Genomic DNA, 44,881 nt, shown 5'->3' on the forward strand with positions numbered 1-44,881 from the left:
CCGTGAAGCCACGCTCGATCACCTGCTTCACCGCCTCTGCCCGGAACTCATCCGTGTACTGCTTGCTGTTGCCCATAAACACCTCGGTCATTGCCATCAATTATGGCAACCGGATGTCTACGAAAGGCTGGCCGGTCCAAAATCATCAGCATTGATGTCACCTCTGGACTTCGCGTCAAATCCTCCGGGGAGATCCAGTCTCCTGCTCTGGGGGGCGGTCACGAGGTGAGCCATGCTGCCCAGCATGATCGGGTTGGATTGTCCGCTTTCCAGGCTTCGCTTGTTGCGCCACAGTCCAACTCGGAGAGCAACGGCGTGATGCAGATCCGAGTCGGCGTATCTTCGGAGGAGGCGCGGGCTACGGGGGTGGAGACCCGGGCCGCGCGTGAGCTGGGGGAGCCTGCCCGGAAGAGCTACAGCGACACGAACGGCACGGTTAATGTCTGCTCCCCCACCAGCAATCGGGAGTGTTGAATGAACCGCGTTCTGATGCTTGCGTTGGCCTTGTCCAGTGCCTCATGTCGCGCCGGTGAGGAGCTCCCTGGGCCTTGCCAGGCGGCAAGCAGTCCGGTGGAGTCCATTGCGCCGATCGTTTCCGCCGCGACTGAGATGCAGGTGCGTGGCTCTGTCGTGGCGACCGTCGTCGTTGAAGAGGATGGGCGGGTGACAAATCCCGTCATCACGCGGTCACAGTTTGAAGCGCTGGACCGGGGGAGGGTCGACAATGCTGCTTATGAGCGCGCAGCCTTGGTTGCCGTGGCGAAGTGGCGTTTCCCTCCGGTCCCATCCCGGTGCACCAGGAAGGTCACATTCGATTTCCAACGTCTGGATTGAATGAGCCCGGTCAGGCCATGGAAGGCGTTGGCAATCCCCGCCATGGGGCAGCGCGAGTTGGGGAGAAGATCTGCCTCAATAAGCAAGATCGAAATAGTAGATCTTCTTTGCTCCGAACACGCCGCAACCTTCGCTGGTGAGTGCGTGGAAGCCGATCGGTGTCCGCGATGACGCCGCCGACAGGATGGCCGCGTACTTTTCCCGTCCGGATTTGTCGCTGGCCAGATCGATTGTCCAGCGCCCGTCGGAAGCACACTCGTTGTTGGTGGGCTGGCCTTCCAGCCACACGGAAACGAACGTGGATTCGACAACCAGTTTGGTGATTTTTCCGGTCTGGTGTGTATCGGCCCATGCGCTGCCGGACAGCAGCAGTGCACCGAGCGTGATAGCGAGCTGTTTCATGTCTTCCCTGCAGGCCCGGAGGATCAAGCCCTATATATAGCGCAGCAGGTGCCGGATCTGATGAGCACGAGCATCACCAGTTGCCGCAGATAGCCGCCGATCACCCCGGCCAGCACCCCGGGCGCGATCCGCATGGCCAGCCGGAACCATCGCCCGGTGCGTTCCCGCAGCCATGGCAGTACCACCGTTACCTGTGCGGCCAGCAGCAACACCACCACATCCATCCCCAGTGCATCGATCAGCGACAGCAGCGGCAGCAGGTCGGGATTGCAGGCCAGTACAAGCAACAACACGCTGCACAGCAGCGCGAAGGCGCGGCGCCCGGTGGGCAGGGTGGTCCAGCGCAGTAAACGATCAATCAGGGGCATGAAGCTTCTGCTCCTTGTCAGAGCGGTGCTCGCAGGCGGTCATTCCGCGCGGACGGGCTGCCGCAGCACGGTCTTCAACCGCGTCGCGTCGGTCCTGCGCGGGTCGCTCAGGTAGATCTCATGATGGGGGCCGGCAAAGGTGTAACCCAGTGCGGGCATCAGTTCGTCGTGCAGATGGGCCAGGGCCGGACCCTCGTCATCGTAGGCGCCTACGTGAAGCGTCTGCAGGCAGAGGCCCTCTTCAAGAATGTCGTGGCGAAGGCTTGCCGGAACGTCGCCCAGTTTCTTCGCCGCCTTGGCAATGGCAGCCTCCAACTGCGCTGGACGGATCCCATCCGGCGTGCGGATCATCGCCGTCCACCTCCACTCATCCTTGCGGCGTGCCACAAAGCTCGACGGATCCTCGGCGGTCCAAAGCGCTTCCAGCGGTGGCACCACGTAGTCCTGGCCCCCGGCCTTAAGGGCGAACTTCAGTGCATAGCTCACCGAGTACAGCCATTGCACTGCCTGCAGGTAGGCCGGGGCGGTGTTCGGGTCGCCGCGACCGTCGACCATCAGGTAGGGCAGGGGCGGTACATCGACCGGTACGAACTGGCCGGCGGGCGGGTGATAGAGTGCCCGGTCGCGCTTCTTGAAGTCGATCTTGTCCATCGGGGTCTTCCTCCTGTGCCGAGCATCCCATGCTAGGCACCCGTCAGCACGCCTGAACCGATTCAGGTGACTTTGCCGAACGAGGGCGAACGGCCCGCGAACGTCCAGGGCCGGAATGCCGCCCTGGGTCATGCGCCCCGTCATGCCCGCGCGGTGCGACAACGTGTCGCAGCCAGAATCGGGCCTTTCCTGCGCTCGATCAATGTCAATGCCTTTCTTAAATGGTGGGTGACGGCCTAAAATTGAAAGGCTGACTCGACCCACCTCCCTACCTGTCTTCCGGACCGGTGGGACCGGCTTTGGCCGGAACAGGCAGGACGGGGAACGGCATTCCCTCGCAATTGGATCGACCGATGATTCCGTTGAAAACCCTTGGGCGCTGGTTGCGCCCGGGCCTGCTGCTGTCGTTGCTGGTGATGCTCACCGGCTGCGATGCCGTGGCCATCCTCAGTCCGAAGGGCCAGATCGGCCAGGATGAGAAGACCCTGCTGATCACGGCCACCGTGCTCATGCTGCTGGTCGTCATCCCGGTCATCATCATGACCCTGACCTTCGCGTGGAAGTATCGCGCCTCCAACACCAAGGCCCGTTACGAGCCGAAGTGGTCCCACTCGACGGCGATCGAGGTGGTGGTGTGGTCCATTCCCTGCATGATCGTGCTGGTGCTGGCGGTCCTGACCTGGCGTTCGTCGCACGCGCTGGACCCGTATCGTCCGCTGGAATCGGACGTCAAGCCGGTCACCATCGAGGCGATCTCGCTGGACTGGAAGTGGCTGTTCATCTATCCGGAAGAGAAGGTGGCGGTCGTCAACGAAATCAAGTTCCCGGTCAACACGCCGCTGAACTTCAAGATCACGTCCGATTCGGTGATGAATGCCTTCTTCATCCCGCACCTGGGCAGCATGATCTACTCGATGGCTGCGATGGAGACCAAGCTCCACCTGATCGCCAACGAGACCGGTGAATTCCCGGGCATGTCCTCGCACTACAGTGGCGCAGGCTTTGCCAAGATGCACTTCACCGCCTACTCGGTCACCGATGCCGAATACCGCCAGTGGCTGGACCAGGTCCGTGCCGGTGAGCAGACCCTGGACAAGGCCTCGTTCAAGGCCCTGGGTGAAGCACGCAACGCCGAGTGGTATCCGGTCACCTACTTCGGCAAGACCGAAGAAGGCCTGTTCGACTGGGTCATCGCCAAGCACATGGGCGACAACAAGCATTACGGCATGAAGCACTCGCACGCCGGTGCCGCCGCTGCCGATGCCGCCAGCCATGAAGCGCACGAGGGGCATGCCCCCAGTGACGCGCATGATTCCAAGGAATCGGGTGAAAACCTGGATGCCACCGAACACGAACACGCTGGCCATGCTGGCCACGCGGGTTCGGGAGAATGAACATGTTGGGAAAACTCTCTCTTGAGTCGATCCCCCACGATCCGATCGTGCTGACCACCCTGGTCGGCGCGGTGCTGGGTGGCCTGGGCGTCATGGCCCTGATCACCAAGTTCAAGCTGTGGGGCTATCTGTGGAAGGAGTGGTTCACCTCGGTGGATCACAAGAAGATCGGCGTGATGTACCTCATCGTCGCCTTCGTCATGCTGCTGCGCGGCTTCTCCGACGCCATCATGATGCGTACCCAGCAGGCGCTCGCCGTCGGCGGGTCCGAGGGTTACCTGCCGCCGCATCACTACGACCAGATCTTCACCGCCCACGGCGTGATCATGATCTTCTTCGTGGCGATGCCGCTGATCACCGGCCTGATGAACCTGGCCGTGCCGCTGCAGATCGGTGCGCGCGACGTCGCGTTCCCGTTCGTCAACTCGCTCAGCTTCTGGCTGTTCGTGTCGGGCGCTGTGCTGATCATGCTGTCGCTGTGGATCGGTGAGTTCGCTGCCACCGGCTGGCTGGCGTTCCCGCCGTTGTCGGGCATCGAATACAGTCCAAGCGTCGGCATGGACTACTACATCTGGGGTCTACAGGTCGCAGGCCTGGGTACCACGCTGAGCGGTATCAACTTCTTCATCACCATCCTGAAGATGCGTACCCCCAGCATGAAGCTGATGCAGATGCCGGTGTTCACCTGGACCGCCCTGGTGACCAACGTGCTGATCGTCGCTGCCTTCCCGGTGCTGACCATCACCCTGGTGCTGCTGACCCTGGACCGTTACCTGGGTACGCACTTCTTCACCAATGACGGTGGCGGCAACGCCATGCTGTACATCAACCTGATCTGGATCTGGGGTCACCCGGAGGTGTACATCCTGGTCCTGCCGGCGTTCGGTGTGTTCTCCGAAGTCATCGCGACCTTCTCGCGCAAGGCGCTGTTCGGCTACAAGGGCATGGTCTACGCCACCGCCTGCATCGGCGTGCTGTCGTTCATCGTGTGGCTGCATCACTTCTTCACCATGGGCTCGGGTGCCAACGTCAATGCCTTCTTCGGCATCACGACGATGATCATCTCGATCCCGACCGGCGTGAAGATCTTCAACTGGCTGTTCACCATGTTCCGCGGCCGCGTGCACTTCACCACCCCGGTGCTGTGGACCATCGGCTTCATGGTCACCTTCGTCATCGGCGGCATGACCGGCGTGATGCTGGCGATCCCGGCCATCGACTTCGTGCTGCACAACAGCCTGTTCCTGATCGCCCACTTCCACAACGTCATCATCGGCGGCGTGGTGTTCGGCATGTTCGCCGGCATCACCTACTGGTGGCCGAAGATGTTCGGCTTCCGCCTCAACGAGTTCTGGGGCAAGTGCGCGTTCTGGTGCTGGTTCATCGGCTTCTACGTGACCTTCATGCCGATGTACGTGCTGGGCTTCATGGGCATGACCCGCCGCCTGCAGAGCACCGTCAACCCGGCCTACGAGCCGCTGCTGCTGATTGCCGCCGCAGGTGCCTTCATCGTGGGTGCCGGCATCCTGTGCCAGATCATCCAGGTGGCCGTGTCGATCCGCGACCGCAAGAAGACCGTCGACCTGACCGGCGACCCGTGGGATGCCCGTACGCTGGAGTGGGAAACCTCTTCGCCGCCGGCCTTCTACAACTTCGGCACCCTGCCGGAAGTCACCGAACTGGACGATTTCTGGGAGCGCAAGCAGCGTGGTGAAGCCTGGCCGAAGCCGGCCAAGTACACCGACATCCACATGCCGCGCAACACCGGCACGGGCGTTGTCATCGGTGCCTTCAGCCTGGTGTTCGGCTTCGCGATGATCTGGCACATCTGGTGGCTGGCCATCGTCGGCTTCGTCGGCATGATCGCCACGTTCATCTACCGCACCTTCGACCAGGACGTGGACTACTGGGTCCCGGCCGCCGAGGTGGAACGCATCGAGAACGAACACCGCAAGCACCTGGAAGCCCAGGGCCTGGTGAAGTCGGAGCTGAAGGCATGAGCACCAATACCTCGACCCTGAGCCACGGGCACGCCGCGCATGCGGCGGCCCATGGCCATGACGACCACGAGCACCACGACACCGGCGGCAACACCGTCTTCGGTTTCTGGGTGTACCTGATGAGCGACTGCCTCATCTTCGCCTCGCTGTTCGCCACCTACGTCGTGCTGGCAGGCGGCACCGATGGTGGCCCCACCGCGAAGGACCTGTTCGAACTGCCGTTCGTGGCATGGGAAACCGCGCTGTTGCTGACCTCGTCGCTGACCTTCGGCCTGGGCATGATCGCCATGCACCGCAAGCAGATGGGCCAGATGTACCTGTGGCTGGGCATCACCTGGCTGCTGGGCTTCGGCTTCATGTGCATGGAAGTGTGGGAGTTCCAGCACCTGATCCACCAGGGCTACGGTCCGGACCGCAGTGCCTTCCTGTCGGCGTTCTTCGCCCTGGTCGGTACCCACGGCCTGCACGTCAGCGCCGGCCTGCTGTGGCTGCTGGTGATGTTCGTGCAGCTGAAGAAGTACGGCCTGACCCCGACCAACAAGACCCGCATGGCGTGCCTGAGCCTGTTCTGGCACTTCCTGGACCTGATCTGGATCGGCGTGTTCTCCGTCGTCTACCTCAATGGAGCCCTGTAATGGCACATGACAACCATGCACACGACCACGGCACCGGCGGCGAAAGCCATGGCACCGTGAAGTCGTACCTGATCGGCTTCGTGCTGGCGGTGGTGCTGACCGTCATCCCGTTCTGGATGGTGATGTCGGGTGATTTCTCGCGCACCGTCAACGGTGTGGTCATCGCGATCACGGCAGTGCTGCAGATGCTGGTCCACCTGGTGTTCTTCCTGCACCTGGACCGATCTTCGGAAAGCCGCTGGAACGTCAACGCTGCGGCCTTCACCGTGGTGGTGATCGGCATCATCGTGGTCGGTACCCTGTGGGTCATGCACAACATGAACGTGCACATGATGCACTGACGTCCGCGCGACGTTGCCACGCAGAAAGGCCGCCCTCGGGCGGCCTTTTTGTTTGTCGCGCCCGCCGGGAATGGCACGCGCGGTGGTAGTGCCGGCCGCTGGCCGGCAATTACGGGAAGCCGGCCAGCGGCCGGCTCTACCAGGATCCACGCCATGCGTGGATGGGGTCAGAGCCCTTGCCTGCGGCCAGGGATCCGACCCCAAAGCCATCGGCCTCATCCCACCCGGCATGGCCGGCACAGGGGGGTAGTGCCGGCCGCTGGCCGGCAACTACGGGAAGCCGGCCAGCGGCCGGCGCTACCAGGAGATCCACGCTGTACGGGGATGGGGTCAGAGCCCTTGCCTGCGGCCAGGGATCCGACCCCAAAGCCATCGGCCTCATCCCACCCGGCATGGCCGGCACAGCGTGGTAGTGCCGGCCGCTGGCCGGCAATTGAGGGAAGCCGGCCAGCGGCCGGCTCTACCAGCCTCCACGCCATGCGTGGATGGGGTCTGAATCCTTGCCTGCAGCAAGGGATCCGACCCCAAAGCCATCGGCCTCATCCCGCCTGGCATGGCCGGCAACTACGGGAAGCCGGCCAGCGGCCGGCTCTACCAGGAGATCCACGCCATGCGTGGATGGGGTCTGAATCCTTGCCTGCAGCAAGGGATCCGACCCCAAAGCCATCGGCCTCATCCCGCCTGGCATGGCCGGCACAGGGTGGTAGTGCCGGCCGCTGGCCGGCAATTGCGGGAAGCCGGCCAGCGGCCGGCTCTACCAGGATCCACGCCATGCGTGGATGGGGTCTCACCCCACCCGGCGCAGGAATTCCTCGGCGTCCATTGGTCGGCCCAGGTGGTAACCCTGCAATTGATCACACCCCAGTTCGCTCAGGTACTCGCGCTGTGCCTGCGTCTCCACACCCTCTGCCACCACCTGCAGCTGCAGGGTGCGCCCCAGCGCGATGATCGACGAGACGATGGCGGCATCCTCTTCATTGCATTCCAGATCGTGCACGAACGCGCGGTCGATCTTCAGTTCGGTGGCGGGCATGCGCTTCAGGTAGAGCAGGCTGGAATAGCCCGTGCCGAAGTCGTCGATGGCAATGTGCACGCCCATCGCGGTCAGGTCGTTGAGAATCGCCAGGCTGGCGTCCACGTCCTTCATTGCCGTGGTCTCGGTGATCTCCAGGGTCAGGCACGCCGGCTCGATGCGGTGCCGTTGCAGCACCTCGCGCACACTGTCCAGCAGCGCCGGCGAGGCGAACTGCAACGGTGACAGGTTTACCGCCATCGACCATTCGGAATGTCCGGCATCGTGCCACGCGCGCAGCTGTGCACAGGCACGGTCCAGTACCCAGTCACCGATCGGCAGGATCAGACCGCTGCGTTCGGCGATGGGAATGAACACATCCGGCGCCAGCAGGCCCAGCTCGGGATGCTGCCAGCGCAGCAGCGCTTCGGCGCCGGTGGCCGGTGCGCCGGCGGCAGGGAACTTGGGCTGGTAGTGCAGCACCAGCTCGTCGCGGGCGATGGCCTTGCGCAGGTCCTGCAGCAGGCGCAGCTGGCGGTTGGCACTGAGCTGCATCGAGGGGGTGAAGAACGTATAGCCGTTCCGGCCGGTCTCCTTGGTGTGGTACATCGCCGCATCGGCGTGTGCCATCAGCTCGCGCTCGTTGCCGGCATCAGCCGGATACAGGGCGATGCCCAGGCTGGCGCTGACCTGCAGCTCGGCTGCATCCAGCAGGAACGGTTCGCCCGCCGCCGCGATGATCCGCTCGGCGACCACCACTGCATCGTCGGGAACATCGATGGCCAGCACGATCACGAACTCGTCGCCGCCGAGGCGGGCGAAGGTGTCCTGCGGCCGCAGCAGGCCGCCGATACGCTGCGCCACCGCCACCAACAGGCGATCTCCCAGCTGGTGTCCGTACGCATCATTGACCGCCTTGAAGCCATCCAGGTCGCAGAACATCACCGCCACCGCCTGGTTGCGCCGCCGCGCCTTCTCGATGGCCTGCTCGATGCGGTCCTGCAGCAGCATGCGGTTGGGCAGCTGGGTCAGCGGGTCGTGCAGGGCGGCCTGGATCAGCCTGTCGTTGGCGTGCGCCAGTGAATCGGCCAGCAGCCCGGTGCGCACGCGCATCTGCCGGTCGAACAGCGAGGCCACCAGGGCGATGCCCAAGGTCGCCACCGTGGTGACGATCACCAGCACCGCCAGCCAACGCGTGTCGATGCCGCCGCTGCCGACCGCGCCGCAGATGCTGCCCTCCGGGAAGCGCGCCGCGGCCATGCCGGTGTAGTGCATGCCGACGATGGCCAGGCCCATCACCAGTGAGGCGAGCAGGCGCAGGCGCGTGGTGTTGCGCTGCTCGGCACGCAGGCGGAAGGCAATCCACAGCGCCGCACCGGCGGCGCCGATGGCAACCGCGATGGAGGCAGCGAACCAGCCCGGGTGATAGTCGATGCCCGGCTGCATGCGCATCGCGGCCATGCCCAGGTAGTGCATGGTGGCAATGCCCAGGCCCATCAGCACGGCGCCGGCCAGCAGACGTCGCCAGGGCAGGCTGGACCGCGACACCAGCCACAGCGCATAGGCCGAGGCGCCGATCGACACGGCCAGCGAGTACAGGGTGATGCCGAGGTCGTAGCCGACCGGAATCGGCAGGTCGAAGGCCAACATGCCGATGAAATGCATCGACCAGATACCCAGGCCCATCGCCGCCGCGCCGCCGGCCAGCCACCAGCGGGCCACGCGGCCCTCGGCGGTGGCCAGGCGGCCGGCCATGTCCAGCGCCGTGTACGAAGCAAGAATGGCCACCAGCAGGGAGATGGCGACCAGGCTCTGACTGTAACTGCCAGTCATGTTGAATCCAGAGGGGGAGGGAGGGGGCGCCCGCAAGGCGCACGCCCGCGACAGCTATCGGCGCGGGCAGGCGGGACTTGAGCGGTCGCAGCACCTGCGACCCGGCTCGGCTATCCTGCCACGCCTGTTCCCGTTGCTGGAAATCATCCGATGGCCAAAGCCCGCACCGCCTACGTCTGCAATGAATGCGGCGCCGAATTCAGCAAGTGGCAGGGCCAGTGCACCGAGTGCAACGCCTGGAACTCGCTGTCGGAAATCGTGCTGGAGAGCGCGGCGGCGGCCAAGGCGCCGGCGTCGCGCCGGGCGGGTTGGGCGGGCAAGATCGATCCGCCGAAGATCACCGCGCTGAAGGACGTGGAGCAGACCGAGCACCGCCGGGTCAGCACCGGCATCGGCGAGTTCGACCGCGTGCTCGGCGGTGGCCTGGTCGAGGGCGCGGTGGTGCTGGTCGGCGGTGACCCGGGCATCGGCAAGTCGACCCTGCTGCTGCAGGCAGTGGCAAAGATGGCGGCCGAACTGCCGGTGCTGTACGTCACCGGCGAGGAGTCGCTGGCGCAGGTGGCCGGTCGTGCGCACCGGCTGGAACTGCCACTGGATGGGGTCAACGCGCTGGCCGAGACCGGCGTCGAGTCGATCCTGCAGCATGCCTCCAGGGCGGGCCCGCGGCTGATCGTGGCCGATTCGGTGCAGACCCTGTGGACCGAGAGCCTGACCGCCGCACCGGGTTCGGTCAGCCAGGTGCGCGAGAGCGCGGCGCGGCTGGTGCGTTTCGCCAAGGAGACCGGCACCGCCGTGTTCCTGGTCGGCCACGTGACCAAGGAGGGCGGCATCGCCGGCCCGCGCGTGCTCGAACACATGGTCGATGCGGTGCTGTACTTCGAAGGCGAGAGCGGCAGCCGCTTCCGTTTGCTGCGCGCGTTCAAGAACCGCTTCGGTGCGGTCAACGAACTCGGCGTGTTCGCGATGGGGGACAAGGGCCTGAAGGAAGTCTCCAATCCATCGGCCATCTTCCTGTCCGGCGGCAGCACCCATCAGCCGGGCAGCTGCGTGATGGTCACCCGCGAGGGCACGAGGCCCCTGCTGGTGGAGGTGCAGGCACTGGTCGATGCATCGCCGCTGTCGAACCCGCGCCGTGTTGCGGTCGGCCTGGAGCAGAACCGCCTGGCCATGTTGCTGGCCGTGCTGCACCGTCACGGCGGCGTGCTGGTCGGCGACCAGGACGTGTTCGTCAATGTGGTCGGGGGTATCCGCGTACAGGAGACCGCGGCCGACCTGCCGGTGCTGCTGGCGGTGCTGTCCTCGCTGCAGGACCGGCCGCTGGCGGAAAAGACGATTGCCTTTGGCGAGGTTGGCCTGTCCGGCGAGATCCGCCCGGTGCCCAACGGCGAGGACCGCCTGCGCGAGGCGGCCACCCATGGTTTCAAGCGCGCCATCGTGCCCAAGGCCAACGCGCCCAAGGGCGGTTCGGTGAAGGGCATGGAAGTGATCGCGGTGGAGCGCCTGTCCGAGGCCATCGACGCGGCGTGATGCGCGGGGCCCTGCCTCTACAAGCGTCGTATACGGCAACGGTCAGCCTGCCTGTGCTAGTTTTTCCCGCTCGACGAAGGCGCCCTCTGGCGTCTTTCCGTGCCCAGGAGTAAACGATTACATGCAGGACACCACGCTCACCGCCCCCAACGCTGAAATCCGTCGTGCCGGGGTCGATCTCAATGGACTGATGACGGTGCTGGGCAAGCACCTGTACTCCACTCCGGTGGTGGCGCTGCGTGAGCTGGTGCAGAACGCGCACGACTCGATCATCCGTCGTCGCATCGAACAGCCCGGCATCGAAGTGCCTTCGCGCATCTCGGTACAGGTCGATGCCGCTGCCGGCGTGCTGCGCATCACCGATACCGGTGCTGGCCTGACCCGCCAGGAAATCCACGACTACCTGGCTACCGTGGGCGTCGGCTACACCCGTGGCCTGCGCCAGGGCGGCGAGGACGATGAGGGCCTGATCGGCATGTTCGGCCTCGGATTCCTGTCGGCCTTCGTGCTGGCGCGCAGGGTCAGCGTGCGTACCACCTCGTACCAGACGCCGGAACTGGGTCATCTGTACGTGTCCAGCAATGCCGAGCAGTACACCGTCAGCGAAATGCCGGCGCGCGCGGTTGGCACCGAGGTGGAACTGGAGCTGCATCCGGATTTCCTGCCGCTGGCCAACGAGGCGCGCCTGCACGAGGTGCTGGGCCGCTATTGCGCGCTGCTGTCCGAGCCGATCTTCATCGGTGCTGCGGCCGAGGCGCTCAACCCCGAGCCGCCGCCGTGGCGCAGCCAGGGTGACGTCGTCGTGCATCCGGTGCAGGCGCGTCGTCAGGCGCTGCAGTTCGCTGCGCGCTTCGAGCATGATTTCGAGCCGATCGTCACCGTGCCACTGCACGCGGATGGCGACAGCGATGCCACCGGCCTGCTGTGGGTCCAGGACGGCGCTACCTACGGCACCAGTGACAACCGCAATCTTTCGGTGTTCGTGCGCGGCATGCTGCTGGACGACGATGCGCGCGACCTGCTGCCGCCGTGGGCCGGTTTCATCGGCGGGGTGATCGAATCCTCGCGGCTGACGCCCACCGCCAGCCGCGAAGACCTGCAGCGCGATGACCAGTACCGGGCCGTGCAGCACGCGCTGCTGGAGGCGCTGATTGATGGCCTGGCCGACGTCGCGCGGCAGCAGCCGGAAGCCTGGCGACGCGTTCTCACGCGCCATAATGAGGCCTTGCTGGGCGCGGCGCTGTGCGATGACCGCCTGTTCGACCTGCTGCTGGAGCACGTGCGCGTGCCGACTTCGCAGGGCGACCTGCCGGCCAGTGCGCTGCCGGCGCGCGGTGCCGTGCATGTGATTCTTGACAATGGCGGTGGCTTCGAGGAGATGCTGTTCCGCGCGATGGGGGTACCGGTCGCGCATGGCCACCGCTATGCAGTCGTGCCGTTCCTGCGTCGCTGGGCCCAGGCCAAGGGGCTGCGCCTGGTTGAACTTGGGACCGAGCAGGGTAACCGTGCACTGTTCCGAAGCGATGACAGCCTCGACGAGGCGCAGCTGGCATGGCTGCGCCAGCAGCTGGGCGATGGCGAGCAGTTGCTGCCGGCACGCTTCAGCCCCGAGTCGCTGCCGGTGGTGGTGGTGCCCGACCGCGAAGCCGAGCTGAAGCAGCGCCTGGAAGACGACGAGAACGACAAGCGCGTGTCGATGGCCGCGCTGCGCCTGGCCCGGCAGTTCACCGCACGCATCGAGTCGCGCGCGCCGTCGCGGCTGTACCTCAATCTCGATAACCCGGCAGTGCAGGCGCTGCTGCGCGCCCAGCGCGAGGGGCATCCACAGGCCGAAGCCGCAGCCCGTCTGCTGCGCTCACTGAAGATCATCGTCGCCGCGCAGGGCCGCCCGCTGGCACGCGCGAACGCTACGCCCGGCCCGGATCTCAACGGCGCCTTTACCGATATCGCCGGTGCCCTGCAGCAGATGCTGCGCTGAGCACCGTACCTTCTCATCCAGCCTTCGCTAGACAGGAGCACTTACCCCATGGACATCTGGAACTGGGTCGAAAAACTGCAGGGTGACCTGCGCCAGGCCGGTCAGGCGCAGAACGCGCACCTGCTGAACCGTCTCGCCGACGAGGTGAGTGAACTGCAGATCGACCGCGTCGATGCATTGCTGCCCGAAGCGCGTGCGCTGGGCAAGGCGCTGGACAACCCGTGGGTCGACGTCTATGTCGGCCACTGGGCGCTGCGCAACCGCGTCGGCAACCGCGTCGAAGGCGAGAGCGCGCTGGGCGAAGCGGTGGCGCTGTTCGAACGTGCGCACCGTGAGGACACGCTGGAATGCCCGCAGTCGATCTGCGTGACCCAGGATCTGGCTGCCTGCTATGGCAACATCGATGGCCCGGGCTGGGTGCCCGAGCGCATCGAGGTCTGCGATGAAACACTGGGTCGCATCGACCCGAGCTGGGCGTGTTTCCAGTGCCTGAGCTGCGAGAAGGCCGATGCGCTGCTCGATGATGGTCGTGGCCAGGCGGCGCTGGATTACCTGCAGGCGCAGGCCGATGCCGTGGAGGCCTGTGGCAAGGAAGTGTTCGACAGCTTCCCGGAGATGCAGATCAAGATCCTGCTGGGAATGGGCCGTGCCGATGAGGCACTGGTACTGATCGAAAAGCGGGAGGCCGAAGTTGCGGCGTCCGGAGAATACGAGCCGGCCAACTGCACGGTGCCGCGCCGCCTGTCCAAGGCCTGGGCGCTGGCCCAGCTGGGCCGCGACGAAGAGGCGCTGCAGCAGCTGGTGCCGTGGAGCGAGCTGACTCCGAACTACTGGCGCCTGTGGGCCAACACCGCCGCCGCGCTCTGCCAGCGGGATCCTGCGCGCAACACCTGGGATCTGGGCACGCGCTTCAACACGATCATCGAGCACTTTGCCCGGGTCGGATCGCATCGCCTGCTGATCGAAGTGGCAGCGCTGAGCCTGGAGCTGGCGCTGCAGCGTGGTGCGCGCTGGGTGGCACTGCGGCAGCTGGAACTGGCCCGCACGCATCTGGCGCAGCTGCGCCAGGATCGTGGTGCTGCGGCGCTGGTGGCCGGCCTGGCCGCGCGCATCGACGCGTTGCCGGATGTCGCACCGCTGCCGGTGCCGGCGGGCGAGCTGCTGGCATGGCTGGACGCGCAGGGCGAACAGAACCAGTCGCGCGATCCCGAGCGCGAAGCGCAGTGGTTGCTGCAGGCGCATGCCGAGTTGCCCGATGACGAGGCGCTGGCCGAGATGGCGGCCAGCGCACTCAATGCCTGCGGCGCACAGCCCGAGGCGCGCGCGCTGCTGTGGCGGTTCGTACGCGGCCATGCGCAGCATGATGGTCCCGCGGCCTACACGCTGATGCGCTGGCTGGCCGAGCAGGGCGACGACGATGGCCTGCGCCAGCTGGCCGATCTCTACCGTGGCAGCGTGCCGGTGTTCGCGCACTGGTGCGAGGTGCAGCGTGCACGCCGCGTGTCCGACTGGCCGGCGCTGGAGCAGGCGGCCCGATCCCTGCTGGAGCTGTCTCCGGGTTCGCACGGCGCGCGTGGCACGCTGGCGCGCATGTACATGGAAACCGGCCGCTTCAGCGAAGCACAGGCCTGCTACGCGCAGCTGGTTGAATTGCTGGAAGAGCCGAATGCCGCGCATTGGGACCACATGAGTGCCGCCAGCGCGGCGCGGGATTGGGACGCCGTGCGTCGCTCGGCGAAGGCGATCGGCATGGAGCTGTCCAGCCAGGAAGGCGTGGTCGAAGAGCCGTGGGGCTGGGTGATCATCCGCAGCGAAGAGAACGGTGAGCCGATGGAGTACTACGCCCGTCGCAGCGGACCGGTGACCGCGCGCATCGTCGAGAACGCGCCGTCCAACCGCGCCCAGCAGGTGGGCGACTGGGTGGTGTTCGATGCCGCGCTGGTGCATCCGGCACCCGAGGAGGAGGAAGCACGCGAGCATTTCATCCCGACCTATGCGCAGGTGCATGTGCTGGAACGCGGCGGCTTCGCCCGCAGCTGGATGATCGATGGCGCGCACCCGGGCGAAGAGGCCTGGAACGTCTTCGTTGAGGCGGCCGAAGCACAGGGTTGGAAGGTGTGGTCGCACAGCCGCCCGGACTACACCGTCACCGACCCCGATGTGGAAGACGGCACGCTGCCCGGCCTGCTGTTCACCGTGGCCCAGCCGCAGGACCATGCACCGCTGGCGCTGCACCGCTTCCTCCAGCAGCAGACCGCGACGTGGCCGCATCCGCATTGCTGGCTGCGCCTGGCTGAAGCCTGCGACCAGGATCGCCAGCCGCACCTGGACGTGATCGAGCGTTACGGGTTGTAAGCCGGGTATCGGGTAGTGCCGGCCGCTGGCCGGCAGCACCGGGATATCCTGTAGTGCCGGCCAGCGGCCGGCACTCCCTCTAGGAGAAATACATGCGAAAGACAGGGATGTTCGTGATCGCCGGGCTGCTGCTGGCCCCCACCGTGCAGGCTGCTCCCGCCTGCCGGGAGCCTGCGGCTGTGGCCCGCGCCTTCTACGAGGCGACGACCGGCAACGGTGATCTGCTGGATCCGCCGGCCGCGCTGGTCAGCGCGGCCTTCGGCAAGGCGCTGCGTGATGAGCGTGCCTGCCAGCAGCGCGAGGAGGGCATCTGCACGATCGATTCCGATCCGTGGCTGGATGCGCAGGATGGCGACATCGACAGCCCCGTGCGTTACAGCTGGAAAGAGGCCTCGGCGACCACTGGCCAGGTAGAAATGCGCTATTTGGTCTGGAAAAAGGCCTACGTGACCCGGTTGCCGATGGTGCGCCAGGGCCAGGGCTGCTGGCAGGTCGATGACATCCTCACCAACAGCGGCCGTTCGGTGCGGAAGATCCTGGCCCAGCCGGTGCCCTGATCGTCTGCGGCATCCACGCATGGCGTGGTCCAGTTGCCGGCCAGCGGCCGGCACTACCGGGTGATGTTGGGGTGGATGCCGACCGTTGGTCGGCACGCCGCTATCGCGAATGCCCGAACACCAGTTCGATCACGAACTGGCTGCCGAAGAAGGCCAGCAGCAGCAACAGCATTGCCGCCAGCGTCCAGTGCACCGCCTTCATGCCCCGCCAGCCGTAGCGGCGGCGGCCGATCAGCAGCACGCCGAACACGATCCAGGACAGCACGCTCAGCACGGTCTTGTGCACCAGCTTCTGTGCCAGCAGGTCGTCGACGAACAGCACGCCGGTGACCAGGGTCAGGGTCAGCAGCGCGAAGCCGACGGTGATTACCCGGAACAGCAGTGATTCCAGGTCGGCCAGCGGCGGCAGCGCCCGCAGCCAAGGCCGGAACTCGCGGCGACGCAGTGCGCGTTCCTGCAGCCACAGCATGATTGCCAGCAGCGCGGCGATGCTCAGCGTGGCGTAGGCCAGCAGCGCCAGCCAGGCGTGGCTCGCCAGGCGCCAGCCCAGTACTTTGCTCGGTTCGTGGCCGTAGCCGTGGTAGGCCAGCAGCAGCACGGCAGCCAGCGGGAACACCACCACGCCCAGCGCCGACATCCGCCCGCGTGCGCCGACCAGCGAGGTCAGCCAGGCCATGCCCAGGCCGACCAGCGACAGCGCGGCGAAAAAGTGCATGTCCGGCCCGCCGTTGGTGCGCATCGCCACCATCACGTGGTAGCTGCCATGCAGCAGCATCGCCGGCAGGGCCGGCCACAGCCAGGTGGGCGAGCCGGTGGTTTCATCGCGGCCGAGCGCGCGCACCAGCAGGGCACTGGCAGCCAGGTAGAGCAGGACGGCGATGAGAACGATTGTCATCGTTGCAGTTTCGCATACCCCTGCGGTGGTGGCGACGGCCCCGTGGCCGCAGTCCGGGGAGACAGCCGGACCCGTTATACTGTCTGCCTTATTGTCCCCCGCTTTCAGACAGGTTGCGCCGCATGTTCGAGTCCCTGACCCAGCGCCTTTCCGGCACCATCGAGCGCCTGCGTGGCCGTGGCCGCCTGACCGAGGAGAACATCCGCGAGGCAACCCGCGAAGTGCGCATCGCGCTGCTCGAAGCCGACGTTGCGCTGCCGGTGGTGCAGGCCCTGATCGAGCGCATCAAGGTACGAGCGGTCGGCCAGGAAGTGCTGAAGTCGCTGACCCCGGGCCAGGCCCTGATCAAGGTCGTGCGCGACGAGCTGACCGCGGTGATGGGCGCCGAAGCCAGCGACCTGAACCTCAATGTGCCCGCGCCGGCCATCATCCTGATGGCGGGCCTGCAGGGCGCCGGCAAGACCACCACGGTGGGCAAGCTGGCCAAGCACCTGAAGGAAAAGCGCAAGAAGAAGGTGATGGTGGTCTCGGCCGACGTCTACCGTCCGGCCGCGATCGAACAGCTGAAGACCCTGGCCGAGCAGGTCGGCGTGCTGTTCTTCCCGTCCAGTGCCGACCAGAAGCCGGAAGCCATCGTCCGTGCCGCCATCGACGACGCGCGCAAGTCGTTCGTCGACGTGCTGCTGGTCGATACCGCCGGCCGCCTGGCCATCGACGAAGCGATGATGGCCGAGATCAAGGCCCTGCACGCTGCGGTGAACCCGGCCGAAACCCTGTTCGTGGTCGACGCCATGACCGGCCAGGACGCGGCCAACACCGCCAAGGCCTTCGGCGACGCCCTGCCGCTGACCGGCGTGGTGCTGACCAAGACCGACGGTGACGCCCGTGGCGGTGCCGCACTGAGCGTGCGCTACATCACCGGCAAGCCGATCAAGTTCGTCGGTGTCAGCGAAAAGCCGGAAGGCCTGGACGTGTTCCACCCGGACCGTATCGCCAGCCGCATCCTCGACATGGGCGACGTGCTGTCGCTGGTCGAGCAGGTCGAGCAGCAGGTCGACAAGGACAAGGCGGCCAAGCTGGCCGAGAAGGTCGCCAAGGGCAAGAAGTTCGACCTGAACGACATGCGTGACCAGCTCGAGCAGATGCAGAACATGGGCGGCATCGGCGGCCTGATGGACAAGCTGCCGGGCCTGGGCAACATCCCCGACCATCTGAAGCAGCAGGTCAGCCAGGGCAAGGAAGTGCCGCGCATGATCGCCATCATCAGCTCGATGACCAAGAAGGAACGGCGCAACCCGAACCTGCTGAACGGCTCGCGCCGCGCGCGCATCGCCAAGGGCTCGGGCGTGACGCCGGCTGACGTCAACAAGCTGATGAAGCAGTACATGCAGATGGAAAAGATGATGAGCAAGATGGCCGGCGGCGGCATGAAGGGCATGCTGCGCAGCATGAAGGGCATGATGGGCGCCATGGGCGGCCGCGGCATGCCGTTCCGTTGATGCAGCGACGGGGCCGGCGCGCATTGCGACGCGGCCCCGGTCACAATGACTGGCGTATGCTGGATGGCGACTTCTCCAACAGGTATGTCGCGTGAATGCATCGCCGATTCTTGAACGCGCCGACACCTTCTGTCGGCGTTTTTCATTGCAGCTTCCGATCCTGCTGGCACCGATGGCCGGTGCCTGCCCGGTGCCGCTGTCGGCTGCGCTGGCCAATGCCGGCAGCATGGGCGCGATGGGCGCGGTGTTGTCCTCTTCGGCCGATATCGGTCGCTGGATGGACGATTTCCGCGCCGCTTCGACCGGCCCGGCGCAGGTGAACCTGTGGGTGCCGGATCCGGTGCCGACCCGTGACGTTGCCGCCGAGGCTGCCAGCCGCGCCTTCCTGGCGCAGTGGGGCCCGGACGTGCCGGCCAGCGCCGCCGATGCCACGCCCGCCGACTTCGAAGAACAGTTCGCCGCACTGCTGGCCGCACGCCCGGCGGTGGCCTCGACCATCATGGGTGTGTTGCTGCCGCGCCACGTGCAGCAGTTGAAGGATGCCGGCATTGCCTGGATCGCCTGCGCGACCACCTTGTCCGAAGCGCGTGCAGCACAGGACGCCGGTGCCGATGCGGTGGTGGCGCAGGGCATGGAAGCGGGCGGCCATCGCGGTGCGTTCGATCCGGCGATGGCCGAGCGCCAGCTGGTCGGCCTGTTCGCGCTGCTGCCGCGCCTGGCCGATCACCTGCAGATCCCGGTGATTGCCGCCGGCGGTATCGCCGATGGCCGCGGTATCGCCGCCGCGCTCACGTTGGGGGCCAGCGCGGTGCAGATCGGCACCGCGTTCCTGCGCACGCCCGAAGCAGCGATCGCCTCGGCATGGGCCGATGGGCTGGCCGCCAGCGAACCGGAAGACACCTGGCCGACCCGCGCCTTCAGCGGCCGCCTGGGCCGCGGCCTGGCGACCGCCTATGTGCGCGCCGCTGCCGCAGAAGGCGCCCCGGCGCCACGCCCGTACCCGGTGCAGCGCGGGCTGACCGCGCCGATGCGCAAGCAGGCCGCGCAGGAAAACCGCCTGGCGGCGATGCAGGCCTGGGCCGGGCAGTCGGCGTGGATGGCGCCGGCACAGCCGGCCGCCGACGTGGTGCGCGGCATGTGGAGCCAGGCGCAGGCGCTGCTGCGATGACGGTGACCTGCAACGGCCTGCCGGCACAGGTCGAGGATCTGCTGCCGGCGCTGGTCAACTACGGCCATTTCACCTCGCTGCAGGTGCGCGACCACGCGGTGCAGGGACTGGACCTGCATCTGGCGCGGCTGTCACAGGCGACGCGTGAACTGTTCGGCAGCGAGCTGGATACGGTGCAGGTACAGACCTGGATGGCACAGGCCCTGCAGCAGGCCGGCCTGGCCGATGCCTCGCTGCGGGTGACGGTGTACTCGCGCCGGTTCGATTTCCGCAACCCGCTGGCGGCGGTGCCGGTGGACGTGCTGGTGGCAGTATCAGCGCCGGTGGCCCTGGTCGCGCCCAAGCGCGTGCGCAGCGTGGTCTGGCAGCGCGAAATGCCGCAGATCAAGCACGTGGGCACGTTTGGCCTGTTCGCCGAGCGCCGAGCGGCGATGGCCGAAGGATTCGACGATGTGCTGTTCGTGACCGCTGATGGCGACGTGAGTGAAGGCAGCACCTGGAATCTGGCCGTGCACGATGGTGAACGGCTGCTCTGGCCGCAGGCGCCGGCCCTGCGCGGTACGGCCGAAGCGCTGCTGAAGCGGCATTGGCCCGATGCGCAGTTGACGCGGCCGTTGGCGCTGGCTGAACTGGGCAGTGTGAAGGCCGCTTTTGCCTGCAACGCCAGCGGCCTGTGGGCGCTGGAGGCCATCGACGGGCATCTCCTGCCAAGCTCGCAGGCGCTGGCTGAACAGGGCAGGGCGGTGCTGGCGGCGGTGGCTTGGCAGGGGCTGGGGCCAGATCCCTTTTGCGCCGCAAAAGGGATCTGACCCCAAGCGAACCCCCCGGGGTTGGCTCGGCCGGACTCTGCCGCTATAATCGCCCGCTTACCTCGCCATCCTGGCGACTGGGCAATAGGAAAAACACCATGGTCAAGATTCGACTGACCCGCGGCGGCGCCAAGAAGCGTCCGTTCTACCACATCATCGTCACCGACGTGCGCAGTGCGCGCGACGGCCGCAACATCGAGCGCGTTGGTTTCTACAACCCGGTCGCCCAGGGCGGCGAGAAGCGCATCGAGCTGGACCTGGCCCGCGTTGACCATTGGGTCAAGAACGGCGCCCAGCCGACCGACAAGGTCCGCAACCTGATCAAGGAAGCGACCAAGTCCCAGGCCGCTGCGGCCTGATCCTGACGGGCCACGCTTCGGCGTGGCCCTCTTGGTTGAAGCAGATGAAAGATATCGAGCGCCGCATCCTGCTGGGCAGGGTTATCGGCGCTTTTGGTGTGCGCGGCGAGATCAAGCTCGAGTCCTGGACCGAGCCACGTTCCGCCATTTTCCGTTACCAGCCGTGGATCGTGCGCAGCCCGTCCGGCGTGGAAACCACGATTGAAGGTGTGCGTGGCCGCGACAGTGGCAAGCACCTGGTCGCCCGTTTCCCCGGCGTCGAGGACCGCGATACCGTCGAAGCGATGCGCGGCACCGAGATCTACGTGGCCCGCAGTGCCCTGCCACCGCCGAAGCCCGATGAGTATTACTGGGTGGACCTGGAAGGCCTGGACGTGAAGACCACCGAGGGCGTTGCCTTGGGCCAGGTCTCGCACCTGTTCAGCACCGGCGCCAACGACGTGGTGGTGGTCCGGGGTGACCGTGAGCGGATGATTCCGTTCGTGCAGCCGGACTTCGTCAAGTCGGTCGACTTCGAGGCCAACCTGGTCGTGGTCGACTGGGATCCCGAGTTCTGAGTGTGAGCATGCGTTTCGACGTCATCACCCTGTTCCCCGAGTTCCTCGCCCAGTCCGCTGGACTGGGCGTGGTCGGGCGCGCGCAGGAGAAGGGATTGTTCAGCCTGCATGGCTGGAATCCCCGTGATTACGCCGAAGGCAACTACCGCCGGGTGGACGACCGTCCGTTCGGTGGTGGCCCGGGCATGGTGATGCTGATCGAGCCGTTGCAGGCCTGCCTGCAGGCGATCCGCGATGCTGATCCGACCCCGGCGCGGGTGATCCATCTCAGCCCGCAGGGGGCGCCGTTGACCCAGGCCAAGGTGCGGGAACTGGCGGCATTGCCGCGCATGGTCCTGCTCTGTGGCCGCTACGAGGGCATCGACGAGCGTTTCCTGGAAGCCAATGTCGACGAGGAAATCTCCCTCGGCGACTACGTGCTGTCGGGTGGCGAGCTGGGTGCGGCGGTCATCATCGACGCCGTGGCCCGCCTGCAGGACGGGGCCCTGAATGACGCTGAATCAGCGGCCCAGGACAGCTTCGAAGGTGATCTGGGCCTGCTCGACTGCCCGCACTACAGCCAGCCGGCCCAGCACCCTCTGGGCGACGTGCCGGACGTGCTGCGCTCAGGCAACCATGCGGCCATCGCCGCGTGGCGCCGCCAGCAGTCGCTGGTCCGTACCGCCCAGCGGCGCCCGGACCTGCTGGATGAACAGGCGCTGGGCAAGGCCGACCGCACGCTGCTGGAACAGGGCCGTCAGGCCCAGAAACAGAAGGCCGACCCCTAGCGCAGGGCCGGCTTTATCGGCTATCATGGCCAATTACCGCCAGCCTAGGCCGGCGCGCGCAGTACCCACAACAAACGTGCAGCACAGTCCGGTGACTGCATGAGCCCACGTTGTCTACATGACACGCCCACCCGAACAAGAATCGGTGTAACCCATGAGCAAGCTGAACAAGTCCATCGTCGCGGAATTCGAATCCGCCCAGATCACCCGTGAACTGCCGAAGTTCAGCCAGGGCGACACCGTTGTCGTCAACGTGAAGGTGAAGGAAGGCAGCCGCGAGCGCGTGCAGGCCTACGAAGGCGTCGTCATCGCCACTAAGAACGCCGGCCTGAACTCCTCGTTCACCGTGCGCAAGATCTCGCACGGCTACGGCGTCGAGCGCGTGTTCCAGACCCACAGCGCCATCATCGACTCGGTCGAAGTGAAGCGTCGTGGTAAGGTCCGCGCCGGCAAGCTGTACTACCTGCGTGGCCTGGAAGGCAAGGCTGCCCGCATCAAGGAAGACCTGGCTGCCGCTGCTGCCGCCAAGGCTGCCCGTCTGGCCGAAAAGGCCTGATAAACAACTTCGGTTGTTGCCGGGACGGCCACCTTCGGGTGGCCGTTTGCGTTTCCGGCATCGCATCGGCCACGATCAGGTGATGAACGACATCAACCCGCGCTATCCCGCCGTGATCCAGTCGGCGTTGCGCTTCCTCGACGGCAAGGGGCTGGCGCGTGTGCAGTCGGCGCCGTTGCTGCATCGCCTGCTGTGGCGCATGGGCATCGCACTGCCACCGCCGATCCTGGCCGGCTTCGGTACCAATGCGCTGGTGCAGGGCCTGTTGTTCGGGCTGTTCTGGACCGCGCTGATGTGGCTGATGCTGTGGCAGGGCAGTGAGCGTCCGCTGGCGCTGCTGCTGGTGGCCGGGCTGTTGGCCGGAGCGCTGTTCGGCATGGTGATGGCGGCGCTGATGCGCTCGCTGCGCCGGCACCGCAAGCTGCCGGAGTGGCGCCAGTTCCGCGCGGGGCAGGCGGACTGAGCCGATGGCGCACTGCGCCGTGACCGCCCGGCACGGGCCGCGGTAGGCTGCAGTGTCATCCCGATGGACGTGCCGTGCGATGCCTGCCAAGCGAACCGCACCTTCCGCTGCGCCCAAGCTGTTGTCAGGCGGCAATCCGCAGATCGCCAAGGGCGAGGGCGATGCCACGGTACAGGCGTATATCGCGGCGATGCCGGACTGGAAGCGGTCGATCGGCGCACGGCTGGATGCGCTGGTCGAACAAGCCGTACCCGGGGTGCACAAGGCGGTGAAGTGGAACTCGCCGATGTATGCGGTGGCCGCGGGCGAAGGCTGGTTTCTCAGCTTCCATTGCTTCACCCGCTATATCAAGGTGGCGTTCTTCCGCGGCGCTGCGCTGAAACCGGTGCCGCCGGAGCCGTCCAGGAGTGCCGATACGCGCTACCTGCACATTGCACAGGATGGCGTACTGGATGAAGCCCGGTTTCTTGACTGGGTGCGCCAGGCCGCGGCATTGCCCGGCGAACACATGTAAGCCCACCGTTCTGATCTCCTTGCCGACGAGAGCCGCTGATGGCCACGCATGCACCCAACCCGGCCGATGCCGGAACCCCGGCCGCCGAACTGATCGATGCGCGCATCGCCGAACTGGGCGACTGGCGTGGCGAAGCGCTGGCACGCGTGCGTGCGTTGATCCATGAGGCGCTGCCCGACGTGCAGGAAACCTGGAAATGGCGGGGTACACCGGTGTGGGAGCACAACGGCATCCTGTGCACCGGCGAGACCTACAAGCAGGCGGTGAAGCTGACGTTTGCCAATGGCGCGGCGCTGGCCGATCCGGAGGGCCTGTTCAACGCCAGCCTGGACGGCAACACGCGGCGCGCGATCGATATCCATGAAGGCGCGATGCCGGATGCCGCCGCGTTCAAGGCGCTGATGCGCGCGGCGGCCATGTTCAACGCGGCGAAGAAGAAGCGGTAGAGCCGGCCGCTGGCCGGCTGTGCCGCGATGCTGCTGGAGAGGTGTGAGGTTGCCGGCCAGCGGCCGGCACTACCGTGGCGTTCACTGGCCCCTGAGGTTGCCGGCCAGCGGCCGGCACTACCGCATCGGTGCGGCATCCGGGTCGGCCACCGGCGACGGCGGGCAGGCCGGAATTTCCGACGGCGTGGCCAGTTCCTCGGCGTGCGAGGGCTTGCTGATCATCTTCGCCTTGCGCCAGCCGCCCCAGCGGTAGTACGCCAGCGACAGCAGCATCGACACCAGCGAGCTGACCGGGAAACTCCACCAGATCGCATCGGCGCCCCAATACGGCTGCAGCAGCTCGGCGAACGGCACGCGAACGCCCCACAGCGAACCCGCCAGGATCAGCAGCGGCGGGATCACCGCACCGGTGGAGCGCACCACGCCGGAGATCACGAAGCTGACGCCGAAGAACAGGAACGAGCCGATCACCACGTGGTTGAGGTGACGGGCAATGTCCAGCGCCTGGCTGGCCGGCGGCAGGAACAGCGCCAGCAGCTGGCGATCGAACAGCACCAGCGGCAGGATCAGCGCGCCGGTCAGCAGGAAATTGAACAGCACGCCCTGGCGTGCGGTGCCGCGTACGCGGTCCCAGCGCTGCGCACCGACGTTCTGCGCCGCCATCGAAGAGCACGCCGCACCGATCGCCATCGCTGGCATCTGCAGGTAGTTCCACAGCTGCAGGGAAGCGCCGTAACCGGCGGCGGTGTCGGTGCCGTACTGGTTGACCATGGTCATCAGCAGGATCACCGACAGCGAGATCAGCACCATCTGCAGGCCCATCGGCACGCCCTTGAGCACCAGCGCTTTCAGGATGGTCAGGTCGAGCTTGAACAGGCGCATGTCGGCGCGGCCCAGCCACAACGTGTGGCGCTTGTGCCGCATGTACAGCAGCAGGCCGGCCAGCGACAGCGTCTGCGCGACGAGCGTGGCCCAGGCCGAGCCGGCGATGCCCAGCGCGGGGAACGGCCCCATGCCGAAGATCAGAACCGGGTTCAGCACGATGTCCAGTGCCACCGACACCATCAGGAAACGGAACGGCGTGCGCGAGTCACCGGCACCGCGCAGCGCGGCGGTGAGGAAGGCGAACGCATACAGCGTCGGCATCGCCAGGAAGATGATCTGCAGGTAGGCCTCGGCCAATGGCAGCGAGGCGGCCGGCGTGCCCATCGCCGCCAGCAGCGGATGGGCCATGAACCAGCCGGCGATGGCGATGATCACCGACAGGCCGATGAAGAAGGTGGCGCTGGTACCCACCACGCGCCGCGCCTGCGGGATGTCGCGCGCGCCGATCGCCTGGCCGATCAGGATGGTCGAGGCCATGCCGAAGCCGAACACCGAGCCGATCAGGAAGAACATGATGTTGTTGGCGTTCGCGGTGGCGGTCAGTGCCGCCTCGCCGAGGAAGCGCCCGACCCAGACCGCATTCACCGAACCGTTCAGCGACTGCGCGATGTTGCCGGCCAGGATCGGCAGGGAAAACAACAGGAGATTGCGGCCGATCGGGCCGGAGGTCAGGTCAAGCGGCGCTTTGGCCATGGAGTGGTGATCGAATCCCGGGAGGCGCACACTAGCACCAAGCCGGTTTGCGGGATGTGGCAATGCGTCAACGACTGCAGGTGAAGCGAAGGCTGGCGCTGGCCTTGATCGGCGCCGCGCTGGCCGCATGTTCGACAGGTGACCGGCTGGGCGATACCCAGGTGCGGCCAACCGACCGCCCCGAGTGCCTGGTCGGCAGCCAGCGCCAGGATCTTTCCGCCGGCGTTCCCACCCTGATCGGGGGCAGCGGCTGCCGCACCGACCCCGACAACCCGCGTCCCCTGAACAAGCGAACGGAGTAGTCCCTGCCGATGACCGAGCTTTCCGCGCTGTCGCCCAGTGTCCGCCTGGACATCTGGCTGTGGGCGGCCCGTTTCTTCAAGACCCGCAGCCTGGCCAAGCAGGCCATCGAAACCGGCAAGGTCAGCGTCGCCGGGCAGCGCCCGAAATCCTCACGCGCAGTGCGCGTCGGTGAGCAGCTGCAGGTCGACCGCGGCGAAGAGCATTTCGAGATCCAGGTGCTGGGCCTGAGCGACCAGCGCGGGCCGGCGCCGACGGCGCAGCAGTTGTATGCCGAGAGTGAGGCCTCGAAGGCGCGCCGTGCCGAACAGCGCGCGTTGCGCATCGCGGCGCGCGATGGTTTCCAGCCGCCGGAGCACAAGCCGGACAAGCGCGCACGGCGGTTGATCCGCGCGCTCGGCGATATCGACGCGTTGTAAGCAGCAGGGCGCCAGACCGGATCCGGCGCCCCCTTGGCTCAGCGCTTGCCGCCCAGCAGGCTGCCGCCGATCTTCAGCAGATCGCCCACGCCGAGCTGGCCGTCACCGTCCTGGTCCAGCAGGCTGCCGAGCAGGCCACCGGCAAGACCGCCCTGCTGCTGCACCTGCTGCTTTTCCTGGCCGAGGGCCTGGCTGAGCGAGCCGGCGTCGGCCTGGCCGCCACCGAGGCGCTGGGCGAGGAAAGCCATCACGATCGGTGCGAGGATCTGCAGCAGCTGGCTGGTGCGGCCACTGTCGAGCTGGGTGGCCTGGGCCAGGCCGGTTTCCACCTTCTGCTGGTTGCCGCCGAAGATGTGACCGAGGATGCCGGCGCCATCGCTGGCGGCACCACCGCTACCGCCGCCCAGTACCGAACCGAGCACGCTGCCCAGGTCCAGCCCACTGTGGTTGTTCTGCAGCGCGCCGAGCAGCGCCTGCGCGCCCTGCGGCTGCGAGGCGTTGTTGCCCAGCGCGCCCATCAGCACCGGCAGCGCGGCACTGATCGCACCGGAAGCCTGGGTGTCGCTGATGCCGAGCTGCTGCGACACCTGCTGCAGCGGTGCGCCCTGCAGTTTGGCGAGAAGTTCGTCGGTGAGGCTCATCTGCGGAATCCTTGATTGGGGTGGGGCGTGCAGAAGGTACGACGCGGACCGTTAAAACGGCGACGCCGCCTCACGGGGAGGCGGCGTGCTGTTCACGGGGCAGGGCGATCAGAGCTCGATGTCTTCGGCGCCCGGGGTCGCGGTGGGGAAGTCCGCTTCCGGCTGCGCCGGCTTGAACGGATCCGAAGGCTGGCTGGCCAGCGCCTTCAGCGCTGCGGCAACGCCAGCGCCATAGGCCGGGTCGGCCTTGCTGCAGTTGTCGATGTGGCGCTGCTTGATGAAGTCCGGCGCATCGCCCAGGGCGCGGGCGGTGTTGGCGAACAGGCGGTCCTTCTGTGCCTGGTTGTAGCTGCGGAACAGCGCACCGGGCTGGCTGAAGTAGTCGGCGTCGTCCTCACGGAAATTCCAGAAGTCGGCGTCACCGCGGATCTTCATCGGCGGCTCGCGGTACTGCGGTTGTTCCTGCCACTGGCCGTAGCTGTTCGGCTCGTAGTGCGGCAGGCCGCCGTAGTTGCCGTCCACGCGCATCGCACCGTCGCGGTGGTTGCTGTGCACCGGGCAGCGTGCGGCGTTCACCGGAATCTGGTGGTGGTTTACGCCCAGGCGGTAGCGCTGCGCATCGGAATAGGCGAACAGGCGTGCCTGCAGCATCTTGTCCGGCGACGGGCCGATGCCCGGCACCAGGTTGCTCGGTGCGAACGCGGACTGCTCCACGTCCTGGTACCAGTTGACCGGGTTGCGGTTCAGTTCGAACTGGCCCACTTCGATCAGCGGGTAGTCGCTCTTCGGCCACACCTTGGTCAGGTCGAACGGATGGATGCGGTAGGTTTCCGCCTCCAGCTCGGGCATGACCTGGATGAACAGCTTCCACTTCGGGAAGTCGCCCTTCTCGATTGCGGCGAACAGGTCGCGGCCGTGGCTTTCGCGGTCATGGCCGACCAGGATCTGCGCCTGCGCGTCGGTCAGCGATTCGATGCCCTGCTGGCTGACGAAGTGGAACTTCACCCAGAAGCGCTCGCTGTCGGCGTTGGTGAAGCTGTAGGTGTGCGAGCCGAAGCCGTGCATGTGGCGGAAGCTGCGCGGGATGCCGCGGTCGCTCATCACCACGGTCACCTGCAGCAGGGCTTCGGGCAGCAACGTCCAGAAGTCCCAGTTGTTGCGCGCGCTGCGCAGGTTGGTATGCGGGTCGCGTTTCACGGCCTTGTTGAGGTCGGCGAACTTGCGCGGGTCGCGCAGGAAGAACACCGGCGTGTTGTTGCCGACCAGGTCCCAGTTGCCTTCTTCGGTGTAGAACTTCAGTGCGAAGCCGCGGATGTCACGCTCGGCGTCGGCGGCGCCACGCTCGCCGGCCACCGTGGTGAAGCGCGCGAACATCTCGGTCTGCTTGCCGACCTTCTCGAACAGCTTGGCACGGGTGTACTTGCTGATGTCGTGGGTGACGGTGAAAGTACCGAACGCGCCCGAGCCCTTGGCGTGCATGCGGCGCTCGGGAATGATCTCGCGGTTGAGGTTGGCCAGCTTCTCCAGCAGCCAGACGTCTTCCATCAGCAGCGGGCCACGTGGGCCGGCGGTCTTGCTGTTCTGGTTGTCCACCACCGGTGCGCCGAAGGCCGTGGTCATCGGCGTGACCGGATCATCGCCGTGCTTCTGCTTGGGCGTGGTGCTCAGTTCACGCTGCTGCTGGGTGCCTTCCGCAGGCGACGGCGCGGTGTGATACGGGCACTTGGGGCTGTTGTTATCGGACTGGCTCATGGCTGGCTCCTGCGGGTGAAGACGGGGTGGAACATCTTCACTCGACTTTAGCTATGGCCAGATGAAATGAATAATCGAATGAATCATTCACTTCTATAGCTTCTGTCTATCGATTGTCGGGAATTCATTGCCGGGGCCTTGTTCCGGTCGCCCGGCGGCTCGCATCCCGACACGCTCCGATCATGGGCCAGCAGTGCTCGATTCGACGATGCGCACCGGGCGCGCTAGGCCGTCGAATGCATCCACATAACGACGATGAAGCATCCCGTCCCGGCGCAGCTGGGTGTCCTGCATCGGCCGGATCTGGGTGGTCAGCGGATTCCCGCGTGGCGCCAGTTGCGTTCCATAGCGTGCGGGGTAGGGCCCCGATGCGGCTGCCTTCACATACCGGGTTTCCTGTACCACCAGGCCGGCACGGCGAAGGCGCTCGATCTGCAGGTCGCCGATGTTGGCGGTGTAGTCGTTGCCGAAGACATACTCGGCCTGCACGCCGTCGGGCCGGTTTTCCCAGGTTGTTGAAACGCAGTTGGAGGTGCAGCCACCGGTGAATGACCAGTGTGGTGAGTATGTGTACGTCCAGGAGGCGGGCTGGATGCCGGGCCCGGACAGGGTCTTGGATACCAGCGACTTGGCCATGTAGGCATTGGGAATGCCGAATGAGCCAAACCCGAAGTTGGAGGAACTAGTGCCGATGATGCCGCAGCTGCCAGGCGTGTTGTCCGATCCGTGGATCAACTGGCGAAGCGAGAACACCCCTTGTGCGCCGCTGGGATGGCGCATGGTGATCACATCGTTGAAGGCCGGGTCGCCGGCATCTTCCGAGCGGAATCCCGTTGCATTCTGCGCGCAGGAATTCATGTAGAAGCCTGGATTCAGGACGGGGGGCACCATCGTCCACGGCATGGCGCCCACATGGCGGTCGGTGGAGAAGGTCCAGCGCGACTGGTCGGGAAGTACGACTTCGTTGAGCGTGCGCCCCCAGTAGCTGTCGACGTAGTTGTAACGCCAGGTGCGATCCCCGGCCCGGACGGCGCCGATCTTGCCCTGCGCGTCATAGTCGATATCGATCCGGGCTCCGTCATTGGAAATGATCGCCAGCAGGCGGGTCGGGTTGGCACCGTCGTAGCTGTAACTGACCCAGTTGCCGTGGCGGTCCTCGACACGTGTCGCGTAGAGGAAGACATCGACGACCGGAACCAGCAGGTAGGGCTGCGATGTGCCATTGCCATTGCCATCACGATAGTACTCGTTGGCCAGCACGTCGTGCTGGTCGCGGACCGCCATCCAATCGAAGAAGTAACGGGTGCCATCGGTGGTCCGCACCACAAAACCTTCGCCGGCTCCATTCCTGATGGCTGGCAGGCAGCTGACGCGCCACTGGCTGGCCGAGGTGCCAATGTAGGTTGCCCCATCCTGGGGCAGGCTTGCCCCTGCTTCCTTCAGCAAAAGGGATTCATAACCGACCGCAGGGAGGTTGATGAAGATGCCGCTCCAATAGGTGTGCTTCGGGATGACCCGGGTGTTGAAGTCCGGTGACGGGCCCACCCACTCGGTCGGGGACAGGTTGCTGCCGCTGCAGCGGCCGCCGCCCGCCGCATTCCAGCCCCGGCGTTGATCGTAGGAGCCCATCATGTAGGGGGCATCGATCTCCCAGGACGCCCCCAGCGGGGCGGCAGCGCGATCCAGTCCCTGTTTCTGCTTCGGCGTTGTGCGGGTGAATGCGACCCGCATTCCACTGCTGGTCGGCACCACGACATCGGTCTGCGAGAACTGCAGCGTGCCATCCTTCCTGTTTAGGGAATCACCAAACAGATCATCGCCGAGCGCCGCGACCCGCGCACCCCGCAGGCGTTCGTCGTAGGTACGCTCGCTGCTTACGAATTCCTGTGCATCGGCCACGCCACACACCAGCAACAACGCTAGAACCGTACGCCGCATGTTCGTTCCCTCGTGATCGAATCCCCTCGCTTCGATGCCGCGGCATGTTGCCCGGCCCCATTGCATGCCGCTGGGATCGCAGTTTCAGTGACTGTGCGGAACGGCGCCCCAGCTCCCCTGTGGCGGTCTGCGTGGCCGAGTATGCAGGATTCTCCGCGGTGGCTTCCAGGGGGGCATGGTGCCCCCTGGCCAGGCGCACTTACAGCAGCGTTTTCAGCCGGTACAGCGCTTCCAGCGCCTGCTTCGGCGTCAGTTCGTCCGGATCGATCGCCGCCAGCGCTTCCTGCGCCTTGCTGGATGGCGCCGCGAACAGCCCGAACTGCTGCGGGGCATCCAGCGCCTGCGGCGCCAGCTCGGCGGCGTGGCTTTCAGCGCCGCGCTGTTCCAGCTCGGCCAGGCGACGCCGTGCCTGCGCCACAGTGGCGCGCGGCAGGCCGGCCAGTGCGGCCACCTGCAGGCCAAAGCTGCGGTTGGCCGGGCCGTCCTTCACTGCGTGCATGAACACCAGCGCTTCGCCGTGCTCGACCGCGTCCAGGTGCACGTTGGCGATGCCGCTGCGGCCGCCCTCATGCTGTTCGTCGGCCAGCGCGGTCAGCTCGAAGTAGTGGGTGGCGAACAGCGTGTAGCAGCGGTTCTGGTAGGCCAGGTGGCGGGCCACCGCGTCGGCCAGCGCCAGGCCATCGTAGGTGGAGGTGCCACGGCCGATCTCGTCCATCAGCACCAGCGAATGGGCGGTGGCGTGGTGCAGGATGTAGCTGGTCTCGGCCATCTCGACCATGAAGGTTGACTGCCCGCGGGCGAGGTCGTCGCCGGCGCCGATGCGGGTCAGGATGCGGTCGATCGGGCCGATCACCGCCCGGCTGGCCGGCACGAAGCTGCCGATGTGGGCCAGCAGAACGATCAGCGCATTTTGCCGCATGTAGGTCGATTTACCGCCCATGTTCGGGCCGGTGATGACCAGCATGCGACGGTCCGGATGCAGGTCCAGGTCATTGGGTTCGAACGGCTGTTCGCGTACCGCTTCGACCACTGGATGGCGGCCGCGTTCGATCTTCAGGCACGGCTCGGCCTGCAGCTCCGGGCGCGCCCAGTCCAGCGCCTGCGCGCGTTCGGCGAAGGCGGCCAGCACGTCCAGTTCGCTCAGCGCAGCGGCACACTGCTTCAGCGGTTCCAACTGCCCGCCAAGGGTGTCCAGCAGCTGCTCGTACAGGTACTTCTCGCGCGACAGCGAACGTTCGCGCGCGGACAGCACCTTGTCCTCGAATGCCTTCAGTTCTTCGGTGATGTAGCGCTCGGCATTGGTCAGCGTCTGGCGGCGGGTGTAGTGCACCGGCGCACGATCGGACTGGCCCTTGCTGATTTCGATGTAGTAACCGTGAACGCGGTTGTAGCCCACCTTCAGGGTGGGAATACCGCTGCTCTCGCGCTCGCGCAGTTCCAGGTCGACCAGGAACTGGTCGGCATGGGTGGACAGCCGGCGCAGCTCGTCCAGCTCTTCATCGAAGCCATCGGCCAGCACGCCGCCGTCGCTCAGCTTCAGCGGCGGCATCTCGGCGATGGCGCTGGCCAGCAGCTGCGCGCACGCGTCGTGTTCGCCCAGCGCCGCATGCAGGGCCTGCAGGCGCGGCGAGTCCAGCGGGGCCAGCACTTCGCGCACCGCCGGCAGCAGGCCCAGGCCGTCACGCAGGGTGGAGAAATCGCGGGGGCGCGCCGAGCGCAGCGCGACGCGGGTGAGGATGCGTTCCAGATCGCCGAGGCGGCGGAACTGCTCGCGGATGTCGGCGTCCGCACCGCGATCAATCAGGGTTTCCACCGCGTGGTGGCGCTGCACCAGCACCTCGCGCAGGCGCAGCGGGCGGTGCAGCCAGCGGCGCAGCAGGCGCCCACCCATGGGTGTCACCGTGCTGTCGAGCACGCCCAGTAGGGTATTGCGGGTATCACCGTCGACACGCGTGTCCAATTCCAGGTGGCGGCGGGTGGCGGCGTTCATCGCGATCGCCTCGCCGGCGGTTTCCATCGCGATCGAAGTCAGGTGCGGCAGGCGCTGCTTCTGGGTTTCCTCGACATACCCGAGCAGGGCGCCGGCGGCGGCGGTGGCACGGGGCTTGTCATCGATACCGAAGCCGCTCAGATCGTGCAGCTTGAAGAAGTTCAGCAGCTGGCGGCGGCCGCTGTCCGCGTCGAACAGCCACGGCGCACGGCGGCGCACGCCGGTGCGCTGGCGCAGGAACTCCGGCCAGTTCTCCTCGTCGGGCACCAGCAGCTCGGCCGGCTCCAGCCGTGCCAGCTCGGCTTCCAGGGCGTCGTCGGTCTCCACTTCGTTGACCAGGAAGCGGCCACCGGCCAGGTCGGCCCAGGCCAGGCCGTAGCCCTGCTTGCTGCGCGACAGCGCCATCAGCAGGGTGTCGCGGCGCTCGTCCAGCAGCGCTTCGTCGGTGACCGTGCCGGGGGTGACGATGCGCACCACCTTGCGTTCGACCAGGCCCTTGGCGAGCGCCGGGTCGCCGATCTGCTCGCAGATCGCCACCGACTCGCCCAGCGCCACCAGCCGTGCCAGGTAGCCTTCGTAGGCATGCACCGGCACGCCGGCCATCGGGATCGGTGCGCCGCCGGAGCTGCCACGCTGGGTCAGGGTGATGTCGAGCAGCCGCGCAGCCTTGCGCGCGTCGTCGTAGAACAGCTCGTAGAAGTCGCCCATGCGGAAGAACAGCAGCAGGTCCGGGTAGTCGGACTTGGCTGCGAAGAACTGCTTCATCAGCGGGGTGTGCTCGGCGGACTTGTCTTTGGACATGGGACTCGTGGATCAGGGCGTCCGGCCGCGCCGGGCGGCAGCGGCAGCGGAGCGGGTACAGGGCCGTCCATGGTAACTGCTGGGGCCGGTGGGCGCCGCTGCGGTTGGTGGGCATTGCCGTGCGGGGCACACAGTCAGGCCGGAACCAGGGTGATCTGCCGGTGGCTTGCGAAGATCTCCATTACGATCCCGAAGTAGGTCTGGCCCTGGCCTCGTTGCAGGGCGTCCAGCTGGAGCGCAATGGTCCGCCTATTGAAGGTGCCCGGGGCTTCCAGCTTGGACTGCAGCCACTGACATGTGGTAGTTCGTCCCAGTGCGGCGCGGCTGTGCTCGATATCACCCCAGATCACCGTGGCCCGGTCGTGGCCGGCCAACACCCCATAGCCGCCATGCAGCAGGTCATCCAGGGCGTCCAGGCTTGGCCCGAGCTGCCAGTTCTCGCCGGCCATGAACACGCGGTTGATCTCCGCGTACAGGCTGGGGATGTCATTGATGGCGGCGCCTTCAATCTGTAGGACGATGGTCATGCGGCGACTGTAGCGTCAGCAGGCGGAAGCTGGCGTGCTGTAGTACCAGGGTTCGCGCCATGGCCCGAACGCGCAGCGTCCCGGGCGTTTGCGGCGTGTTGCCCCGCAGTCGACTGAATTTGCAATCTTTCCTATAGAAGTTCCTGAGGCGGCCGATACCCTTTGCGCCTTTCTGCGCTTCGCGTAGCGGCGTGCTGTCGCCTGTGCGTCGGCAGACCCGAATCAAGCCGGCACGTCGATGCATTGTCCTTTTCCGGACAGAGCGCCTGACGGCCTGCATCAATATCAGGAAAACACTGTGCGGTCAGGGAAGAAGCAGGCACGACAGGCGTGCCGTGGTGGTGGGTGGGTGGTGTTGCTTGGCATGACCTTCGGTGTTGCCGCCCAGCAGGCCGGTGATCCAGCCGCGCAGGAACTGCTGAGGCAACAGGAACGCGAACGCGTGCTGCGCGAGCAGCAGGAACAACGCCCCGACGTCCGCCTGGAGCGGAACGCGCAGAAGGAGGGCGACCGCCTGCCGGCGCAGGAGCGCCCCTGCGTGCGCATCGATCGCATCGTGCTGGAAGGCGAGGACAGCCAGCGCTTCGGCTGGGCACTGGCGGCTGCCGACCCGGTCGACGATCCGGCCACAGGCCGTTGCCTGGGGACCGAAGGCATCAACGTGGTGATGAAGCGCGTGCAGACCGCGATCATCGCCCGCGGCTATGTCACCACGCGGGTGCTGTCGGCACCGCAGGACCTCAACCAGGGCACGCTGACGTTGTCGGTGGTGCCAGGCCGGTTCCGCGAGGCCGTGTTCTCCGACCCGCAGGGACGGCATCCGGCCCTTGCCAATGCACTGCCGATCCGCAGCGGCAGCCTGCTCAACCTGCGCGACATCGAGCAGGGGCTGGAGAACCTGCAGCGCGTGCCCACCGTCAGCGCCGACATCAAGATCGCGCCGGCCGACGGCGAGGGCGCGGCGCCAGGCCAGAGCGACCTGCAGATCGACTGGACGCAGCGCTCACCGGTGCGCGCCAGCGTCACCCTGGACGATGCCGGCAGCCGCGGCACCGGCAAGCTGCAGGCCAATGCCACGCTGTCATTGGACAATCCGCTGGGCCTGAACGAGCTGTTCTACATCAGCGCCGGCCGTGGCGTGTTCAATGGCCGAGGCAAGGACACCAACAGCTGGACCGCGCACTACGACGTGCCCTACGGGTATTGGCTGTTCGGTGCCACCGCCAGCGCTTACGACTACAGGCAGAACGTGGTGGGTGCCTTTGAAAGCTATGACTACAGCGGCCGCAGCCAAAACGCCGAAGCGCGGGTGGACCGGCTGTTGCTGCGCAATGCCAAGGTCAAGTTCAGCGCCTACGCGCGCGGCTGGCAGCGAGAGTCGAAGAACTACATCGACGACACCGAGATAGAAGTACAGCGCCGCCGCACCGCAGGCTGGGAACTGGGCCTGACCCACAAGCAATTCATCGGCAACGCCACGCTCGATGCCAGCGTGGCCTACCGGCGTGGCACGGGGGCCTTCCACGCCTTGCGCTCGCCAGAAGAGATGGCGCAGCAGTGGGATCCGACGCTGCCGCTGGAAGGGACCTCGCGGATGAAGCTGATCACCGCCGACGCGCAGTTCAGCGTGCCGTTCCAGCTGGGCAGGCAGCGCCTGCGCTACACCGCCGCATGGCGGGCGCAGTGGAACCGCACGCCGCTCTCGCCACAGGACCGCTTCGCCATCGGCGGCCGCTATACCGTGCGCGGTTTCGATGGTGAAAGCTCGCTCAGCGGTGAGCGCGGCTGGTCGCTGCGCAACGATCTTTCGCTGGGCATCGGCGGTGGCCAGGAGTTCTACGTCGCCGCCGACTACGGCCGCATCGGCGGCCCATCCGCGCAGTGGCAGTCCGGCCGTGACCTGGCGGGCATGGCGCTGGGCCTGCGCGGCGGCTGGCAGCAGCTTTCCTGGGATGGCTTCGTCGGTTCGGCACTGCACAAGCCCGCCCATTTCCCCACCGACTACACCACATTCGGCTTCAGCCTGGCCTGGCGCTACTGATCTGCCACAAGGACACGTGACATGAACACTATCTATCGTCTGGTTTTCAACCGCGCGCTGCGCGTCTGGCAGGTGGCGTCGGAGCTGGTGAAGGGTGGCGGTGGCCTGGTCGGCCATGTGCCGGGCCGGCAGAGCGCCGCGCTGTCGCCGCTGGGCTTCGCACTGATGTGCTCACTGGGCTGGGTCAGCATGGTAACCCCTGCACTGGCGCAGTCCGATGCGCGCATCATTTCCGACCCCAATGCGCCGGGCCGTGAACGGCCGACGATGGTGACGGCCCCTAATGGTGTGCCGATGGTGAACATCACCACGCCGTCGGCGGCGGGTGTGTCGCGCAACCGCTATTCGCAGTTCGATGTCGGACGCGAGGGCGTCATCCTCAACAACGCCCGCGGCCAGGTGCAGACGCAGCTGGGGGGCTGGGTGCAGGGCAATCCGTGGCTTGCCACCGGCAGTGCGCGGGTCATCCTCAATGAAGTGAACGGTCCGGCCAGCCGGCTCAACGGCTACGTGGAAGTGGCCGGGCAGCGCGCCGAGGTGATCATCGCCAACCCGGCCGGCATCCAGGTCAACGGCGGCGGCTTCCTCAACGCCAGCCGCGTGACCCTGACCACCGGCACGCCGATGTTCACGGGTGCTGGGGCACTGGAGGGCTACCGCGTCACCGGTGGTGCGATCCAGATCGATGGAGAGGGTCTGGACACCAGCCGCGCTGACTACACCGACCTGATCACCCGGTCACTGAAGGTCAACGCCGGCATCTGGGCCAACCAGTTGCAGGCCACGCTGGGCAACAACGTGGTCAATGCCGACCACAGCCAGGCCAGCCTGATCCCGGCCAACGGCGAGGCACCGACCTTCGCGCTGGACGTGGGCGCTCTCGGCGGCATGTTCGCCAACAAGATCTGGCTGGTCGGCAACGAGCACGGTGTGGGCGTGCGCAATGCCGGCAGCATCGGCGCGCAGGCCGGTGAGCTGGTGGTGACGGTGGACGGCCGCCTGGAAAACACCGGCGCACTGCAGTCGCTGCAGAACATGCGCTTGCAGGCGCGCGGTGATCTTGCAAATGCCGGCACCATCGCCGCCACGCGCGAGGTTGCGATCACCACCGGCGGCACGCTGGACAACAGCGGCGGCAAGCTCAACGCACAGCGCCTTCAGGTCGAGGCGCAGGGCCTGCGCAACCATGACGGCACCATTGAACAGACTGGTGTGCAGGCGCTGGCGCTCAAGGCCGAAGCGGCCCGCAACCGCAGCAACGGTCTGCTGGGTGCGCTGGATGCCGTCGCGTCCGGTGGCAACGGCGGTGGCCCAGGGGGCGGCACGTCGCCGGGCAGCGGCGGAGGAACGCCGGGAACCGGTGCCCCGGGTACGGGGACGCCGGGTACCGGCGGCGGCTCGACCGGCACGCCGACCTCGCCAGTGGTACCGATGGCCGAGGGCCTGATCGCCATCGCCGGCATGCTGGACAATGACGGCGGCAGCATCGCCAATGGTGGTGCGGTATCGCTCGCCGCACGTGCCGGACTCGACAACAGCGGCGGTCGCCTGGGAGTGAGTGCGCTGCAGGCTGGGGGCGAGCTGCGCAATGATGGCGGCACGCTGCAGGTGCATGGCGATGCCGCGTTGCATGTCGGCCTGTTGTCGAACCAGGAGGGTGCGCTGAGCGTGGCCGGCGGCCTGCGGCTGGATGCGCAGTCGCTCGACAACCGCGGGGGTGAACTGCGGCACGCCGGCAAGGCGGCATCGTCGTGGACGGTGCAGGGTCTGTTCAACAATGACGGCGGCCTGCTGGCCACCAACGCCGCGCAGTTGGCGCTGCAAGCAGGCCAGGTCGGCAATGCCGGTGGCCGCATTGAACATGCCGGTGAGGGTGGCCTCACGCTGGACACGGGTGACTGGGCTGGTCCCGGTGGACGGCTGAGCACGGTGGGGCGCCTGCACTGGACGACTGGCAGCGCCGACCTGCGCAACGGTGCGCTCAGTGCGGCGGGATTCGACATCGTGGCTGGCATGCTGGACAACCGCGGCGGCAGCCTGCTGTCGCTCGGAACCGGTGCCAGTTCGGTGAAGGCGTCGAACCTGGACAACGGCGCAGGTGGCACGTTGGCCGGCAACGGTGACCTGATAGTGGCCGCGACCACGCTCGACAACAGCAAGGGCCTGGTGCAGCAGGCTGGCACCGGGAGCTTGAGCGTGCAGGCCGATACGCTGCGTGGCAGCGAAGGGCGCCTGCTCAGCAACGGTGCACTGGTGCTGTCCGGCGGCGAGCTGGATGTGAGCGGCGGTACGACGTCGGCGCAGAGTGTGCAGATCCACGCCAGGGCACTGCGCAACCGCCAGGGCCAGATCGTCTCGCAGGGTGTCTCGGAGCTGGCACTGGACGTACGCGATGCGCTAGACAACCAGGGCGGCCAGATCGTCGGCAACGGCGGCCTGCGCATCGACGCCGGTCGCATCGACAACCAGAAGGGCACGCTGCAGTCGGCCGGTACGCAGGGCGTGGCGCTGACGGTGCGCGACACGCTGGATAACAGCGGCGGCGGCATCTCCGGCAATGGCCAGGTGCAGCTGCAGGTTGGCAGCCTGGTCAACCAGGGCGGCAAGGTGCTGGCGGCAGGCAGCGGCGCGCTGCAGGTGCAGGCCCGAGAGCGCTTGGACAACAGCAACGGCGGCCGCCTGGCCGGTACCGGTGATCTGCGGCTGCAGGCGGCAAGCCTGGACAACCGCAGCGGTGCAATCGAACACGCCGGCGGCGGTACGTTGCAGATCCGCGCCGACAGCCTGCAGGGTGCGGGCGGCCGCATCCTCAGCCAGTCGGCGCTGGAACTTGAGGGCGGCGACCTGCTGCTGGGGGCCGGCAGCACTACCCAGGCAGAGCGCATTGCCATCGATGCGCAGCGCTTGGACAACACCGGCGGCAACCTCAGCGCGACCGGCAGCGACGCGCTGCGGCTGCACGTGGCGCAGGGCGTGGACAACAGTGGCGGCACGATCGCCGGCAACGGGGCACTGGATGTGCAGGCCGGTGAACTGATCAACCGCACGGGCACGCTCAGCGGCGCCGGAACGGCCGACAGCACCCTGCAGATCGTCAGTGCGCTGGACAATCACGAAGGCACGATCGCCAGCAACGCCAACCGCCTGACGATCGCCGCCGCACGGCTGGACAACAGTGGCGGCAGCATCCGCCAGGCCGGCAACCAGGGCCTGGACATCACCACCGGCCGCCTGGACGGCAGCAAGGGCACGCTGGTCTCCTCGGCCACACTGACCTTGCGCGCCGACGACATGGATCATCGTGACGCGACGCTGGGCGCCGATCGCCTCGACCTTGAGGCCACCACGCTCGACAACGCCGGTGGCCGCATCATTGCCAGCGGCGAAGGCGCCAGTCGCATCAAGGCGACGGCGCTGGGAAATGCCGGTGGCACGCTGGCCAGCAATGGCGACCTGACCCTGCTGGCCCGGACGCTGGACAACAGTGCAGGCAGGATCCAGCACGCCGGCAGTGGCCAGCTGCAGGTCTCGGCGCAGGCCCTGCTGGGCAAGGGCGGCAGCGTGCTCAGCAACGGCAGCTTCGTGCTGGATGGCGCCTCGCTCGATCTGAGTGGAGCGACCACCTCGGCGCGTCGCGTCGCCATCAGCGCCGGCACCCTGACCACCGCCGGTGGCACGCTCACCGCAACCGGTGAAGATGCGCTGCGCCTGCGCGTACAGGGTATGCTGGACAATCGCGGCGGTTCACTCGCCAGCAATGGCGCGCTGGATGTCATCGCGCAGCAGCTGAACAATGCGCAGGGCACGCTGCAGGGCGCAGGCGCCGGGCACTCCACGCTGGCGATCGGCCAGGCGCTGGACAACCAGAAGGGCCGCATCCTGCTCGGCGGTGCCGGCACGGTCACCGCGGCCAGCCTTGGTAACCAGGGCGGCACAGTGCACGCGGGCGGCAGCGCGCTGGTGCTGGGCGTTGACGGTCGTCTCGACAATGGCGAGCAGGGCCTGCTGTCCAGCACCGGCATGGTGACCCTGGACGCCGGCAGTCTCGACAACCGCCACGGCACCCTGGTCGCTGGCAAGGACCTGACGGTGACCACGGCGGCAGGCGTGGACAACAGCGACGGCGCGATGCAGGCCGCCGAACGGCTGCAGCTGCAGGGTAACGGCCTGGACAACCAGCGGGGCACGCTGCTGGGTGGCCAGCTGGACATCGATACCCGCGGCCAGCGGCTGGACAACCGCGCCGGCACGCTGGGTACGCAGAAGGGCGCGCTGAGTGTGCGCAGTGGCGTTCTGGACAACCAGGGCGGTCGCGTGCAGTCGGCGGCCGACCTGACCATCAACACGGCCGGGCAGGACATCGACAACCGTTTCACGGCCGGCAGCGGTGGGCTGCTGGCGGCCGGGAAGCTGCAGCTGGAAGGCGGTGTGCTGGACAACCGTGGCGGCGCAGTCAATGCACAAGGCGATGCGCGTCTGCTGCTGGCCCGCGTTGACAACAGTGCCGGTGGAACACTTGCCAGCGCTGCGGATCTTTCGCTGCGGGCGGCGAGCCTGGCCAATGCCGGTGGTCGCGTGCAGGCCGGACGCAACCTCGACCTGACCCTCGACGGGCACCTGGACAACGCCGCCGGCGCGATCGCGGCCGGCCAGCGGTTGACCCTCACGGCCGCCAGCGTGGACAACCGCAACACCCGTGGCGGTGACGGCACGCATGGGCTGCAGGCGGGCCAGCTGCAGTTCGGTGCACAGTGGCTGGACAACAGCCAGGGCCAGGTCGTCACCGATGGCAGTGCGCGGCTGCAGATCAACGGCCAGCTGCAGAACACCGGCGGCGTGATCAGCACCGGCGGCAACCTGGACAGCCAGGCGGACAACGTCGCCAACAGCAGTGGCCTGCTGCGCGCTGATGGCAGCCAGACCCTGGTGGCACGTGTGCTCAGCGAAGACGGCCAAGTGCATGCGCAGCGTGACCTCGGCCTTACCCTGCAGCAGGGCATGCGCCATCGTGGCGAATGGATCGCCAACGGCACGCTGTCGCTGAACCTGTCCGGCGACCTCGACAACCAGGGTGTCGTGCGCGGTGGCAACCTCGACCTCAACGCCCAGAACATCACCAACGCAGCCTCGGGTGAGATCTCCAGCCAGGGTACGACCCACCTCAATGCCCGTGGCCAGCTGACCAACCGCGGCCTGATCGATGGCGCGCTGACGCACCTGGAGGCCGGCGAGATCGACAATCTCGGCACCGGGCGCATCTACGGTGACCACGTGGCGATCTCCACCGGCGTGCTGAAGAACCGCGCCGAAGAGGCCGGTGGTGCCACCCGCGTCGGCACCGTGGCCGCACGCGAGCGGCTGGACCTGGGCGTGCGCGAACTGCAGAACACCGGCAAGGGCCTGATCTACAGCGGCGGTGATGCGGCCATCGGTGGCGCGCTCGGCGCCGACCGGATCGCCAGCGGCATTGCCGGGCGGATCGACAACATCAGCTCGGTCATCGATGTGGGCGGCAATCTGTCCATCGATGCGCAGGCGGTCAACAACATCCGCGAGAACGTGGCGATCGCCCCGACCCAGGTCAAGACCATCGACACTACCGTCAACATGATGGTGGCGGCATGGCAGAAGAACTCGAAGAACACCGCAGGCACGGTCAGCGATACCAGCAATTACAAGGCCTGGGAGTTCTACTACATCGCGCCGGAAGACGTGCTGCAGGACGAGCCCTACATTGCGCCGGACGGCACCCGCCTGGGCAAGGCGGTGGTTCGCCTGACCGCGAGCACCTCGCGCTTCTTCTTCGGCTCTGGTGGATTGGGCTATGACGTGCGCGGTGAGCGCTGGCGCATGGATCCGGTCAACGGCACCGTCACGATCTACTACGTGAGCAAGGGCACTGCCGCCAATCCGGACCAGGTGCCGGGCGGCGATCCGTTCGACGTGCTGAAGTCGAAGGAGAAGTTCACCTACCAGAACGACCGCCTGACGTTCTCCAGCGCCTACGGTACCTGCAGCACTACCTGCATCCAGTTCATCACCCCGGCGTCGTTGAGCAATCCCGATGCGACCATCGTCGGTCGCCGCCAGCACACGCAGGAACACGGCCTCAATGAAGAAAAGCGCGTTGCTCACCACGTGGCCCATGAGGACCAGCTGCAGCCCGGTGCCGGTGCCGATGCGGTGATCCGTTCCGGCGGCAACATGCGCCTGTCGGTGGACGAGCTGAACAACCGCTACGCGCAGATTGCTGCGGGCGGCAATCTGCAGATCGTCGGTCACGGCGCCGACAGCCGTGTCAGTAACGTTGGTCTCGAATTGTTCCGCACGCATACCTTCAACAACACCTCCATCGCCTACGACGGCACCCGAACGCAATGGACCGCCGAGCCCATCTCCGAAAAGATCGGCCAGCTGGGGGGCCAGATTACCGCCAACGGCACGTTGAGCATCGATGTCGGTGACCTGAGCAACCTCAACCAGGGGCGCAAGGCACCGAACGTGCAGAACGGTTCGGCCATGGCCAACCTCAACGTGCAGGGGCCCAAGGCGCTGCCGGATGGGCCGGGTCATGGCGGTGCGCAGGGGCCGGGCCAGTCCACCGGCACCGGTGCCGAACGCGCGCTGTCACAGGCGGCCGATGCCGCCGGCACCCAGCAGGGCGGCAACGTCGGCGGCGTGAGCGGCAACACCGGTACGTCCGGGCCGCGCGTGGTCGCGGCCAGTGGCGGATCGCCGGACCGCATCGCAATGGGGGCGCCGGATACGCGCGCGCCGAGCGCCAGCCTGTTCAACGTCAATCCCAACGGGGGCCACTATCTGGTCGAGACCGATCCGCGCTTCACCGACCACAAGACCTGGCTGAGCTCGGACCACCTGCTGGGCCAGATGGGCTACTCGCCCGATACCGTGCAGAAGCGGTTGGGTGATGGGTACTACGAGCAGAAGCTGGTGCGTGAGCAGATCGGCCAGTTGACCGGTCGCCGCTTCCTCGACGGCTACGCCAGTGACGAGGCGCAATACCGCGCGCTGCTGGAGGCCGGTGCCACGGTCGCCAGCGAATGGGGCCTGCGGCCCGGCGTGGCGCTGACCGAAGCGCAGATGGCACAGCTGACCAGCGACATCGTCTGGCTGGTCGAGCAGACCGTCACCCTGGCCGATGGCAGCACCACCACCGCGCTGGTGCCGCAGGTCTACCTGCGCCTGCGCCCGGGCGATCTGGACGGGCAAGGTGCACTGCTGGCCGGCGCCAATGTCGATATCAAACTGGGCAATGGCCTGGTCAACACCGGCAACATCGCCGGCCGCAAGCTGGTAACCATCGATGCAGGCAACATCGAGCATCTGGGTGGCAGCATTTCCGGCCAGTACGTCGGGCTGTCGTCGGACAAGGACATCCGCGTTGCCGGTGCCACCGTGACGGCCACCGATGCGCTGTCGGTCAAGGCCGCGGGCAATGTCACGGTGGCCTCCACGGTGGAGACACAGCGGGGCGGTGGCACCTACCAGTACGAGACCAACCGCATTGATCGGGTTGCTGGTCTGTATGTGACCAACCCCAGTGGCGACGGCATGCTGTCGGTGGTGGCTGGCGGTGACATCAGCCTGCAGGCCGCACAGATCCGCAACGCCGGCGCCGACGGCCTTACCCAGCTGGCCGCAGGCGGCACTCTGGATGTTGGCGCGATTGCGCTGGAGAAACGCCGCGACGCCACCTTCGATGAGCGCAACCACCAGCGCAGCAGCAGGACAACACATGCTGCCAGCTCGGTGCAGGGCGCTGGCGATGTGGTGCTGGCCGCTGGCAAGGACATCAACCTGGCCGCCGCGCAGATCAAAGCGGCGGGAGGTCTGGCATTGCAGGCCGGCGGTGACATCAACAGCCAGGCGCTGGTGGACAGCGAAAGCCGCGACTTCTCCAGTGCGGGCAAGCGCAGCTCGCTGCAGGTCAGCCAGCGTGATGAGACGGTGCGCGGCAGCCTGTTGCAGGCCGGGGGCAATCTGCTGCTGACCGCGGGCCGGGACGTGAGCCTTACAGCCGCGTTGGTCGACAGCAATGACGGTGCGGTAAGCGTGGCTGCGGGCCGCGACGTGAACCTGCTCTCGGCCAACGAGACGCACGACTACGGCCTGGACAGCTACGAGAAGAAAAAGAAAACGCTATCCAGCACCACTACCACGCGCAGCGTCGACAACAGCGACAGTTATGCCATCGGTACGGCGATCCAGGGCGAGCGCATCAACATCACCGCCGGCCGCGATCTGACTGCGGTTGGTGCGGTGGTCGATGCCACTGGTAATGTGATTCTGGGGGCGGGCAACAACGTATTGATCACCGCCGCAGAGGACCATCACAGCAGTGAGTCCAACGAGAGCAAGAAGAAATCCGGCGTTACCGGAGGCTTCGGCAACGGCGTGGCATCGGTCGGCTACAGTAGCGCGAAGAACAGCAGCACCCGCGCCGAGCAGTCCACCACCCAGGTGGGATCGGCGATCGCCTCGCGCGACGGCAATGTGCTGATCAATGCTGGCAACACACTGACGATCGAGGCGTCGGACGTCGCCGCAGGCGAGAACCTGACACTGGTGGGCAAGGACATTGCGCTGCTGGCGCGACAGGACACCACGGACAACCAATCCAGTCAGGCCAGCAAGTCCAGCGGCTTCTCCGTGGGCGTGACCTACGACCCGACCAAGGCCTACCGCAGCGCCCGCGATTCGACCACCGACGGCATGGCCGACAGTGGCTCGGCGATGGGGCGGATCACCCGTACCGCTGAAGGCGCAGCCTCCGGCCTGCGCGCGGCCACCACTTCGACCGTGGTGACTGCCGGCAGCCAGCGCACCAACAGCGAACAGAGCCATTCGACCAGTGATGCCCGCGTCAGCCAGTTGGCTGCAGGCGGCGATCTCACGTTGATTGCCAACGGCGGCTCGATCCTCAGCCAGGGCACGCAGATGTCGGCCGAGGGCA

At 66.6% G+C, this 44,881-nt stretch carries 34 protein-coding genes; 23 read left to right on the plus strand and 11 right to left on the minus strand.

The window, feature by feature from the left end:
- Positions 1–609 precede the first annotated feature (609 nt).
- Complete coding sequence (locus AC5P5X_RS20005) at positions 610–834, plus strand: TonB family protein (RefSeq protein WP_227415829.1); 225 nt, start codon at positions 610–612, stop codon at positions 832–834.
- Positions 835–909: 75 nt separating this feature from the next.
- On the opposite strand, the gene AC5P5X_RS20010 is transcribed toward AC5P5X_RS20005, so the two are convergent.
- The 3 genes from AC5P5X_RS20010 to AC5P5X_RS20020 are packed head-to-tail and all read right to left on the minus strand — an operon-like array spanning position 910 to position 2,255.
- Positions 910–1,236 (minus strand): hypothetical protein, encoded by a 327-nt coding sequence (locus AC5P5X_RS20010; protein ID WP_005408578.1) that lies wholly within the window; start codon positions 1,234–1,236, stop codon positions 910–912.
- A 23-nt stretch (positions 1,237–1,259) separates the two neighbouring features.
- The gene (locus AC5P5X_RS20015; protein WP_495216046.1) at positions 1,260–1,604 is read right to left on the minus strand and encodes a hypothetical protein; all 345 of its coding nucleotides are present in this window, start codon (positions 1,602–1,604) and stop codon (positions 1,260–1,262) included.
- A gap of 39 nt (positions 1,605–1,643) precedes the next feature.
- A complete protein-coding gene (locus AC5P5X_RS20020) occupies positions 1,644–2,255 on the minus strand; it encodes a GyrI-like domain-containing protein (protein WP_043034112.1) in 612 nt (203 codons plus the stop codon).
- Between the two features lie 353 nt (positions 2,256–2,608).
- On the opposite strand from AC5P5X_RS20020, the gene cyoA reads away from it, so the two are divergent.
- Genes cyoA through cyoD form a run of 4 tightly spaced genes read left to right on the plus strand, consistent with a single transcriptional unit; the run spans position 2,609 to position 6,625 of the window.
- Entirely contained in the window at positions 2,609–3,649 is a 1,041-nt protein-coding gene (cyoA, locus tag AC5P5X_RS20025) for a ubiquinol oxidase subunit II (protein ID WP_005408581.1), read from the plus strand.
- A gap of 2 nt (positions 3,650–3,651) precedes the next feature.
- Positions 3,652–5,649: a cytochrome o ubiquinol oxidase subunit I gene (gene cyoB, locus AC5P5X_RS20030; protein WP_005408582.1), complete on the plus strand. Its 1,998-nt coding sequence runs from the start codon at positions 3,652–3,654 to the stop codon at positions 5,647–5,649.
- On the plus strand, positions 5,646–6,284 hold the full coding sequence (gene cyoC / locus AC5P5X_RS20035; protein ID WP_005408583.1) for a cytochrome o ubiquinol oxidase subunit III: 639 nt from the start codon (positions 5,646–5,648) through the stop codon (positions 6,282–6,284). The genes cyoB and cyoC overlap by 4 nt, the downstream gene beginning before the upstream one ends.
- Positions 6,284–6,625 carry a cytochrome o ubiquinol oxidase subunit IV gene (gene cyoD, locus AC5P5X_RS20040; RefSeq protein ID WP_005408584.1) on the plus strand — a complete coding sequence of 114 codons (342 nt, stop codon included), beginning with the start codon at positions 6,284–6,286 and terminating at the stop codon, positions 6,623–6,625. Before cyoC ends, cyoD begins: the two co-directional genes overlap by 1 nt.
- 787 nt (positions 6,626–7,412) lie before the next feature.
- Here the strand turns inward: cyoD and AC5P5X_RS20045 are convergent.
- The gene (locus AC5P5X_RS20045) at positions 7,413–9,470 is read right to left on the minus strand and encodes a putative bifunctional diguanylate cyclase/phosphodiesterase (protein WP_005412645.1); all 2,058 of its coding nucleotides are present in this window, start codon (positions 9,468–9,470) and stop codon (positions 7,413–7,415) included.
- Between the two features lie 150 nt (positions 9,471–9,620).
- On the opposite strand from AC5P5X_RS20045, the gene radA reads away from it, so the two are divergent.
- From radA to AC5P5X_RS20065, 4 genes are all read left to right on the plus strand, one after another.
- On the plus strand, positions 9,621–10,997 hold the full coding sequence (radA, locus tag AC5P5X_RS20050) for a DNA repair protein RadA (RefSeq protein WP_005408586.1): 1,377 nt from the start codon (positions 9,621–9,623) through the stop codon (positions 10,995–10,997).
- Positions 10,998–11,118: 121 nt separating this feature from the next.
- Positions 11,119–12,975: an ATP-binding protein gene (locus tag AC5P5X_RS20055; protein WP_111189244.1), complete on the plus strand. Its 1,857-nt coding sequence runs from the start codon at positions 11,119–11,121 to the stop codon at positions 12,973–12,975.
- 48 nt (positions 12,976–13,023) lie between these two features.
- The gene (locus tag AC5P5X_RS20060; RefSeq protein ID WP_111117647.1) at positions 13,024–15,330 is read left to right on the plus strand and encodes a tetratricopeptide repeat protein; all 2,307 of its coding nucleotides are present in this window, start codon (positions 13,024–13,026) and stop codon (positions 15,328–15,330) included.
- 92 nt (positions 15,331–15,422) lie between these two features.
- Positions 15,423–15,887 carry a YqhG/Tai3 family protein gene (locus AC5P5X_RS20065; protein ID WP_005412649.1) on the plus strand — a complete coding sequence of 155 codons (465 nt, stop codon included), beginning with the start codon at positions 15,423–15,425 and terminating at the stop codon, positions 15,885–15,887.
- Between the two features lie 100 nt (positions 15,888–15,987).
- Here AC5P5X_RS20065 and AC5P5X_RS20070 read toward each other — a convergent pair whose 3' ends face one another.
- Complete coding sequence (locus tag AC5P5X_RS20070) at positions 15,988–16,782, minus strand: cytochrome C assembly family protein (RefSeq protein WP_065183100.1); 795 nt, start codon at positions 16,780–16,782, stop codon at positions 15,988–15,990.
- Between the two features lie 122 nt (positions 16,783–16,904).
- Between AC5P5X_RS20070 and ffh the strand changes: the two genes are divergently transcribed.
- From ffh to AC5P5X_RS20120, 10 genes are all read left to right on the plus strand, one after another.
- Positions 16,905–18,281 carry a signal recognition particle protein gene (ffh, locus tag AC5P5X_RS20075; protein ID WP_005408591.1) on the plus strand — a complete coding sequence of 459 codons (1,377 nt, stop codon included), beginning with the start codon at positions 16,905–16,907 and terminating at the stop codon, positions 18,279–18,281.
- Positions 18,282–18,372: 91 nt separating this feature from the next.
- Positions 18,373–19,449 (plus strand): NAD(P)H-dependent flavin oxidoreductase, encoded by a 1,077-nt coding sequence (locus AC5P5X_RS20080; RefSeq protein WP_111189245.1) that lies wholly within the window; start codon positions 18,373–18,375, stop codon positions 19,447–19,449.
- Positions 19,446–20,258, plus strand: coding sequence for an aminotransferase class IV family protein (locus AC5P5X_RS20085; protein ID WP_012479530.1), 813 nt, complete (start codon positions 19,446–19,448; stop codon positions 20,256–20,258). Before AC5P5X_RS20080 ends, AC5P5X_RS20085 begins: the two co-directional genes overlap by 4 nt.
- A gap of 98 nt (positions 20,259–20,356) precedes the next feature.
- Entirely contained in the window at positions 20,357–20,617 is a 261-nt protein-coding gene (gene rpsP, locus AC5P5X_RS20090) for a 30S ribosomal protein S16 (RefSeq protein WP_005408594.1), read from the plus strand.
- A gap of 44 nt (positions 20,618–20,661) precedes the next feature.
- Entirely contained in the window at positions 20,662–21,174 is a 513-nt protein-coding gene (gene rimM / locus AC5P5X_RS20095) for a ribosome maturation factor RimM (RefSeq protein ID WP_111189246.1), read from the plus strand.
- Between the two features lie 8 nt (positions 21,175–21,182).
- A complete protein-coding gene (gene trmD / locus AC5P5X_RS20100) occupies positions 21,183–21,941 on the plus strand; it encodes a tRNA (guanosine(37)-N1)-methyltransferase TrmD (RefSeq protein WP_005412653.1) in 759 nt (252 codons plus the stop codon).
- 154 nt (positions 21,942–22,095) lie between these two features.
- The gene (rplS, locus tag AC5P5X_RS20105; protein WP_005408597.1) at positions 22,096–22,497 is read left to right on the plus strand and encodes a 50S ribosomal protein L19; all 402 of its coding nucleotides are present in this window, start codon (positions 22,096–22,098) and stop codon (positions 22,495–22,497) included.
- 82 nt (positions 22,498–22,579) lie between these two features.
- A complete protein-coding gene (locus tag AC5P5X_RS20110) occupies positions 22,580–22,960 on the plus strand; it encodes a DUF6404 family protein (RefSeq protein WP_049451937.1) in 381 nt (126 codons plus the stop codon).
- A gap of 79 nt (positions 22,961–23,039) precedes the next feature.
- Positions 23,040–23,474 carry a DUF1801 domain-containing protein gene (locus AC5P5X_RS20115; RefSeq protein WP_059033597.1) on the plus strand — a complete coding sequence of 145 codons (435 nt, stop codon included), beginning with the start codon at positions 23,040–23,042 and terminating at the stop codon, positions 23,472–23,474.
- A gap of 38 nt (positions 23,475–23,512) precedes the next feature.
- Positions 23,513–23,920, plus strand: a complete 408-nt coding sequence (locus AC5P5X_RS20120) for a DUF1801 domain-containing protein (protein ID WP_111189247.1) — start codon at positions 23,513–23,515, stop codon at positions 23,918–23,920.
- A 117-nt stretch (positions 23,921–24,037) separates the two neighbouring features.
- Here AC5P5X_RS20120 and AC5P5X_RS20125 read toward each other — a convergent pair whose 3' ends face one another.
- Positions 24,038–25,498, minus strand: a complete 1,461-nt coding sequence (locus AC5P5X_RS20125; protein ID WP_111189248.1) for an MATE family efflux transporter — start codon at positions 25,496–25,498, stop codon at positions 24,038–24,040.
- Between the two features lie 62 nt (positions 25,499–25,560).
- On the opposite strand from AC5P5X_RS20125, the gene AC5P5X_RS20130 reads away from it, so the two are divergent.
- Positions 25,561–25,800, plus strand: a complete 240-nt coding sequence (locus AC5P5X_RS20130; protein ID WP_005408602.1) for a hypothetical protein — start codon at positions 25,561–25,563, stop codon at positions 25,798–25,800.
- A gap of 9 nt (positions 25,801–25,809) precedes the next feature.
- Positions 25,810–26,217: an RNA-binding S4 domain-containing protein gene (locus AC5P5X_RS20135; protein ID WP_024956742.1), complete on the plus strand. Its 408-nt coding sequence runs from the start codon at positions 25,810–25,812 to the stop codon at positions 26,215–26,217.
- Between the two features lie 38 nt (positions 26,218–26,255).
- Here the strand turns inward: AC5P5X_RS20135 and AC5P5X_RS20140 are convergent, their stop codons facing one another.
- The 5 genes from AC5P5X_RS20140 to AC5P5X_RS20160 form a co-directional block, all read right to left on the minus strand.
- Positions 26,256–26,858: a DUF937 domain-containing protein gene (locus AC5P5X_RS20140; protein WP_049406738.1), complete on the minus strand. Its 603-nt coding sequence runs from the start codon at positions 26,856–26,858 to the stop codon at positions 26,256–26,258.
- 108 nt (positions 26,859–26,966) lie between these two features.
- The gene (locus AC5P5X_RS20145) at positions 26,967–28,610 is read right to left on the minus strand and encodes a catalase (RefSeq protein ID WP_043035634.1); all 1,644 of its coding nucleotides are present in this window, start codon (positions 28,608–28,610) and stop codon (positions 26,967–26,969) included.
- A 180-nt stretch (positions 28,611–28,790) separates the two neighbouring features.
- Positions 28,791–30,509, minus strand: coding sequence for a wall associated protein (locus AC5P5X_RS20150; protein ID WP_258391089.1), 1,719 nt, complete (start codon positions 30,507–30,509; stop codon positions 28,791–28,793).
- Positions 30,510–30,747: 238 nt separating this feature from the next.
- Positions 30,748–33,339, minus strand: coding sequence for a DNA mismatch repair protein MutS (mutS, locus tag AC5P5X_RS20155; protein WP_111117652.1), 2,592 nt, complete (start codon positions 33,337–33,339; stop codon positions 30,748–30,750).
- Between the two features lie 134 nt (positions 33,340–33,473).
- Positions 33,474–33,866, minus strand: a complete 393-nt coding sequence (locus AC5P5X_RS20160) for a barstar family protein (RefSeq protein ID WP_043035632.1) — start codon at positions 33,864–33,866, stop codon at positions 33,474–33,476.
- A 364-nt stretch (positions 33,867–34,230) separates the two neighbouring features.
- Here AC5P5X_RS20160 and AC5P5X_RS20165 point away from each other — a divergent pair, with 364 nt between their 5' ends.
- Both AC5P5X_RS20165 and AC5P5X_RS20170 read left to right on the plus strand, forming a co-directional pair.
- Positions 34,231–35,907, plus strand: coding sequence for a ShlB/FhaC/HecB family hemolysin secretion/activation protein (locus AC5P5X_RS20165; protein ID WP_227860059.1), 1,677 nt, complete (start codon positions 34,231–34,233; stop codon positions 35,905–35,907).
- A 21-nt stretch (positions 35,908–35,928) separates the two neighbouring features.
- Positions 35,929–44,881 (plus strand): two-partner secretion domain-containing protein (locus AC5P5X_RS20170; protein ID WP_495216048.1); only part of this gene is annotated, 8,953 nt, incomplete at its 3' end.

The organism is Stenotrophomonas sp. YJH_SMC_91 (assembly GCF_059368495.1).

Excerpts from the sequence above, each read along its gene's own strand:
- AC5P5X_RS20005 (WP_227415829.1), top strand. The coding sequence starts at position 610 with ATGCAGGTGCGTGGCTCTGTCGTGGCGACCGTCGTCGTTGAAGAGGAT.
- AC5P5X_RS20010 (WP_005408578.1), bottom strand. The coding sequence starts at position 1,236 with ATGAAACAGCTCGCTATCACGCTCGGTGCACTGCTGCTGTCCGGCAGC.
- AC5P5X_RS20015 (WP_495216046.1), bottom strand. The coding sequence starts at position 1,604 with ATGCCCCTGATTGATCGTTTACTGCGCTGGACCACCCTGCCCACCGGG.
- AC5P5X_RS20020 (WP_043034112.1), bottom strand. The coding sequence starts at position 2,255 with ATGGACAAGATCGACTTCAAGAAGCGCGACCGGGCACTCTATCACCCG.
- cyoA (WP_005408581.1), top strand. The coding sequence starts at position 2,609 with ATGATTCCGTTGAAAACCCTTGGGCGCTGGTTGCGCCCGGGCCTGCTG.
- cyoB (WP_005408582.1), top strand. The coding sequence starts at position 3,652 with ATGTTGGGAAAACTCTCTCTTGAGTCGATCCCCCACGATCCGATCGTG.
- cyoC (WP_005408583.1), top strand. The coding sequence starts at position 5,646 with ATGAGCACCAATACCTCGACCCTGAGCCACGGGCACGCCGCGCATGCG.
- cyoD (WP_005408584.1), top strand. The coding sequence starts at position 6,284 with ATGGCACATGACAACCATGCACACGACCACGGCACCGGCGGCGAAAGC.
- AC5P5X_RS20045 (WP_005412645.1), bottom strand. The coding sequence starts at position 9,470 with ATGACTGGCAGTTACAGTCAGAGCCTGGTCGCCATCTCCCTGCTGGTG.
- radA (WP_005408586.1), top strand. The coding sequence starts at position 9,621 with ATGGCCAAAGCCCGCACCGCCTACGTCTGCAATGAATGCGGCGCCGAA.
- AC5P5X_RS20055 (WP_111189244.1), top strand. The coding sequence starts at position 11,119 with ATGCAGGACACCACGCTCACCGCCCCCAACGCTGAAATCCGTCGTGCC.
- AC5P5X_RS20060 (WP_111117647.1), top strand. The coding sequence starts at position 13,024 with ATGGACATCTGGAACTGGGTCGAAAAACTGCAGGGTGACCTGCGCCAG.
- AC5P5X_RS20065 (WP_005412649.1), top strand. The coding sequence starts at position 15,423 with ATGCGAAAGACAGGGATGTTCGTGATCGCCGGGCTGCTGCTGGCCCCC.
- AC5P5X_RS20070 (WP_065183100.1), bottom strand. The coding sequence starts at position 16,782 with ATGACAATCGTTCTCATCGCCGTCCTGCTCTACCTGGCTGCCAGTGCC.
- ffh (WP_005408591.1), top strand. The coding sequence starts at position 16,905 with ATGTTCGAGTCCCTGACCCAGCGCCTTTCCGGCACCATCGAGCGCCTG.
- AC5P5X_RS20085 (WP_012479530.1), top strand. The coding sequence starts at position 19,446 with ATGACGGTGACCTGCAACGGCCTGCCGGCACAGGTCGAGGATCTGCTG.
- rpsP (WP_005408594.1), top strand. The coding sequence starts at position 20,357 with ATGGTCAAGATTCGACTGACCCGCGGCGGCGCCAAGAAGCGTCCGTTC.
- rimM (WP_111189246.1), top strand. The coding sequence starts at position 20,662 with ATGAAAGATATCGAGCGCCGCATCCTGCTGGGCAGGGTTATCGGCGCT.
- trmD (WP_005412653.1), top strand. The coding sequence starts at position 21,183 with ATGCGTTTCGACGTCATCACCCTGTTCCCCGAGTTCCTCGCCCAGTCC.
- rplS (WP_005408597.1), top strand. The coding sequence starts at position 22,096 with ATGAGCAAGCTGAACAAGTCCATCGTCGCGGAATTCGAATCCGCCCAG.
- AC5P5X_RS20110 (WP_049451937.1), top strand. The coding sequence starts at position 22,580 with ATGAACGACATCAACCCGCGCTATCCCGCCGTGATCCAGTCGGCGTTG.
- AC5P5X_RS20115 (WP_059033597.1), top strand. The coding sequence starts at position 23,040 with ATGCCTGCCAAGCGAACCGCACCTTCCGCTGCGCCCAAGCTGTTGTCA.
- AC5P5X_RS20120 (WP_111189247.1), top strand. The coding sequence starts at position 23,513 with ATGGCCACGCATGCACCCAACCCGGCCGATGCCGGAACCCCGGCCGCC.
- AC5P5X_RS20125 (WP_111189248.1), bottom strand. The coding sequence starts at position 25,498 with ATGGCCAAAGCGCCGCTTGACCTGACCTCCGGCCCGATCGGCCGCAAT.
- AC5P5X_RS20130 (WP_005408602.1), top strand. The coding sequence starts at position 25,561 with ATGCGTCAACGACTGCAGGTGAAGCGAAGGCTGGCGCTGGCCTTGATC.
- AC5P5X_RS20135 (WP_024956742.1), top strand. The coding sequence starts at position 25,810 with ATGACCGAGCTTTCCGCGCTGTCGCCCAGTGTCCGCCTGGACATCTGG.
- AC5P5X_RS20140 (WP_049406738.1), bottom strand. The coding sequence starts at position 26,858 with ATGAGCCTCACCGACGAACTTCTCGCCAAACTGCAGGGCGCACCGCTG.
- AC5P5X_RS20145 (WP_043035634.1), bottom strand. The coding sequence starts at position 28,610 with ATGAGCCAGTCCGATAACAACAGCCCCAAGTGCCCGTATCACACCGCG.
- mutS (WP_111117652.1), bottom strand. The coding sequence starts at position 33,339 with ATGTCCAAAGACAAGTCCGCCGAGCACACCCCGCTGATGAAGCAGTTC.
- AC5P5X_RS20160 (WP_043035632.1), bottom strand. The coding sequence starts at position 33,866 with ATGACCATCGTCCTACAGATTGAAGGCGCCGCCATCAATGACATCCCC.
- AC5P5X_RS20165 (WP_227860059.1), top strand. The coding sequence starts at position 34,231 with ATGACCTTCGGTGTTGCCGCCCAGCAGGCCGGTGATCCAGCCGCGCAG.